Source organism: Actinomadura sp. 1N219, assembly GCF_044326405.1.
Classification (GTDB): Bacteria; Actinomycetota; Actinomycetes; order Streptosporangiales; family Streptosporangiaceae; genus Spirillospora.
The window spans coordinates 230,686-285,874 of sequence record NZ_JBIRAY010000006.1 but is presented as its reverse complement, the minus strand read 5'-3'; the positions used below and the strand labels follow the sequence as shown (position 1 = coordinate 285,874).

The 55,189-nt window shown below is 69.2% G+C and carries 63 protein-coding genes (2 of these 63 running past the window's edge); 53 read left to right on the top strand and 10 right to left on the bottom strand.

What is annotated here, in order from left to right; genetic code table 11:
* The 13 genes from ACH35V_RS21005 to ACH35V_RS20945 form a co-directional block, all read left to right on the top strand.
* Positions 1 to 192, top strand: the final stretch of a protein-coding gene (locus ACH35V_RS21005) for an ABC transporter ATP-binding protein (RefSeq protein WP_395974531.1). It extends 924 nt beyond the left edge of the window; 192 of the gene's 1,116 nt are visible here — the last part of the coding sequence; its start codon lies beyond the left edge, outside the window; the stop codon is at positions 190 to 192.
* Between the two features lie 92 nt (positions 193 to 284).
* Positions 285 to 1,049, top strand: a complete 765-nt coding sequence (locus tag ACH35V_RS21000; protein WP_395974750.1) for an MlaE family ABC transporter permease — start codon at positions 285 to 287, stop codon at positions 1,047 to 1,049.
* Positions 1,049 to 1,897: an MlaE family ABC transporter permease gene (locus ACH35V_RS20995; RefSeq protein WP_395974530.1), complete on the top strand. Its 849-nt coding sequence runs from the start codon at positions 1,049 to 1,051 to the stop codon at positions 1,895 to 1,897. The genes ACH35V_RS21000 and ACH35V_RS20995 overlap by 1 nt, the downstream gene beginning before the upstream one ends.
* A gap of 7 nt (positions 1,898 to 1,904) precedes the next feature.
* The gene (locus ACH35V_RS20990) at positions 1,905 to 3,215 is read left to right on the top strand and encodes an MCE family protein (protein ID WP_395974529.1); all 1,311 of its coding nucleotides are present in this window, start codon (positions 1,905 to 1,907) and stop codon (positions 3,213 to 3,215) included.
* Positions 3,212 to 4,243 (top strand): MCE family protein, encoded by a 1,032-nt coding sequence (locus ACH35V_RS20985; protein WP_395974528.1) that lies wholly within the window; start codon positions 3,212 to 3,214, stop codon positions 4,241 to 4,243. The genes ACH35V_RS20990 and ACH35V_RS20985 overlap by 4 nt, the downstream gene beginning before the upstream one ends.
* Positions 4,244 to 5,287 carry an MCE family protein gene (locus tag ACH35V_RS20980; protein WP_395974527.1) on the top strand — a complete coding sequence of 348 codons (1,044 nt, stop codon included), beginning with the start codon at positions 4,244 to 4,246 and terminating at the stop codon, positions 5,285 to 5,287.
* Between the two features lie 37 nt (positions 5,288 to 5,324).
* Positions 5,325 to 6,572, top strand: a complete 1,248-nt coding sequence (locus tag ACH35V_RS20975) for an MCE family protein (protein WP_395974525.1) — start codon at positions 5,325 to 5,327, stop codon at positions 6,570 to 6,572.
* Positions 6,569 to 7,867, top strand: coding sequence for an MCE family protein (locus tag ACH35V_RS20970; RefSeq protein WP_395974524.1), 1,299 nt, complete (start codon positions 6,569 to 6,571; stop codon positions 7,865 to 7,867). The genes ACH35V_RS20975 and ACH35V_RS20970 overlap by 4 nt, the downstream gene beginning before the upstream one ends.
* Positions 7,864 to 9,330, top strand: coding sequence for an MCE family protein (locus ACH35V_RS20965; RefSeq protein ID WP_395974522.1), 1,467 nt, complete (start codon positions 7,864 to 7,866; stop codon positions 9,328 to 9,330). Before ACH35V_RS20970 ends, ACH35V_RS20965 begins: the two co-directional genes overlap by 4 nt.
* Entirely contained in the window at positions 9,327 to 9,815 is a 489-nt protein-coding gene (locus ACH35V_RS20960) for a hypothetical protein (protein WP_395974521.1), read from the top strand. The genes ACH35V_RS20965 and ACH35V_RS20960 overlap by 4 nt, the downstream gene beginning before the upstream one ends.
* The gene (locus tag ACH35V_RS20955) at positions 9,812 to 10,801 is read left to right on the top strand and encodes a hypothetical protein (protein WP_395974519.1); all 990 of its coding nucleotides are present in this window, start codon (positions 9,812 to 9,814) and stop codon (positions 10,799 to 10,801) included. The genes ACH35V_RS20960 and ACH35V_RS20955 overlap by 4 nt, the downstream gene beginning before the upstream one ends.
* Before the next feature lie 354 nt (positions 10,802 to 11,155).
* On the top strand, positions 11,156 to 14,623 hold the full coding sequence (rpoB, locus tag ACH35V_RS20950) for a DNA-directed RNA polymerase subunit beta (protein ID WP_395974518.1): 3,468 nt from the start codon (positions 11,156 to 11,158) through the stop codon (positions 14,621 to 14,623).
* A 20-nt stretch (positions 14,624 to 14,643) separates the two neighbouring features.
* On the top strand, positions 14,644 to 18,516 hold the full coding sequence (locus ACH35V_RS20945; RefSeq protein ID WP_395974516.1) for a DNA-directed RNA polymerase subunit beta': 3,873 nt from the start codon (positions 14,644 to 14,646) through the stop codon (positions 18,514 to 18,516).
* 84 nt (positions 18,517 to 18,600) lie between these two features.
* Here ACH35V_RS20945 and ACH35V_RS20940 read toward each other — a convergent pair whose 3' ends face one another.
* Positions 18,601 to 19,389 carry an SDR family NAD(P)-dependent oxidoreductase gene (locus ACH35V_RS20940; RefSeq protein ID WP_395974514.1) on the bottom strand — a complete coding sequence of 263 codons (789 nt, stop codon included), beginning with the start codon at positions 19,387 to 19,389 and terminating at the stop codon, positions 18,601 to 18,603.
* Between the two features lie 365 nt (positions 19,390 to 19,754).
* Here ACH35V_RS20940 and ACH35V_RS20935 point away from each other — a divergent pair, with 365 nt between their 5' ends.
* The 6 genes from ACH35V_RS20935 to ACH35V_RS20910 all read left to right on the top strand — a co-directional run bounded on the left by ACH35V_RS20935 (position 19,755) and on the right by ACH35V_RS20910 (position 25,121).
* Entirely contained in the window at positions 19,755 to 20,987 is a 1,233-nt protein-coding gene (locus tag ACH35V_RS20935) for a DegT/DnrJ/EryC1/StrS family aminotransferase (protein ID WP_395974513.1), read from the top strand.
* 104 nt (positions 20,988 to 21,091) lie between these two features.
* Positions 21,092 to 22,099: an NAD-dependent epimerase/dehydratase family protein gene (locus tag ACH35V_RS20930; protein ID WP_395974511.1), complete on the top strand. Its 1,008-nt coding sequence runs from the start codon at positions 21,092 to 21,094 to the stop codon at positions 22,097 to 22,099.
* A gap of 33 nt (positions 22,100 to 22,132) precedes the next feature.
* The gene (locus tag ACH35V_RS20925) at positions 22,133 to 23,368 is read left to right on the top strand and encodes an MFS transporter (protein WP_395974510.1); all 1,236 of its coding nucleotides are present in this window, start codon (positions 22,133 to 22,135) and stop codon (positions 23,366 to 23,368) included.
* A 124-nt stretch (positions 23,369 to 23,492) separates the two neighbouring features.
* Positions 23,493 to 23,735 (top strand): hypothetical protein, encoded by a 243-nt coding sequence (locus ACH35V_RS20920; RefSeq protein ID WP_131963194.1) that lies wholly within the window; start codon positions 23,493 to 23,495, stop codon positions 23,733 to 23,735.
* Positions 23,736 to 23,860: 125 nt separating this feature from the next.
* Entirely contained in the window at positions 23,861 to 24,493 is a 633-nt protein-coding gene (locus ACH35V_RS20915) for a DUF4360 domain-containing protein (RefSeq protein ID WP_395974509.1), read from the top strand.
* A gap of 55 nt (positions 24,494 to 24,548) precedes the next feature.
* Entirely contained in the window at positions 24,549 to 25,121 is a 573-nt protein-coding gene (locus ACH35V_RS20910; RefSeq protein WP_395974508.1) for a dihydrofolate reductase family protein, read from the top strand.
* Between the two features lie 296 nt (positions 25,122 to 25,417).
* Here the strand turns inward: ACH35V_RS20910 and ACH35V_RS20905 are convergent, their stop codons facing one another.
* The 3 genes from ACH35V_RS20905 to ACH35V_RS20895 are packed head-to-tail and all read right to left on the bottom strand — an operon-like array spanning position 25,418 to position 27,149.
* Positions 25,418 to 25,561, bottom strand: coding sequence for a hypothetical protein (locus ACH35V_RS20905; protein WP_395974507.1), 144 nt, complete (start codon positions 25,559 to 25,561; stop codon positions 25,418 to 25,420).
* A 59-nt stretch (positions 25,562 to 25,620) separates the two neighbouring features.
* Positions 25,621 to 26,055, bottom strand: a complete 435-nt coding sequence (locus ACH35V_RS20900) for a nuclear transport factor 2 family protein (protein WP_395974506.1) — start codon at positions 26,053 to 26,055, stop codon at positions 25,621 to 25,623.
* A gap of 8 nt (positions 26,056 to 26,063) precedes the next feature.
* The gene (locus ACH35V_RS20895; RefSeq protein WP_395974505.1) at positions 26,064 to 27,149 is read right to left on the bottom strand and encodes an epoxide hydrolase family protein; all 1,086 of its coding nucleotides are present in this window, start codon (positions 27,147 to 27,149) and stop codon (positions 26,064 to 26,066) included.
* 98 nt (positions 27,150 to 27,247) lie between these two features.
* On the opposite strand from ACH35V_RS20895, the gene ACH35V_RS20890 reads away from it, so the two are divergent.
* The 3 genes from ACH35V_RS20890 to ACH35V_RS20880 all read left to right on the top strand — a co-directional run bounded on the left by ACH35V_RS20890 (position 27,248) and on the right by ACH35V_RS20880 (position 30,392).
* Entirely contained in the window at positions 27,248 to 27,724 is a 477-nt protein-coding gene (locus ACH35V_RS20890; RefSeq protein WP_395974504.1) for a MarR family winged helix-turn-helix transcriptional regulator, read from the top strand.
* Positions 27,725 to 27,786: 62 nt separating this feature from the next.
* Positions 27,787 to 29,613 carry a serine/threonine-protein kinase gene (locus tag ACH35V_RS20885; RefSeq protein ID WP_395974503.1) on the top strand — a complete coding sequence of 609 codons (1,827 nt, stop codon included), beginning with the start codon at positions 27,787 to 27,789 and terminating at the stop codon, positions 29,611 to 29,613.
* Positions 29,614 to 29,684: 71 nt separating this feature from the next.
* The gene (locus ACH35V_RS20880; protein ID WP_395974502.1) at positions 29,685 to 30,392 is read left to right on the top strand and encodes a GAP family protein; all 708 of its coding nucleotides are present in this window, start codon (positions 29,685 to 29,687) and stop codon (positions 30,390 to 30,392) included.
* Between the two features lie 40 nt (positions 30,393 to 30,432).
* Here the strand turns inward: ACH35V_RS20880 and ACH35V_RS20875 are convergent, their stop codons facing one another.
* Complete coding sequence (locus ACH35V_RS20875; RefSeq protein WP_395974501.1) at positions 30,433 to 30,759, bottom strand: transcriptional regulator; 327 nt, start codon at positions 30,757 to 30,759, stop codon at positions 30,433 to 30,435.
* Positions 30,756 to 31,226 (bottom strand): hypothetical protein, encoded by a 471-nt coding sequence (locus ACH35V_RS20870; protein WP_395974500.1) that lies wholly within the window; start codon positions 31,224 to 31,226, stop codon positions 30,756 to 30,758. The genes ACH35V_RS20875 and ACH35V_RS20870 overlap by 4 nt, the downstream gene beginning before the upstream one ends.
* A 109-nt stretch (positions 31,227 to 31,335) precedes the next feature.
* Here ACH35V_RS20870 and ACH35V_RS20865 point away from each other — a divergent pair, with 109 nt between their 5' ends.
* Positions 31,336 to 32,355 carry a DNA polymerase IV gene (locus tag ACH35V_RS20865; RefSeq protein ID WP_395974498.1) on the top strand — a complete coding sequence of 340 codons (1,020 nt, stop codon included), beginning with the start codon at positions 31,336 to 31,338 and terminating at the stop codon, positions 32,353 to 32,355.
* A gap of 137 nt (positions 32,356 to 32,492) precedes the next feature.
* On the opposite strand, the gene ACH35V_RS20860 is transcribed toward ACH35V_RS20865, so the two are convergent.
* Complete coding sequence (locus tag ACH35V_RS20860; RefSeq protein WP_395974497.1) at positions 32,493 to 33,962, bottom strand: MFS transporter; 1,470 nt, start codon at positions 33,960 to 33,962, stop codon at positions 32,493 to 32,495.
* Positions 33,963 to 34,058: 96 nt separating this feature from the next.
* Here ACH35V_RS20860 and ACH35V_RS20855 point away from each other — a divergent pair, with 96 nt between their 5' ends.
* On the top strand, positions 34,059 to 34,742 hold the full coding sequence (locus ACH35V_RS20855; protein ID WP_395974495.1) for a TetR/AcrR family transcriptional regulator C-terminal domain-containing protein: 684 nt from the start codon (positions 34,059 to 34,061) through the stop codon (positions 34,740 to 34,742).
* A gap of 12 nt (positions 34,743 to 34,754) precedes the next feature.
* Here ACH35V_RS20855 and ACH35V_RS20850 read toward each other — a convergent pair whose 3' ends face one another.
* The 3 genes from ACH35V_RS20850 to ACH35V_RS20840 form a co-directional block, all read right to left on the bottom strand.
* On the bottom strand, positions 34,755 to 35,393 hold the full coding sequence (locus tag ACH35V_RS20850) for an NADPH-dependent F420 reductase (protein WP_395974494.1): 639 nt from the start codon (positions 35,391 to 35,393) through the stop codon (positions 34,755 to 34,757).
* A gap of 76 nt (positions 35,394 to 35,469) precedes the next feature.
* Complete coding sequence (locus ACH35V_RS20845; RefSeq protein WP_395974493.1) at positions 35,470 to 35,820, bottom strand: winged helix-turn-helix transcriptional regulator; 351 nt, start codon at positions 35,818 to 35,820, stop codon at positions 35,470 to 35,472.
* 26 nt (positions 35,821 to 35,846) lie between these two features.
* Complete coding sequence (locus ACH35V_RS20840) at positions 35,847 to 36,329, bottom strand: Lrp/AsnC family transcriptional regulator (protein WP_395974491.1); 483 nt, start codon at positions 36,327 to 36,329, stop codon at positions 35,847 to 35,849.
* 34 nt (positions 36,330 to 36,363) lie between these two features.
* On the opposite strand from ACH35V_RS20840, the gene ACH35V_RS20835 reads away from it, so the two are divergent.
* The 29 genes from ACH35V_RS20835 to secY form a co-directional block, all read left to right on the top strand.
* A complete protein-coding gene (locus tag ACH35V_RS20835; protein ID WP_395974489.1) occupies positions 36,364 to 37,185 on the top strand; it encodes an EamA family transporter in 822 nt (273 codons plus the stop codon).
* 11 nt (positions 37,186 to 37,196) lie between these two features.
* Positions 37,197 to 38,177 carry an aldo/keto reductase gene (locus ACH35V_RS20830; RefSeq protein WP_395974488.1) on the top strand — a complete coding sequence of 327 codons (981 nt, stop codon included), beginning with the start codon at positions 37,197 to 37,199 and terminating at the stop codon, positions 38,175 to 38,177.
* 149 nt (positions 38,178 to 38,326) lie between these two features.
* Positions 38,327 to 39,946 (top strand): hypothetical protein, encoded by a 1,620-nt coding sequence (locus ACH35V_RS20825; protein ID WP_395974487.1) that lies wholly within the window; start codon positions 38,327 to 38,329, stop codon positions 39,944 to 39,946.
* A gap of 623 nt (positions 39,947 to 40,569) precedes the next feature.
* Positions 40,570 to 40,944, top strand: a complete 375-nt coding sequence (gene rpsL, locus ACH35V_RS20820; RefSeq protein ID WP_117398359.1) for a 30S ribosomal protein S12 — start codon at positions 40,570 to 40,572, stop codon at positions 40,942 to 40,944.
* Positions 40,944 to 41,414, top strand: coding sequence for a 30S ribosomal protein S7 (gene rpsG / locus ACH35V_RS20815; protein WP_131963176.1), 471 nt, complete (start codon positions 40,944 to 40,946; stop codon positions 41,412 to 41,414). Before rpsL ends, rpsG begins: the two co-directional genes overlap by 1 nt.
* Before the next feature lie 40 nt (positions 41,415 to 41,454).
* Positions 41,455 to 43,566 (top strand): elongation factor G, encoded by a 2,112-nt coding sequence (gene fusA, locus ACH35V_RS20810; protein ID WP_395974485.1) that lies wholly within the window; start codon positions 41,455 to 41,457, stop codon positions 43,564 to 43,566.
* 85 nt (positions 43,567 to 43,651) lie between these two features.
* Complete coding sequence (tuf, locus tag ACH35V_RS20805) at positions 43,652 to 44,845, top strand: elongation factor Tu (RefSeq protein WP_395974483.1); 1,194 nt, start codon at positions 43,652 to 43,654, stop codon at positions 44,843 to 44,845.
* A gap of 99 nt (positions 44,846 to 44,944) precedes the next feature.
* Positions 44,945 to 45,253, top strand: coding sequence for a 30S ribosomal protein S10 (gene rpsJ / locus ACH35V_RS20800; protein ID WP_018657599.1), 309 nt, complete (start codon positions 44,945 to 44,947; stop codon positions 45,251 to 45,253).
* 13 nt (positions 45,254 to 45,266) lie between these two features.
* Entirely contained in the window at positions 45,267 to 45,917 is a 651-nt protein-coding gene (gene rplC, locus ACH35V_RS20795) for a 50S ribosomal protein L3 (protein ID WP_131963173.1), read from the top strand.
* Positions 45,914 to 46,516 (top strand): 50S ribosomal protein L4, encoded by a 603-nt coding sequence (gene rplD / locus ACH35V_RS20790; protein WP_395974482.1) that lies wholly within the window; start codon positions 45,914 to 45,916, stop codon positions 46,514 to 46,516. The genes rplC and rplD overlap by 4 nt, the downstream gene beginning before the upstream one ends.
* A gap of 12 nt (positions 46,517 to 46,528) precedes the next feature.
* On the top strand, positions 46,529 to 46,828 hold the full coding sequence (gene rplW, locus ACH35V_RS20785; RefSeq protein ID WP_131890072.1) for a 50S ribosomal protein L23: 300 nt from the start codon (positions 46,529 to 46,531) through the stop codon (positions 46,826 to 46,828).
* Positions 46,829 to 46,868: 40 nt separating this feature from the next.
* Complete coding sequence (rplB, locus tag ACH35V_RS20780; RefSeq protein WP_395951214.1) at positions 46,869 to 47,702, top strand: 50S ribosomal protein L2; 834 nt, start codon at positions 46,869 to 46,871, stop codon at positions 47,700 to 47,702.
* Positions 47,703 to 47,714: 12 nt separating this feature from the next.
* Positions 47,715 to 47,996 (top strand): 30S ribosomal protein S19, encoded by a 282-nt coding sequence (gene rpsS, locus ACH35V_RS20775; protein WP_131963170.1) that lies wholly within the window; start codon positions 47,715 to 47,717, stop codon positions 47,994 to 47,996.
* A 26-nt stretch (positions 47,997 to 48,022) separates the two neighbouring features.
* Positions 48,023 to 48,406 (top strand): 50S ribosomal protein L22, encoded by a 384-nt coding sequence (gene rplV / locus ACH35V_RS20770; RefSeq protein WP_328363157.1) that lies wholly within the window; start codon positions 48,023 to 48,025, stop codon positions 48,404 to 48,406.
* The gene (gene rpsC, locus ACH35V_RS20765; protein ID WP_395974479.1) at positions 48,406 to 49,290 is read left to right on the top strand and encodes a 30S ribosomal protein S3; all 885 of its coding nucleotides are present in this window, start codon (positions 48,406 to 48,408) and stop codon (positions 49,288 to 49,290) included. The genes rplV and rpsC overlap by 1 nt, the downstream gene beginning before the upstream one ends.
* Positions 49,291 to 49,297: 7 nt before the next feature.
* Entirely contained in the window at positions 49,298 to 49,717 is a 420-nt protein-coding gene (gene rplP, locus ACH35V_RS20760) for a 50S ribosomal protein L16 (RefSeq protein ID WP_138643275.1), read from the top strand.
* A complete protein-coding gene (gene rpmC, locus ACH35V_RS20755; protein ID WP_395974477.1) occupies positions 49,717 to 49,953 on the top strand; it encodes a 50S ribosomal protein L29 in 237 nt (78 codons plus the stop codon). Before rplP ends, rpmC begins: the two co-directional genes overlap by 1 nt.
* A complete protein-coding gene (gene rpsQ / locus ACH35V_RS20750; RefSeq protein WP_395974475.1) occupies positions 49,950 to 50,234 on the top strand; it encodes a 30S ribosomal protein S17 in 285 nt (94 codons plus the stop codon). The genes rpmC and rpsQ overlap by 4 nt, the downstream gene beginning before the upstream one ends.
* A gap of 63 nt (positions 50,235 to 50,297) precedes the next feature.
* Complete coding sequence (rplN, locus tag ACH35V_RS20745) at positions 50,298 to 50,666, top strand: 50S ribosomal protein L14 (protein ID WP_021596728.1); 369 nt, start codon at positions 50,298 to 50,300, stop codon at positions 50,664 to 50,666.
* Complete coding sequence (rplX, locus tag ACH35V_RS20740) at positions 50,666 to 50,986, top strand: 50S ribosomal protein L24 (protein ID WP_395974473.1); 321 nt, start codon at positions 50,666 to 50,668, stop codon at positions 50,984 to 50,986. The genes rplN and rplX overlap by 1 nt, the downstream gene beginning before the upstream one ends.
* A 5-nt stretch (positions 50,987 to 50,991) precedes the next feature.
* On the top strand, positions 50,992 to 51,582 hold the full coding sequence (rplE, locus tag ACH35V_RS20735; RefSeq protein ID WP_395974471.1) for a 50S ribosomal protein L5: 591 nt from the start codon (positions 50,992 to 50,994) through the stop codon (positions 51,580 to 51,582).
* A gap of 4 nt (positions 51,583 to 51,586) precedes the next feature.
* Positions 51,587 to 51,772 (top strand): type Z 30S ribosomal protein S14, encoded by a 186-nt coding sequence (locus tag ACH35V_RS20730; RefSeq protein ID WP_395974469.1) that lies wholly within the window; start codon positions 51,587 to 51,589, stop codon positions 51,770 to 51,772.
* Between the two features lie 141 nt (positions 51,773 to 51,913).
* Complete coding sequence (rpsH, locus tag ACH35V_RS20725) at positions 51,914 to 52,312, top strand: 30S ribosomal protein S8 (RefSeq protein ID WP_067454634.1); 399 nt, start codon at positions 51,914 to 51,916, stop codon at positions 52,310 to 52,312.
* Between the two features lie 15 nt (positions 52,313 to 52,327).
* Positions 52,328 to 52,864, top strand: a complete 537-nt coding sequence (rplF, locus tag ACH35V_RS20720) for a 50S ribosomal protein L6 (RefSeq protein WP_395974467.1) — start codon at positions 52,328 to 52,330, stop codon at positions 52,862 to 52,864.
* Positions 52,865 to 52,867: 3 nt separating this feature from the next.
* Positions 52,868 to 53,254, top strand: a complete 387-nt coding sequence (gene rplR / locus ACH35V_RS20715; RefSeq protein WP_395974466.1) for a 50S ribosomal protein L18 — start codon at positions 52,868 to 52,870, stop codon at positions 53,252 to 53,254.
* A gap of 31 nt (positions 53,255 to 53,285) precedes the next feature.
* Positions 53,286 to 53,906, top strand: coding sequence for a 30S ribosomal protein S5 (gene rpsE / locus ACH35V_RS20710; protein WP_395974464.1), 621 nt, complete (start codon positions 53,286 to 53,288; stop codon positions 53,904 to 53,906).
* The gene (gene rpmD / locus ACH35V_RS20705; RefSeq protein ID WP_131963150.1) at positions 53,903 to 54,085 is read left to right on the top strand and encodes a 50S ribosomal protein L30; all 183 of its coding nucleotides are present in this window, start codon (positions 53,903 to 53,905) and stop codon (positions 54,083 to 54,085) included. The genes rpsE and rpmD overlap by 4 nt, the downstream gene beginning before the upstream one ends.
* Position 54,086: 1 nt before the next feature.
* Positions 54,087 to 54,569: a 50S ribosomal protein L15 gene (gene rplO / locus ACH35V_RS20700; RefSeq protein WP_395974462.1), complete on the top strand. Its 483-nt coding sequence runs from the start codon at positions 54,087 to 54,089 to the stop codon at positions 54,567 to 54,569.
* Positions 54,570 to 54,793: 224 nt separating this feature from the next.
* Positions 54,794 to 55,189, top strand: the start of a protein-coding gene (gene secY / locus ACH35V_RS20695) for a preprotein translocase subunit SecY (protein WP_395974460.1). 903 nt of this gene lie beyond the right edge of the window; 396 of the gene's 1,299 nt are visible here — the first part of the coding sequence; its start codon is at positions 54,794 to 54,796; its stop codon lies off the right edge, out of view.

The window sequence follows — 55,189 nt, the reverse complement described above, 5'->3', positions numbered from 1 at the left end:
TTCGTCGACGACCTGGGACGCAACTGGGTGGAGGAGTGGCCGCGGTACGTGGCGTCCATGACCCCGGTCGGCGCGCACGGCGGTCCCGGTGCGCCCGGTGCTCCGGGCGGCCCCGGCGGACCAGCCGGACCAGGCGGGCGCTTCCCGGGCAACCCGCCGCCAGGACGTCATGGGTCGGGTGCAGGGTACTGATGTCCCCTCCCGATACCGGTATCGGCGCGGGCCGGCGACGGGGTAGGAAGGGCGGCGGCTCTTCCGTGACGTTCCGCAAGGTCGGCGACGGCATGGCCAACGTCCTGGTCAAGGAGCCCGGACGGTTCTTCGCCCTGTGCCTGGACACCGGCCGCGCGACGTTCAAGTGGCCGCTCCAGTGGCGCGAGTTCATCCAGCAGGCGTGGTTCATCGTCAGCGTCACCGTCGTCCCGACGATGCTGGTCGCGATCCCGTTCGGCGGAATCCTGTCGTTGCAGGTCGGCGGGCTGATCCGGCAGTTCGGCGCGCAGTCCTACACCGGCGCGACCGCCGTGGCGGCGATCGTCCGGGAGGCGAGCCCGCTGGTCACCTCGCTGCTGGTCGCGGGCGCCGCCGGGTCGGCGATCTGCGCCGACATCGGCTCCCGCAAGATCCGCGAGGAGATCGACGCGATGGAGGTGCTGGGCATCAACCCGCTGCACCGCCTGGTCGTCCCGCGGATGCTCGCGTGCGCGTTCGTCGCGCTGTTCCTGAACGGCCTGGTCTCGGTGGTCGGGCTGATGGGCGGCTACTTCTTCAACGTCATGCTGCAGGGCGGCACCCCGGGCGCGTACCTGGCGTCCTTCAACGCGATCGCGCAGCTGCCCGACCTGCTGCAGGCCGAGTTCAAGGCGTTCGTGTTCGGCATCACCGCAGGGCTCGTCGCGGCCTACAAGGGCCTGAACGCCAAGGGCGGCCCGAAGGGCGTCGGCGACGCGGTGAACCAGACCGTCGTCATCACGTTCATGCTGCTGTTCGTGGAGAACTTCCTGATCTCCTCCTTGTACTTCCAGCTCGTCCCGTCGAAGGGGATGTGATGGCGGCGCCTGGCAAGACGGGGAAGACGATGTCCCGGGTGGTGAACGCGCCGCTGCAGCGGCTGGACGACTTCGGCCACCAGATCTCGTTCTACGCCCGCGCCTTCGCGTGGACGTTCCGGGTGCTGCGCCGCTACCGCTCCGAGGTGCTGCGGCTGCTGGCGGAGGTCAGCCTCGGCACCGGCGGCCTCGCCGTGATCGGCGGCTCGGTGGTGATCGTCGGCTTCATGACGTTCTTCACCGGCAGCCAGGTCGGGCTGCAGGGCTACGAGTCGCTGAACCAGATCGGCACGGCCGCGTTCACCGGGTTCGTCGCGTCGTACTTCAACACCCGCGAGATCGCGCCGCTGGTGTCGGCGCTGGCGCTGTCGGCGACGGTCGGCTGCGGGTTCACCGCGCAGCTCGGCGCGATGCGGATCTCGGACGAGATCGACGCGCTGGAGGTCATGGCCGTCCCGTCGATGCCGTTCCTCGTCACGACCCGGATGCTGGCCGGGATGGTCGCGGTCGTCCCGCTGTACATCGTGGGCCTGCTCGCGTCCTACGGGGCGACGCGGGTCATCGTGACCGTGTTCTACGGACAGTCCACGGGCACCTACGATCACTATTTCCATCTGTTCCTACCGCCGAACGACATCTTGTGGTCATTCGGAAAAGTGATCATCTTCTCGGTGCTGGTGATGCTGATCCACTGCTATTACGGCTACCACGCGAGCGGCGGCCCGGCGGGCGTCGGCGTCGCGGTGGGCCGCGCCGTCCGCACCAGCATCGTCGTGATCAACGTGACCGACCTGATGCTCGGCATGGCGATCTGGGGCACGGGCACCGGCGTCCGGATCGGCGGGTGACGGCGCGGTGAGCGAACGGATCAGATACCGGCTGCTCGGCACGGCGATGGTCATCGTGATCGGCCTGCTGCTGGCGCTGACGGTCGCCTTCTACAACAAGGCGTTCACCCCGGTGACCGAGGTGACCGTGGACGCCGAGCGCGCCGGGCTGCAGCTGCTCCCGCACTCGGACGTGAAGGTCCGCGGCCTGATCGTCGGCGAGGTGCGCGGGATCGACGCGACCGCGAAGGGCGCGACGCTGCGTCTCGCGCTCGATCCCGGCAAGGCGAAGCTGGTCCCGCGCAACGTCCAGGCGCGGCTGCTGCCGAAGACGCTGTTCGGCGAGAAGTACGTCGACCTGCAGATCCCCGCGCAGCCGGGCCCTCTGGGGCTGGCGGAGGGGGCCGTCATCCAGCAGGACCGCTCGCAGGCCGCCGTCGAGATCGACAAGCTCCTGAACGACCTGCTGCCGCTGCTGCGCGCGGTGAAGCCGGAGCAGCTGAACGCGACGCTGAACGCACTCGCCACGGCCCTCCAGGGACGCGGCGACCAGATCGGCCGGAACCTGGAGCAGGCGGACGAGCTGCTCCGGAAGATCAACCCGCAGCTCGGCACGCTGGTGCACGACCTGAACGGCCTCGCGGACGTGTCCGACGTCTACCACGCCGCCGCGCCCGACCTGCTGCAGACGCTCCGCAACCTCAACGTGACCAGCAAGACGATCACCGACGAGAAGGCGACGATCGAGCAGCTGATCCCGGCGACCACCAACCTGGCCCTGGACGCCGACACCTTCATGCGGCACAACGGCCCGAAGATCATCGGCGTCAACATCGCGAACCGGGACGTGCTGGGCCTGGTCGCCCGGTACTCGCCGTCGCTGCCGTGCGTGTTCGCCGGCCTCACCAAGATCAGGCCGGACGCCGAGGAGGCGGGCGGCGGCAACGGCTCCAAGACGTTCAACCTGACCATCGAGATCGTCAAGCCGCGGCCGGGCTACAAGTACCCGCTCGACCTGCCCGAGGCCAAGGACCAGCGCAACCCGCGCTGCTACGGCCTGCCGAACCCGAAGGTCCCGTTCCCCGACTACCTGGCCCTGGACGGCACCCAGGACGACCTGTGGTGGAAGAACCCCGATGACCCGAACGCCCCCGCCGCAGGCGGGCGCGGCAGGGCCCTGTCCAACGTGTTCGTCGACCCGGGCTCCATGAGCGAGAAGGAAAAGATCAAGAACGTGGTCGGGCCGATGACGCGGACCCAGGCCGGCGACGTCTCCGACGTGTCGGCGCTGCTGTTCGGCCCGCTGCTCGCGGACGGATCGGTGGTGACGATCAGGTGAGGACGACCAGCGCCGCGATCAAGCTGACGATCTTCGTGGTCGTCACCTCGGTGGCCACCGGCGTGCTGGCGATGACGATCGCCAACCTGCGGTTCCGGGAGACGATCGAGTACAAGGCGATCTTCACGGACGTGACCGGCCTGCTGGACAACGACGACGTCCGCGTCGCGGGCGTCCGGGTCGGGCAGATCGAGGGCGTCCGGCTGCACAAGGGGAACCAGGCGGAGGTGACGTTCAGCGTCCAGGAGGGCGGGGTCTTCAGGAACGGGCTGCCGTCGTCCACGAAGGCGCAGATCCGCTACCGCAACCTGATGGGCCAGCGGTACCTCGCGCTGACCGACGGCGCAGGGGCGTCCAACGCCTACCTCGACCCCGGCGACACGATCCCGGTCACGCAGACCGCGCCCGCGCTCGACCTCACGACGCTGTTCAACGGGTTCCGGCCGCTGTTCCGCGCGCTTGAGCCGAAGGACGTCAACACGCTCGCGATGCAGCTCGTCCAGGTGCTGCAGGGCGAGGGCGGGACGATCAACAGCCTGCTCGCGCACGTCGCGTCGCTGACCAACACGCTCGCCGACCGGGACAAGGTCATCGGCCGGGTGATCGACAACCTGAACAGCGTCCTCGGCACCATCGACCAGCGGCACACCCAGGTCGACCAGCTGATCAGGGACCTGCGGAGCTTCGTCGGCGGCGTCTCCGACGACCGGCAGGCGATCTTCGACTCGGTCACCGCGATCAACGGCCTGACCGGCACCACACAGGACCTGCTCGCCGACGCCCGCCCGAGCCTCCGCAACGACATCGCCGGGCTCCAGAAGCTGACCGCGACGCTGGACGCGAACAAGCGCGACCTGGACAAGGGCCTGCAGCGGACGCCGGTCCGGCTGGAGAAGCTGGTCAACATCTCGTCCTACGGGTCCTGGTTCAACATGTACATCTGCGGCATGGACGCGAAGGTGCGCCTGCCAGGCGGCCCCGTCTACCAGACACCGGCGATCATGAACGAGAACGCGAGGTGCAAGTAGATGAGGGTCACGTTCCGGGAGCGCAACCCGGTCCCCATCGGCCTCTCCGGGTTCGCGGTCATCATCGTCCTGGTGGTGCTGGCGATGAACCTGGAGAGCATCCCGCTGATCTCGGGCGGCGACACGCACACCGCCGCGTTCAAGGAGGCCGCCGGGCTGAAGAAGGACGAGGAGGTCCGCATCGCGGGCGTCAAGGTCGGCAAGGTCACCGACCTCGAACTCGACGGCGACCGCGTCAGGGTCACCTTCAAGGTGGACGACGGCGTCCGGCTCGGCGACCGCACCGAGGCCAGCATCAAGATCAAGACGGTGCTCGGCGCGCACTACGTGGCGCTCACCCCGCGCGGCAAGGGCAGGCTCGGCCGCAACATCCCGATCGAGCGGACGCACGTCCCGTTCGAGGTCGTCCCGGCGATCAGCGAGCTGAGCCGGCGGGTCGGCGCGATCGACGTCCAGCAGGTCGCGAAGTCGTTCGACGTGCTGTCGGAGACGTTCAAGAACTCCCCGGAGGAGGTCCGGGCGTCGCTGCAGGGCCTGCGGCGGCTGTCCAACACGGTCGCGTCGCGCGACGACCAGCTGCACGAGCTGGCCGGCAAGGCCAAGGACGTGTCGAAACTGCTCGCCGACCGCAACCAGGACTTCGCCAAGCTCGTCGCGGACGGCGACCGGGTGCTGCAGGCCGTCCAGGCGAGGCGCGCGGTCATCCACCAGCTCCTCGTCAACACCGTGGCCCTGTCCCAGCAGGTCAACGCCCTGATCAGCGAGAACGAGAAGCAGCTGCGGCCGATGCTGAACAACCTGGCGAAGGTCAACCAGGTGCTTCTGAAGAACCAGGACAACCTCGACCGGATCCTGCAGCTGTTCGCGCCGTTCGCCCGGCAGTTCGCGGACGTCACCGGCACCGGACGCTGGTTCGACTCCTGGATCCAGAACCTCATCCCGATCCCCGCGTCCATCCAGGCCCCGAAGGGCGGCGGCACGACCACCAGAAAGCCGGGCGGCCAGACCGGCAACACCGACAACCCCCTCCCCTTCCTCCCGTGACTTCCGTGACTTCCTCCCGTGACCAGGCAGGTTCGTAGTGCGTAACTCGGCGACCATCCTTCGCCTCGGCGGCGCGGTCCTCGCCGTCGCAGTGCTGGCGGCCGTGCTCCTGCCGGTGTTCCAAGGGCCCGAGCAGCGTCATCTGACGGCGTACTTCACCAAGACCGTCGGCCTGTACAAGGGCGCGGACGTCCGCATCCTGGGCATCCCGGTCGGCGAGGTCACGAGCGTCGAGCCGGTCGGCGACTCGGTGAAGGTCGAGCTGAGGTACGACGCCAAGTACAAGGTGCCCGCGAACGCGCAGGCCGTCATCATCAACCAGACCCTGGTCGCGGACCGCTACATCCAGCTCACGCCCGTCTACAAGGGCGGCGGCGTCCTGGCGGACGGGGCGACGCTGACGACGAGCCGCACCGCCGTCCCGGTCGAGGTGGACGAGGTCGGCGGCAGCCTGAACGACCTGTCCAAGGCGCTGGGCCCGCAGGGCGCCAACGCCCCCGGCCCGAACGGGCAGGAGGGCTCGCTGTCGCGGCTGCTGCAGGTTGGCGCGGCGAACCTGAACGGGCAGGGCGACGACATCCGGCAGACGATCGAGGACGCGTCCAAGGCGCTGAGCACGCTCAGCACCGACCGCGGCGACGTCGCCGAGACGATCAAGAACCTGCGGATCATCACGGACGCGATGAAGGCGAACGACCAGCAGATCAAGTCGTTCACCGGGCACCTCAACGGCGTGTCGGGGCAGCTCGCGGGGGAGAAGGAGGAGCTCAGCGCGGCCCTCAACACCCTCGCGCCGACGCTGCGGAACGTGCAGCGGTTCGTCAAGGACAACCGGAGCGAGCTGGCCGCGAACGTCCGGCAGCTCGCGCAGATCACCGGCGTGCTGGTGAAGGAGAAGGGCGCGCTCACCGAGATCCTCACCGCGGGCCCGCTCGCGATCAACAACCTGGCCCGCGCGTACGACCCGATCAGCGGCACGATCCACACCCGCGACAACTTCCGCCAGTTCCACGACCTCGCCGACTGGATCTGCTCGCTCGCCTACTCGGTGGGGACGCCGGCGAAGCAGTGCCTGGACTTCGTCCGCCCGTACAACGGGATCGGCAAGGCGCTGACGGGCTTCAGCCTGGACCTGTCCTGGATCACGGCGCTGACCACGCACTACGACCCCGTCCCGATCCCGCCGGACGCCTACGGCCCGCAAGGCCCGCCCAAGTCGGGCACCACGAACAATGCGAGCAGGCCGACCGACGTCACCGCGCTCCTGCCCGGAGGTGGCCGATGACCACGACACGGCGGACATGGCTGGCCGGGGTCGCCGCGGCGGTCGCGGGCGCGGTGGCCCTGTCGGGCTGCTCGTTCAACGGCGTCGAGTCGATTCCGCTGCCCGGCGGCGCCGATCTCGGCTCGAACCCGAAGACCGTGAAGATCGAGTTCGAGAACGTGCTGGACCTCGTCCCGCAGTCGGCGGTCAAGGTCAACGACGTCTCGGTCGGCCGGGTCGACAAGATCGACCTCGCCGGCGGCGCCAGGGGGACGGGCGGGCAGAGCGGCTGGCACGCCGTCGTCACCGTGAAGATGCGCGGGGACGTCAGGCTGCCCGACAACGCCGTCGCCACGATCGGCCAGACCAGCCTCCTCGGCGAGAAGTTCGTGCAGATCGAGCCGCCGCGTAACGAGGCCCCGGCCGGGGAGCTGGCCTCCGGCGACCTGATCCCGCTGAACCGCACGATCAAGGGCACCGAGATCGAAGAGGTGCTGTCGGCGATGTCGCTGCTGCTGAACGGCGGCGGGCTGGAGCAGGTCTCCACGATCAGCCACGAGCTGCAGGCCGCGATGAGCGGGCGCGAGCCCACGATCAGGTCGGTGCTGCACCGCGTCAACACCTTCGCCGGGACGCTCGACCGCAACCGCGCCGCGATCACCCGCGCCCTCGACAGCATCGACCGGCTGACCGGCAAGCTGTCGGCCGAGCGCAAGACGATCCAGGACACCATCGACGAGACCGGCCCGGCGATCTCCGTCCTCGACCGGAACCGCGCCGACCTGACCAAGATGCTGGTCGCGCTGAACAAGCTCAGCCGCACCACCACCTACGTGATCGACCAGTCGAAGGCCGACCTGCTCGCGAACCTCCAGGACCTCGACAAGATCCTGCGGAACCTCAACAAGGCGGGCTCCGACCTGCCGAAGTCGCTGGAGTCGCTGATCACGTTCCCGTTCCCCGCGACGTTCGGGAACACGATCGAGGGCGACTACGGCAACGTCCGGCTGACCCTCGACCTGGACTTCGAGTCCATCGCGCAGAACCTGCTCGGCGGCACCGACCTCGAGGTCCTGCTCGGCAGCGGCAAGGAGATGCGCAACATGCTCCAGGTGCCGAACGTGACGCTGCCCGACACCCCGCTCGGCGTGCTGCCGCAGATGCCCGGCGACACCGGCGGCGGCTCGGGCGGCTCCGGCGGGCTGCTGCCGGGCCTCCCCGGCCTGCCGGGCGTTGCGGGGGCGACCACTCCGGCGCCGACGAAGGCGCCCTCCGGCACGAGACCGTCCGGCACGAAGACGGGAGGCACCCCGTGATCCTCAAACGCGGCGTCATCCTCCAGCTGATCGCGTTCGCGGTCATCACCGTCGTCGGCGTGACGATCGTGTCGGTGAACTACATCGGCATCGGCCGCGACCTGCTCGGCCGCGAGTACGTCGCCTACGTCGACCTCACCGACTCCGGCGGCGTGTTCACCAACGCCGAGGTCACCTACCGGGGCGTTCCGGTCGGACGGGTAGGCCCGATCGAGCTGACCAGGGACGGCATCCGCGTGAAGCTCCTCATGGAGCGCGGCGAGCGGATCCCGCGCGACGGGACGAAGGCGGTCATCGCCAACCGGTCGGCGGTCGGCGAGCAGTACGTCGACCTGGAGCCCACCAAGAAGACCGGCCCCTACCTGGACGAAGGCGACCCGTACACGATCCCGCGGAACCGCACCACGCTGCCCGTGTCGACGGCCGAGCTGCTCCGCAACGTCGACTCGCTGGTCGGCTCGGTGAACACCAAGGACATCGGCGTCATCGTGGACGAGCTGGACAAGGCGTTCTCCGGCTCCGCCGAGGACCTCCAGTCGATCCTGGACGACACCGACCGCCTCCTGAAGACCGCCGAGGCGGCCTACCCGGACACCAAGCGGCTCCTGGACAACAGCGTGACCGTCCTGGACACCCAGCGCGGCCAGGGCGCCAACATCCGCGGCTTCGCCAGCAACCTGAACGAGCTGACCACGTCCCTGCGCAACGACGACCCGGCCCTGCGCAAGACCATCCAAGGCCTACCGGGAGCGGTGAGCGAGAGCCACAAGGCCATCAATCAGCTAGCGCCCACGCTGCCCGTCCTCCTGGCGAACCTCACCACCACCGGCCAGATCATCTCGTCGCGCAAGGCGGGCCTACGGTCGCTGTTCATCCTTTACCCGGTGACGGTCGCGGGCGCGTCCACCGTCAACCCGGGCGACGGCACCCAGCACCTGGGCCTCGCGCTGAACATCGACTCGCCGCCCGCGTGCACCGAGGGCTACGAGAAGACCAAGCACCGCTGGCCGCAGGACACGTCCAAGAAGAAGCCGCGGCTGGACGCCGGCTGCAAGGCCCCGCACGACGCGTCGACCGGCGTGCGCGGCCCCCGTAACTTCCCGCGCGACGCCATCTCGCCCTTCCCGCAGGTCCCGCCGGGCGCGACCGCAGGTGCCGGATTCCCGGAGGGCGGCGCGACCGGAAACGACGGCGACGGCAAGACCGAGGCCAAGTCCTCGGGCAAGAACTCCGGCAACGGCAGCGGCAACACCGCGGCGGCCCCTACCGGCCAGCTGTCCGATGGACGGCTCTACCTGTCGTATCCGGCCGATTCAGTCGAATTCGCTGGATACGATCCAACGACCGGTGCGGTCTACGGCCCCGACGGCAAGCGATACGTCATGCCCCGCAGCGCCGGTACCCGTCAGTTGGGAGAGGAATCCTCGTGGAAGTGGCTCCTTCTCGGACCGCTGAGCCAATGAGGCGCGGCCTGTCTCCGGCGATCGTGATCGCCCTGAGCGTCGTCGTGATCGGCCTCGCCGTCGCGTCCGGCTGGCTCGGCGTGGTCACCCTCCAGAACCGGGACGACGCCGACCAGAAGGCCCAGGCGATCCAGTCGGCGCGGCAGATGGGCGTCAACCTGATGTCGCTCGACGCGTCCACCGCCCAGCGCGACCTGGACCGGATCGTGGGCGGCACCACCGGCGACCTGAAGAACAAGCTGGCCTCCCAGTCGAAGGCCTTCATGGACCAGGTCACCAAGTACAAGGCGAAGTCGACGGTCAGCGACGTCGACGCCGCGCTGGTCTCCATCGACGACGACTCGGCCGAGGTGATGGTCTCCCTGAACGGCACCGTCACGAACGACAAGGTGAAGAACGGCACGCCCCAGGGTTACCGGTACCAGATGGACCTCTCGCGGGTCGACGACCGGTGGCTCGTGTCCGGACTGGAGGTCGTCCCGTGACGATGCTCGGCCGGGGCAAGCGCTCCGACACAGGCAAGAAGAAGCCGAAGGACAAGGCCGCGGAACAGGCCGCCAGGGCCGAGGAGGCGGCCGAGGCCGCGCGGCTCGCCGAGGAGGCCGCCGACAAGGCCCGCGAGGCCGCGCGCCTGGCGAAGATCGCCGCGGACGAGGCCGCCGCCGAAGCCGACGAGTCAGACGAGTCGGATGAGTCCGAAGCGCCCCCCGAAGACTCCGAAGATGGTGCGGAAACCAAAAAGGCCGTCAAATCACTCCAGAAGCCGCGGCGCCGCCAGAAGGACTCCGAAGACGCGTCCGACGATGACGGCGCGTCAGCGGAGGACTCAGCCTCCCCGGAGGCCGCCTCCGCCACTTCGGACGCCGCCGAGACGGACGAAGACCCCGAAACCGACGAAGACGCGTCAAAGCCGGTCAGGCTCAAGAAGACCGCAGCGCGCAAGACCGCGCCCAAGACTGCTGCTACGCCCCGGCACCGGTTCCGATCGGGGAGCCCGACGGCGGTCGTCGCCGTCCTGGTCGTCCTGATGATCGCGTTCGGCGCCGGCACCACGGCTCTCGCCCTGGAGGTCCGCGAGCAGAACGCGACCGAGACGGCGAGCAAGGAGGCCTCGTTCGCCGCGTCCCGCGCGGCGCAGAAGCTGTCGTCGTACGACTACCAGACGCTCGACGCCGATCTGAAGGCCGCGTCCGCCACGACGACCGGCAAGCTGCGCACCGACTACGACAAGCTCGCCCAGCAGCTCCGCACGGTCGCCGCGCAGCAGCAGGCCGTCTCCACCACCACGGTCATCAAGGTCGGCGTCGCGAGCGCGACCCCTGACAAGGTCGTGGCGCTCGTCTACGCGAACCGGTCGTCCGCCACGAAGGCCGACAAGCAGCAGCGCCTCCCCGAGCCGCTCCGGATCCGGATGACGATGGTGAAGCAGGACGGGAAGTGGCTCGCGTCGGAACTCACGGTCATCTCCTGACCAGCGCGTATCAGTTCGCGACACGTGTTTCGGGACGGCGGCGTCCGGCCTGCGCGGGGGCTTAAACTATGGCCTTCCTCACTGCAGGTCAGAGCCCGAAAAGTCCAAGTCCGCTCTTGACTGAAAGGCGCTGAGGGGCGATGCTCCATGGCAACGTGATGCATACTGCGGCGCTAGAGTTGCGAGCGGTGTGGCAGGTCGGCTACACTGCCCCTTTGCGCTGCCCTCTGACTATCCGCGTGTGAGACAACCCCTGCCCTGGTCCGTTTTGGACCTCTCTGTGCAGGTCTCGGACGCGGATCGTCTGGCGTGCGTGTCACCAGTTTACGCCGCGAGCCCTCGGAAGGACCACTCTTGGCAGCCTCGCGCAACGCCTCGAATACCGCAACCGGTCCGAACCGCGTCTCCTTCGCGCGCATCAAGGAGCCGCTCGAAGTCCCGGACCTCCTTGCTCTGCAGACCAACTCGTTCGACTGGCTGCTGGGCAACGAGAGGTGGAAGGCCCGGGTCGAGGCGGCCCAGAAGGCCGGAAGTAAGAGCGTCCCGACGCAGTCGGGGCTGGAGGAGATCTTCGAAGAGATCAGCCCGATCGAGGACTTCTCCGGAACCATGTCGCTGTCGTTCCGCGACCACCGGTTCGAGCCGCCCAAGTACTCCGTCGAGGAGTGCAAGGACAAGGACATGACCTACTCCGCCCCGATGTTCGTCACGGCGGAGTTCATCAACAACACCACGGGCGAGATCAAGAGCCAGACGGTGTTCATGGGCGATTTCCCGCTCATGAGCCCGAAGGGCACGTTCATCATCAACGGCACCGAGCGCGTCGTCGTCTCCCAGCTCGTCCGGTCTCCGGGCGTGTACTTCGACCGGGCGCTCGACAAGGCCTCCGACAAGGACATCTACGGCTGCCGGGTCATCCCGAGCCGCGGCGCGTGGCTCGAGTTCGAGATCGACAAGCGCGACAACGTCGGCGTGCGCATCGACCGCAAGCGCAAGCAGCCCGTCACGGTGCTGCTCAAGGCGCTCGGCTGGGACGAGGCGCGCATCCGCGAGCGCTTCGGCTCCTACGAGTCGATCAACGTGACCCTGGAGAAGGACCACACCTCCGGCCAGGACGACGCGCTCCTCGACATCTACCGCAAGCTGCGCCCGGGCGAGCCGCCCACGCGCGAGTCGGCGCAGACGCTCCTGGAGAACCTGTACTTCAACCCGAAGCGCTACGACGTCGCCAAGGTCGGCCGCTACAAGATCAACAAGAAGCTCGGCCTCGACCTGGACATGAACCAGGGCACCCTCACCGAGGACGACATCGTCGCGACGATCGAGTACCTCGTCCGGCTGCACGCCGGTGAGGAGGAGGCGACCCTCGGCGCCGTCGCGGTGCCGATCGAGGTCGACGACATCGACCACTTCGGCAACCGGCGGCTGCGCACGGTCGGCGAGCTCATCCAGAACCAGGTCAGGCTCGGCCTGGCCCGGATGGAGCGCGTCGTCCGCGAGCGGATGACCACCCAGGACGTCGAGGCGATCACGCCGCAGACGCTGATCAACATCCGGCCGGTCGTCGCCTCCATCAAGGAGTTCTTCGGCACCAGCCAGCTGTCCCAGTTCATGGACCAGACCAACCCGCTGGCCGGCCTGACGCACAAGCGTCGCCTGAACGCGCTCGGCCCCGGCGGTCTGTCCCGTGAGCGGGCCGGCATGGAGGTCCGCGACGTCCACCCGTCCCACTACGGCCGCATGTGCCCGATCGAGACGCCGGAAGGCCCGAACATCGGCCTGATCGGCTCGCTCGCCGCGTTCGGCCGGGTCAACCCGTTCGGGTTCGTCGAGACGCCGTACCGGCGCGTCACCGACGGCATCGTCACCGAGCAGATCGACTACCTGACCGCCGACGAGGAGGACCGCTTCGTCATCGCGCAGGCCAACTCCCTGCTCAACGACGACGGCACCTTCGTCGACGACCGGGTCCTGATCCGCCGTAAGGGCGGCGAGGTCGAGCTCGTCCCCGCCCGCGAGGTCCAGTACATGGACGTCTCGGCGCGGCAGATGACCTCGGTCGCCACCGCGATGATCCCGTTCCTGGAGCACGACGACGCGAACCGCGCGCTGATGGGCTCCAACATGCAGCGCCAGTCCGTCCCGCTGCTGCGCAGCGAGGCGCCGCTGGTCGGCACCGGCATGGAGTACCGCGCGGCGACCGACGCCGGCGACGTCATCACGGCCGAGAAGGCCGGCGTCGTCGAGGAGGTGTCCGCCGACTACGTGACCGTCATGAACGACGACGGCACCAGGACGACCTACCGCGTCTCCAAGTTCAAGCGGTCGAACCAGGGCACCTGCTTCAACCAGAAGCCGATCGTCGAAGAGGGCGCCCGCGTCGAGCTGGGCCAGGTCATCGCGGACGGCCCCTGCACCGACGACGGCGAGATGGCGCTCGGCAAGAACCTCCTCGTGGCGTTCATGCCGTGGGAGGGCCACAACTACGAGGACGCCATCATCCTCAGCCAGCGCCTGGTGCAGGACGACGTCCTCTCCTCGATCCACATCGAGGAGCACGAGGTCGACGCCCGCGACACCAAGCTCGGCCCCGAGGAGATCACCCGGGACATCCCGAACGTCTCCGAGGAGGTCCTCGCCGACCTCGACGAGCGCGGCATCATCCGCATCGGCGCGGACGTCGTCCCCGGCGACATCCTGGTCGGCAAGGTCACGCCGAAGGGCGAGACGGAGCTGACCCCGGAGGAGCGGCTGCTGCGCGCGATCTTCGGCGAGAAGGCCCGCGAGGTGCGGGACACCTCGCTGAAGGTGCCGCACGGCGAGCAGGGCAAGGTCATCGGCGTCCGGGTGTTCTCCCGCGACGAGGGCGACGAGCTCCCGCCCGGCGTGAACGAGCTGGTCCGGGTGTACGTCGCGCAGAAGCGCAAGATCACCGACGGCGACAAGCTGGCCGGACGGCACGGCAACAAGGGCGTCATCTCCAAGGTCCTCCCCGTCGAGGACATGCCGTTCCTCGAGGACGGCACCGCGGTCGACATCGTCCTGAACCCGCTCGGCGTCCCCGGACGCATGAACGTGGGCCAGGTCCTGGAGACCCACCTCGGCTGGGTCGCGTCCCGCGGCTGGAAGATCGAGGGCGACGACCAGGACTGGAAGAAGGCGCTCAACGCCATCGGCGCGTCCGAGGCGCCGCCGTGGACGAACACCGCCACGCCGGTGTTCGACGGCGCCCGCGAGGACGACGTCACCGGCCTGATCGAGAGCACCCTGCCGAACCGCGACGGGCAGCGTCTGGTCGGTCCGGGCGGCAAGGCGAGGATGTTCGACGGCCGCACGGGCGAGCCCTACAAGGACCCGATCTCGGTCGGCTACATCTACATCCTCAAGCTGCTGCACCTGGTCGACGACAAGATCCACGCCCGCTCGACCGGTCCGTACTCCATGATCACCCAGCAGCCGCTCGGCGGTAAGGCGCAGTTCGGCGGCCAGCGCTTCGGTGAGATGGAGGTGTGGGCGCTGGAGGCGTACGGCGCCGCCTACGCCCTGCAGGAGCTTCTGACCATCAAGTCCGACGACGTCCTCGGCCGCGTGAAGGTGTACGAGGCCATCGTCAAGGGCGAGAACATTCCCGAGCCCGGCATCCCCGAGTCCTTCAAGGTGCTCATCAAGGAGATGCAGTCGCTGTGCCTCAACGTCGAGGTGCTCTCCAGCGACGGCATGTCCATCGAGATGCGCGACACCGACGAGGACGTCTTCCGCGCTGCGGAGGAGCTCGGCATCGACCTGTCCCGGCGTGAGCCGAGCAGTGTCGAAGAGGTCTGATCAACTCAAGGGGAAATCTGTTGCTTGACGTCAACTTCTTCGACGAGCTACGCATCGGCCTGGCGACCGCTGACGACATCCGCCAGTGGTCGCATGGCGAGGTCAAGAAGCCGGAGACGATCAACTACCGCACCCTGAAGCCGGAGAAGGACGGGCTCTTCTGCGAGAAGATCTTCGGTCCGACCCGCGACTGGGAGTGCTACTGCGGCAAGTACAAGCGCGTCCGGTTCAAGGGCATCATCTGCGAGCGCTGCGGCGTCGAGGTGACCCGGGCCAAGGTGCGCCGTGAGCGGATGGGCCACATCGAGCTGGCCGCGCCGGTCACGCACATCTGGTACTTCAAGGGCGTCCCGTCCCGGCTCGGCTACCTGCTGGACCTGGCCCCGAAGGATCTCGAAAAGATCATCTACTTCGCGGCCTACATGATCACCAGCGTGGACGCCGAGCGGCGTGACCGCGACCTGCCGACGCTGGAGGCCCACATCTCCGTGGAGCGCCAGCAGATCGAGCAGGCCCGCGACGCGCAGGTCGAGGCCCGCCAGCAGAAGCTGGAGGGCGACCTGGGCGAGCTGGAGGAGGCCGGCGCGAAGGCCGACCAGAAGCGCAAGGTGCGCGACGGCGCCGAGCGGGAGATGAAGCAGCTGCGCGACCGCGCGCAGCGCGAGCTCGACCGTCTCGACGAGGTGTGGAGCCGCTTCAAGAACCTCAAGGTCCAGGACCTGGAGGGCGACGAGCTGCTCTACCGCGAGATGCGCGACCGGTTCGGCAAGTACTTCGAGGGCGGCATGGGCGCCGCGGCCATCCAGGCGCGGCTGCAGAACTTCGACCTCGACGCCGAGGCCGAGCGGCTGCGCGACGTGATCCGCACCGGCAAGGGCCAGAAGAAGGCCCGCGCCCTCAAGCGGCTCAAGGTCGTGTCGGCGTTCCTCAACACCCGCAACAGCCCGCTCGGCATGGTGCTGGACTGCATTCCGGTCATCCCGCCGGACCTGCGTCCGATGGTGCAGCTGGACGGCGGCCGTTTCGCGACGTCCGACCTGAACGACCTGTACCGCCGGGTCATCAACCGGAACAACCGGCTCAAGCGGCTGCTCGACCTCGGCGCGCCCGAGATCATCGTGAACAACGAGAAGCGGATGCTGCAGGAGGCCGTCGACGCGCTGTTCGACAACGGCCGCCGCGGCCGTCCGGTCACGGGCCCCGGCAACCGTCCGCTCAAGTCGCTGTCCGACATGCTCAAGGGCAAGCAGGGCCGGTTCCGGCAGAACCTGCTGGGCAAGCGCGTCGACTACTCGGGCCGTTCGGTCATCGTCGTCGGCCCGCAGCTGAAGCTGCACCAGTGCGGCCTGCCCAAGCAGATGGCGCTGGAGCTGTTCAAGCCGTTCGTGATGAAGCGGCTGGTCGACCTCAACCACGCGCAGAACATCAAGTCCGCGAAGCGCATGGTCGAGCGCGCCCGCCCGGTGGTGTGGGACGTCCTCGAAGAGGTCATCACCGAGCACCCGGTGCTGCTGAACCGGGCGCCGACCCTGCACCGTCTCGGCATCCAGGCGTTCGAGCCGCAGCTGGTCGAGGGCAAGGCCATCCAGATCCACCCGCTCGTCTGCACCGCGTTCAACGCGGACTTCGACGGCGACCAGATGGCCGTGCACCTGCCGCTGTCCGCGGAGGCGCAGGCCGAGGCGCGGATCCTGATGCTGTCGACGAACAACATCCTGAAGCCGTCCGACGGCAAGCCCGTCACCATGCCCACCCAGGACATGGTCATCGGCCTGTACTGGCTGACGACGCAGAAGGACGGCGCGGAGGGCGAGGGCCGCGCGTTCGGCTCGGTCGCCGAGGCGATCATGGCCTACGACCGGGGCGAGCTCGACCTGCAGGCCAAGGTCCAGATCCGGCTGAAGGACATCCCGCCGCCGCGCGAGTGGATCGCGCCGGAGGGCTACGACTCCGGCCAGCCGTACCGGCTGGAGACGACGCTCGGCCGCGCCATCTTCAACGAGACGCTGCCGGACGACTTCCCGTTCGTCGACGACGAGATCGGCAAGAAGCAGCTCTCGGCGATCGTCAACGAGCTGGCGGAGACGTACCCGAAGGTCGCCGTCGCCAACGCGCTGGACGCGCTGAAGAGCACCGGGTTCCACTGGGCGACCAGGTCCGGCGTCACGATCGCGATCGACGACGTCATCACGCCGCCGAACAAGGCGGAGATCCTGGGCGGCTACGAGGCCCGTGCCGAGAAGGTGCAGCGGGAGTTCAACCGCGGCCTGATCACCGACGACGAGCGCAAGCAGGAGCTCATCGAGATCTGGAACAAGGCCACCGCGGACGTCGCGGTGGACATGGAGCAGGCGTTCCCGAAGGCCAACCCGATCTGGATGATGATCCAGTCGGGCGCCCGCGGCAACCCGCTGCAGCTCCGCCAGATCGCCGGCATGCGCGGGCTGGTCTCCAACCCGAAGGGCGAGACGATCCCGCGTCCGATCAAGTCGTCGTTCCGTGAGGGGCTGTCGGTCGTCGAGTACTTCATCTCGACGCACGGCGCCCGGAAGGGTCTCGCCGACACCGCGCTGCGCACCGCCGACTCGGGTTACCTGACCCGGCGCCTGGTGGACGTCGCGCAGGACGTGATCGTCCGCGAGGAGGACTGCGGCACCGACCGCACGATCCCGTTCGAGATCGTCGAGCGGCAGTCGGACGGCAGCCTCGCCAAGCTCTCCACCACGGAGACCAGCCTGGCGGGCCGGACGATCGCCGAGGACGTCGTCGTCGACGGGACGGTCATCTACCCGGCCGACACCGACCTGTCCGACGCGGTCGTGTCGCGGCTGTTCGAGGCCGGGGTCGAGAAGGTCCGGACCCGCAGCGCCCTGGTCTGCGAGGCCAAGATCGGCGTCTGCGCCGCGTGCTATGGCCGTTCGCTGGCCACCGGCAAGCGGGTGGACGTCGGCGAGGCCGTCGGCATCATCGCCGCGCAGTCCATCGGCGAGCCCGGCACGCAGCTCACCATGCGGACCTTCCACACCGGCGGTGTGGCGGGCGGCGACATCACGCACGGCCTGCCGCGCGTGCAGGAGCTGTTCGAGGCCCGCATCCCGAAGGGCGTCGCGCCGATCAGCGAGGTCGCCGGCCGCGTCAAGATCGACGAGACGGAGAAGGCCCGCAAGGTCGTCGTCGTCCCGGACGACGGCTCCGACGAGATCGCCTACCCGGTGCCGATGCGGTCCCGCCTCCTGGTCAAGGAGGGCGAGTCCGTGGGCGTCGGCCAGCAGCTCATCGCGGGTGCGATCAACCCGCACGAGGTGCTGCGCATCCTCGGCCCGCGCGCGGTGCAGCTGCACCTCGTGCAGGAGGTCCAGGAGGTGTACCGGTCGCAGGGCGTGTCGATCCACGACAAGCACATCGAGATCATCGTCCGCCAGATGCTGAAGCGGGTGAACATCCTCGAGTCGGGCGACACCGACCTGCTCCCGGGCGACCTGGTGGAGCGTCCGATCTTCGAGGAGACGAACCGGAACGTCGTCGCCGAGGGCGGGGTCCCCGCCGCCGGCCGTCCGGTCCTGATGGGCATCACCAAGGCCTCGCTCGCGACCGAGTCGTGGCTGTCGGCGGCGTCCTTCCAGGAGACGACCCGGGTTCTCACCGAGGCCGCGATGCACGCCAAGAGCGACCCGCTGCTCGGCCTCAAGGAGAACGTCATCATCGGCAAGCTCATCCCGGCCGGTACCGGCATGCCGCAGTACCGCAACGTCCGGGTCGAGCCGACCGAGGAGGCGAAGGCGGCGGTCTACTCCGTCGGCTCCTACGACGACGGCGCCGAGTACGCCTTCGGCCAGGGCTCCGGCGAAGCCGTCCCGCTGGAGGAGTACGACTTCGGCCAGTACAACCGGTAGCGCCAGCACGACCGGTAGCGCAAGGCACGCAGAGGGCCGCCACCCGCATCGCGCGGGCGGCGGCCCTTCGCCGTTCTCCGGCCGTCACGTCAGGGTGGCGCCGCCGTTGACGGTGATCCTCTGCCCGGTGATGAAACGGGCCCGGTCCGAGGCGAGGAACGCGACGGCCTCCGCGACGTCGTCGGGGACGCCCAGGTGTCCCAGCGGCAGGCGTCCGGCGTACTCGCCCCTGGTCCCGTCGGGTATGTCCGCATGCCGGTCGGTGGGGATCCAGCCCGGGGCGACGAGGTTCACGGTGATCCCGTGCGGGCCGAGCTCGCGTGCCCAGGAGCGGGTGAGGCCGAGCTGGGCGGCCTTGGCCGCGACGTAGGCACTGGACGCGGGCGGGCCCAGCTCCACGACGTCCGATCCGATGTGGACGATGCGGCCGTGCCCGCGCCGCTTCATGCCGGTGATCGCCTTCTGGGTGAGCAGTAGCGGGCTCTTGACGAAGAAGGCGAGCTGGTCGAGGACGTCCTGCCAGCTCAGGTCCTCGATGGGCAGGTCGGGCTGGGGCCCGGTCGCGTTGAGGACGAGGATGTCGATCCTGCCGTAGGCGGCGAGCACCCGGTGGTGCAGTTCGCCGACCTCGTCCTCGTCGGTGACGTCGGCGCGGAAGAGTCCGGCGCGGCCGCCCGCCGCGGCGATGTCGTCCCGCAGGGCCTCGGCCGCGGACCGGTCGCGCATGTAGTTGATCGCCACGGTGACGCCGTCGCGGGCCAGGGCGGCCGAGATCGCGGCGCCCAGCCCTCTGGACGCGCCGGTCACCAAGGCCACTCTCCGCCCGGCCCCGGTCCTGTCCTGGTCCTGGTCGTGGTCCTGGTCTTGGTCCATCGGAAAACAACTCCGGAGACTCGCACTTAATCTGCTCGAACATATGGGTGTACTCGCGCGCCGGTGATAGTGAGCGGCGTCACGTCGGCGGCGCGGGCGGCGGTAAAAACAACGCAAAACGAGCTGCTGGTCCCGCCTTTCGGCAGCGAGTGTTCAATTGGGGGCTTGCAGTCGGCGGGATGAGGTCGTTACATTCATGACAGAAATCATGACGCATACACCTTGAATCAGTTGCCGAGAGAGTCGCAGGCAAAAGTCGACGCAATTTCACCTCCTATTAACCGGCGCGGCGCGATAGCCGCCCTTACCGGCGAGAACAAGGTTTCGCCCGGAGAATGGCGAGGCCGAAGGAGAGGAGCGGGCGCATGACGTACATGGTGCCGTACAGCGGCATCTCCAACCGGCTGGGCGCGGAAGAGATCAAGGCCGTCACCGACGTGCTGGCGCAGGACACCCTGGCGATGGGCCCCGCGGGCGCCGAGTTCGAGCGGCGCTTCGCGGAGCTGCTGGACGGCCGCCACGTCCAGGTGACCAGCTCCTGCACCACCGCCCTGTTCCTGGCCGCGCAGGTTCTCGGGCTGGGCCCGGGCGACGAGGTCATCACGACGCCCCAGACGTTCTGGGTCACCACCTGGCCCTTGCAGGCCCGCGGCTGCGTCATCAAGTTCGCCGACATCGATCCCGACAGTCTCAATCTCGATCCGGCGACGATCGAGCCTCTCATCACCGAACGGACCAGGTCGATATGGGTCGTCCATTATGGCGGCCAGGCCGTGGACATGGACCCGGTCATGGCCATCGCCCGGCGTCACGGGTTGAGCGTGGTCGAGGACTGCGCCCATGTCGCCGGCGGTACCTACAAAGGCCGGCCGCTGGGCTCCATCGGCGATTTCGGATGTTTCAGCTTCCATTCCCTGAAGAACATGACCACCGGAGAGGGCGGGGCATTCGTCACCGGCGACGACCGGTACGCCGAAATGGCCCGAGCGCTGGGGACCATTCATGTGTGGGGCGAGATGGGCGAGCGCGGCGATCCTCGCATCGGCCCGTACCGGCAACCGGCGTATTACCGGGACGCGCACGTCCGCAGGTCCTACACCCATGACTACGTCGACGGGCGCTACCTCGTCGGCAACAACTACCGGATGAGCGAGTTGAGCGCGGCACTCGGCATCGTCCAGCTCGGCAAGCTGGACCGCCTCAACGGACGGCGCCGCGACATCGCGCACCGCCTCGACGAAGGGCTGCGGCGGGTGCCCGGCATCGGCGTCCAGAACGAGAAGCCCTACGCCCGCCACGTCCACCACCTCTACACCCTCTTCTACGATCCCGAAGCCGTCGGCGCCCCAAAGGACGACTTCATCCAGCACTTGCAGGAGCGGGAGGGGATCGAGATCGTCGTCCGGTACTTCCCCATTCACCTGCTGCCGGAGTTCCGGGCGCTGGGGCACCGCTACGGCGAGTGCCCGGTCGCGGAGAAGACCTACTTCGAGCACCAGATCCAGTTGCCGATCTATGACCACCTCACCGACGACCAGGTGGAGCACATGATCGGCGCCGTGTCCCGAGGGGTCGCCCGGCTCGCCGGAAACCGGTGACCGACGCGCCCCGGGCCCGGGCTCGGGCCGGGGCGGACCCTCGACCTTCCCGACTCCGCACCATCACGTGCTCCCTTCGCATGCCTGAGAACTGGAGATCTCCCATGCCTGGAACGTTGCAGGAATCCAATGGCTCCGAGACCGCCGACGTCGCCGTCACCGGAGGGTCCGGTTTCGTCGGCGGTCACCTCGTCACCGCGCTGAGCGGGGCGGGCAGGAGCGTGACCATCGTCGACCTGGCCGATCCGCCGCCGGAACTGGCCGCCCTTCCCGGCGTCCGGCATGTGCGCGCGGACGTGCGCGACTACGGCGAAACACTGCTGGCGCTGCGCGGCGCCGACACGGTCTTCCATCTGGCGGGAAACGCGAGCGGCTCTCGTTCGGTGGAGTTCCCGAGATTCGATTTCCAGGTCAACGGGCTCGGCGCCTGCAATGTGGGCAACGCGTGCGTCGAGCTCGGCGTCCGGCGCCTGGTCTGCCTCTCCTCGGCGATCGTGTACGGCGTCCCGCAGCGATCTCCCATGACCGAGGAGCATCCGACGCGGCCGTTCCTGCCTTACGGCGCGTCCAAGCTGTCGGGTGAGCTCGCGCTGCGGAGCCTGTACGACGTCATCGGCCTGCCGGTCGTGATCGGCCGCTCCTTCGTGGTCTACGGGCCGGGCGAGGACCCGCGCTCCGCCGGCGGCGAGGTCTCGCAGTTCCTGCGCTGGCAGCTCAACGAGATGCCGATTCCGCTGGTCGGGGACGTCGACCGCAAGACCCGCGACTTCGTCCACGTCTCCGACGTGTGCGCGGCCCTGATCACTCTCGCGGACGCCGGCGCCGCCGGGGAGGTCTACAACATCGGCAGCGGGCGGGAGGTGTCCATGCGCGACCTCGCCGACGCCGTGGCGAAGGCCACGGGCCGGCCGGCCCGCCTGCAGCCGGACGCCTCCAGCCTGGACGACAGCTTCCGGCTGGTGGCCGACATCTCCAAGCTCCGGTCCTTGGGCTTCGAGCCCCGCGTGACGCTGGAGACCGGTCTCGCGTCGCTCGCCGACGGGCTCGGCCCCTTCCCCGAGCTTCCGTCGACGACGGCGATCTTCCGCCGCGAGCGCGTCCCGCAGCCCTGAGCGGCGGCCCGGACGGCCAGGGGGCAGCGGACCGTGAGTGAGATCAAGGGCTCGGCCCGTTCCGTACCCGCGCGCGTATCGGCTCCGAGGCGCGCCGCGCCGCCGGCGACCCGGAGCCGGGCGGCGCGCGTCGCCGTCCGTGGCGTCTTCTTCGCCAACGGCGCCGCGTTCGCCTCCTGGGCCGCGCGGGTGCCGGCCGTCCGGGACGGCCTGGGCCTTTCCACGGGCGGGCTGGCCGTGGCGCTCGCCGGGCTGGCGGCGGGCGCGCTCGCGGGCCTGCCGCTGGCGGGCGTCGCGGTGGCCCGGTGGGGCAGCCGCCGGACGCTGATCGGCGGCGCGGTCCTCTTCTTCGGGACGCTCCCGCTGATCCCGTCGGCGCCCGGTCTCGTGCCGCTGACCGTGGCGGCGGCGATGTTCGCGGTCGGCAACAGCGCCGTCGACGTCGCCATGAACACCCAGGGCGTGCTGGTGGAACGAGCCTGCTCTCGTCCCGTCATGGGCGGCTTCCACGCCATGTTCAGCCTGGGCGGGATCTCGGGTGCGGCGGTCGGCGGCTTGGCGGCCGCCGGGGACGTGGGGGCCGGAACACATTTCCTGCTGACCGCGGTGATCCTCTTCTCCGTCTGCTGCGGCGCGACGATCTTCCTGCTGCCCGACGCACCGGACACCGACGCACCAGACAGCGGCGTACCGGACACCGGCATTGCGGGGCCGGCGTTCGCGTTTCCCACCCGGGACTTGTGGGCCCCTGCGCTCATCGCGCTCTCGGCGCTGATGGGCGAGGGCCTGATGAACGACTGGGGCGCCCTCTACCTGCGGGACGTCGCCGGTTCGTCGGCCGGTGCCGCGGCCACCGGCTTCGCGGTCTTCTCGGCGGGCATGGTCGTCGGCAGGCTGGCCGCCGACCGGATGCGCTCCCGCGCGGCCACCGACCGGTTCGTCCAGGGGTGCTCGCTCCTCGCCGGGGCCGGCGCCGTGCTCGCCCTCGTCGCGCCGGCCCCGGGGACGGGCCTGGTGGCCTACGCCCTGATCGGCCTGGGGCTGGCGCCGGTCGTCCCGGTGGCGTTCAGCCATGCCGCGTCGCACACGCCGCAGGGGCCGGGCCCGTCGATCGCCGCCGTGTCCACGGTCGGCTACGTCGGCTTTCTCGCCGGACCGCCGATCGTCGGCGGCGTCGCCGAGGCGGCCGGGCTGCGCGTCACCATGGCAGTGCTCCTGATCGTGACGTGCGCCCTGAGCGTCCTCGCGCCCCGGCTCGGTCGCGTGTGACGCGGGCCCGACAGGCTTGACCTGGAGGTATGCCGAATTTCTTGACCTTTTGCTGAGTTTTGTGGTGGTACGGACGGGGAGGTACCTCGTCGTTGGCGAAGTACGCGACGGGGGAGAGACGCAGATGAAGAGGGTCATGACCGGGGCATTGATCGTCGGCGTCCTGGGGATCGGGGGAGTCGGCGGAGCCACCGCCGCCTGGTCGTCCGGCGACCAGACCTCGCGCCAGGACTGCCGCACCTATTCGAGCGTCGGCCAGTGCGGCGAGCCGCGGCTGGACGAGAAGCAGCGCGCGTGCGTGACCTCGGCGGTCCAGCAGGGCATGACCGAACGCCGGGCCGAGGTGGAGTGCCGCGCCTTCGGCTGAACGGGCCCGCCGCCACCCGATGAAGTGAAATGTGAACAAGAAATCGAAAGGCGTTAGCGTTGACGCCTTTCTTGGGCGCACTTACTGTCGCGATCGAATCCACTGCCTGATTCCGGAGGCATGCCATGCCGCATGTCAGACGCAAGGCGATCGCGATAATCGGCGCCGTTCTCGTCCTGTCCGCCCTGGGGGCTCCCGCCACGTCGGCCGCCCCGGCGGACCCGCCGCCCGGGGTGACCATCACCGTGGTGAGCGTCAGCCCGGACTGCGAGGTCGGAGAGGTGTCGATGCCCGTGACCGCGACCAGCTTCACGGTCCGCTACTGGGGCTTCCACGCGCTGGCGGGCGGCGATTCCTCCCCAGAAGAAGGTCGGAAGAAGTGCCAGGTCGTGCTGAAGGTGAACAGCGTGGCGGGCTTCACCTACGCGATCAGCGGGCTCCGGTTCGTCGGCTCCGCAGAACTGGCGACCGGTGCGAGCGCTGAGGCGAATACGCAGCACAATTTCCAGGGCACGCCGCCGTCCCAAACGTGGGTCTACAAGCTCCCCGGACCCCACGCCGCGCCTTGGGTGTACGACCAGCAGGTCCCCCTTGAACAATTGGTGTTCAAACCTTGCGGCGAGGAGCGCGACCTCCACCTCGAAACCGAGTTGAGCGTGTCCCTGGGCACCTCGGACCCGGCCAAGGCCGGCATCATGGCCCTGGACACCCCCGACGACTCCGCCACCTACAGCCTCCTCTGGAAGACCTGCCCGTGATGCCGCGCGGCTGAGTCACCGATGATTTCGGTCGGCTCGTATGGTCATAGTGGGTATGCGCAGACTCATCGTCCAGGAACTGATCACGGTCGACGGCTACGTCGCCGGGCCCCAGGGGGAGCTCGACTTCTTCGACTCCGTCTCCGACTACAGCCATGTGGACCGCGACAACCTCAAACTGCTGGAGGACGTGGACACCGTCCTCCTAGGGGCGGCCACCTACCGGATGTTCGTGCAGTACTGGCCCACCGCCGACGAGACGGTCGCCAACGTGGTGAACACCATGCCCAAGCTGGTCTTCTCCTCCACGCTGGACGAAGCCCCGTGGGGCACCTGGGACCCGGCAGAGGTCGTCAAGAGCGATGCGGCCGCGAAGGTCGCCGACCTCAAGCGGCAGCCCGGCGAGGACATCATGCTCTGGGGCAGCCTGTCGCTGGCACAGTCCCTGACCAGGGCGGGCCTGCTGGACGAGCTCCAGCTCCGCGTCGTCCCGGTCGCCATCGGCAGCGGCCAGAGGCTGTTCCCCGACGACTTGGGCCGCCTGGACTTGGAGCTCATCGAAGGCAAGCTCTACCCGTCGGGGATCATCTCGACGCGCTACCGTCCGAGGCGCACATCCGGTGCCTGAGCAGGTCGTCCACCACGGCGGCCGCCGCCTCCGCGCCCCCGCACGGGTACAGGTAGCCGCGCCGCCCGAGCGGGGGGCCTCGTGGTACGCCCACATCCCGCCCGGGGTGGCCAGCACGCTCACCACGATCCCGCCAGCCCTGCGGACGGAGCGCCAGGGCAAGCGCGTCCAGGTACTGCGTCGCGGTTCGCCGCCCATCCGCGTCCGCCATCGAAGCAGCAGGCGCTCCGTCCGGACGCTCAGCACTTCGCCCACGTGGCCTTACCGTTTTCGAGCAGCGGCCGCGTGCCCCACTCCTAGGCGAGCAGCGACACCATCAGCAGCCCGCGCCCGCTCGTCGCCGTGTGATCCTCCGGCTGGACCTCGGGACACCCGTCGCCGTCGTCCCAGACCTCGGTCCGGGCCGCCCGTCGCGCTCGTCCCTCGGCCAGCTCGGACACGATGACCTGCGTGGGTTCCGGCGGCTTGCTGATGTGATCAAGGGCGTTTCGGGCGGCTTCTAGAGGGCCCGGTTGAGGGCTTCGGTCAGTGCGATCGGGGTGACCACGAGGTTGTCGAAGCGCCAGCCGTTCTCGGTGCGGCGTGCCCTGTAGTGGTGGACGCCGGCCGCGAGGGCCTCGGTCTTGTCGTCGATGATGAACACGGCGATGTCGTGGGCCCGCACCGTGGCCGTCTCGCCGTCCACCTCGATGATGAGATTGGACTTGCTGTGCAGGGTGCGGACGTACGTGTCGTGCCCCGAGCGCACCAGTTCAATAAGCGCCTCGATGCCGTGGGCCTCCCCACGCGGGGACTTGACGTCGACGTCCTCGGTGAAGAGCCGGTCGGTCTCGCTGTAGCGGCCCTCGTCGATCCACAAGCTGTGGCGGGCGACCAGGTCGGCGAGTTCGGCGCGGTCGGCGAGTGCGCGGATCAGAATTTCGGTGCTGGTCATGATGGCTCCTATTGCTTGGTGTGGGTGAGGAAGAAGTCGCGGACGTCCTCGGCGAGCAGCTCCGGCACCTCCATCGCGGCGAAGTGGCCGCCGCGCTCGAATTCCGACCAGTGCCTGATGTCGTACAGGCGCTCGGCCAGTGGTCGCACCGACTGCGTGATGTCGTGCGGGAGCACCGCCACGCCGACCGGTACCGGGCACGGCTCGGTCCGCCGCGGGGTCTCGCGGCTCAGTCGCGCCGAGGAAGCCGCGGTGGCGGTCAGCCAGTAGAGCGAGATGTCGGTGAGCATCCGGTCGTCGCTGATCTGCGAGCGAGGGTCGGTCCACTGCGCGAAGCGCTCGGCGATCCAGACCAGCTGGCCGACCGGTGAGTCCGTCAGCGCGTAGCCGATGGTCTGCGGTGTGAGGGCCTGCAGAGCCTGGTAGGGCGGACGATTCGCCATCAGCTGCCGGACCTTGTCCAGCCTGGCCTCGTCCGTTTCCGACAGTTCGATGTCCGCGTCCGGGACCGGCCTGGTCGGCAGGTAGTTGACGTGCACCCCGACGACCTGCTCGGGCGCGACCGCGCCGAGCGCCATCGAGATGCCCGCGCCGAAGTCGCCCCCGTGGGCGCCGTAGCGCTCGTACCCGAGACGGCGCATGAGCTCGGCCCAGGCTCGCGCGACCCGCACGATGTCCCAACCGCGCTCATGGGTCGGCCCGGAGAAGCCGAACCCCGGGATGGACGGAATCACCAGGTGGAAGTCGCGCGACAGCGGCTCGATCACGTCGAGGAACTCCAGGAACGAGCCTGGCCAGCCGTGGGTGAGGATCAGCGCGAGCGCGTCCGGCTTCGAGGACCGGACGTGGACGAAGTGGACGTCCTGCCCCTCGATCTCGGTGATGAAGTGCGGAAGCTCGTTCAGCTTCGCCTCGTGCCCGCGCCAGTCGTAGCCGGTGCGCCAGTACTCGGCGAGCTCCTTCAGCCGAGCCAGCGGGAAGCCGTAGTCCCACCCGGCGTCGGCGACCTCGTTGGGCCAGCGGGTGCGGGAGAGCCGGCCGGTCAGGTCGTCGAGGTCGGCCTGGGGGATGTCGATGCGGAACGGCTTGATCATGGTCTTCACTCCAGAGGTATTCGTTCGGAGCTCGAACGTTCGTGCCACTAACGAAGCTAGACTGTTAGTGTCACTAATGCAAGAGGTGGAGGAACCCCATGAGCCCGGCCCCCGAACCCACTCCGGCCCGGCTGCGCGCCATCCCCAGCCGCCTGCTCGCGGGGGCCGCGATCGCCGCCGACCGGCTCGTCAGCGAGCGCCTGGCCGCCGAAGGCGCACGCAAGTGGCACTTCGCCGTGCTGGCCGCGCTCGCCGAGGCCGGTGCCGCCAGCCAGGCCGAGCTCAGCCGCCTTACCGGCATTTACCGCAGCGACATGGTCGCCGTCCTCAACGAACTGGCCGACACCGAATACATCCGCCGCGATCCCGACCCCGCCGACCGCCGCCGCAACGTCATCACCCTCACCCCCGGCGGCCACCGCCGCCTGGAGCTCCTCGACGCGCTCGTCACCGACGCCCAACGCGAACTCCTCGCCCCCCTAACCTCTGGCCAGAAGGACGAACTCACCCGTCTACTCACCGTCCTGACCGAGCACCACCGCCCCCCGCACCCACGCCCGCACGACGCGAAGTAGCCCACCTTGCGTGACAGTTAGGATCCGGACGGGAACCCCTGCCCCCAGGAGGTCGGCGAGCGGTGACGGCGACGGGTGATTGGCGGGTTGCCGACTTCATCGAGGTACGCGAGCTGGGAGCCGGGGCCCAAGGACGGGTGGTGCTCGCGCGGCACCGCACGGCGGGCACCCCGGTGGCGATCAAATATCTGACCCGCCGTCCCGGTGATACCGAGGCACTGGAGCGTCTGCGCGCCGAGGCGGTGTTGCTGGGGCAGGTGTCCGATCCGTATGTGGCCCGGTTGTACCGCATGGTGGAGAGCGAGCACGGTGCGGCGATCGTCATGGAGGCGGTCGACGGGGTCTCGTTGAAGAGGGTGCTGGCCGAGCATGGGGCGCTCGGGCCGGAGGCGTCCTTGCTGGTGCTCAAGGGCTCGCTGTTGGGGCTGGCCGCTGCGCACGAGGCGGGGGTGGTCCACCGCGACTTCAAGCCCGCGAACGTGGTCGTCCGGGCGGACGGCCTCAGCAAGCTCATCGACTTCGGCGTGGCGGCCCTGGCCGGTGATCAGGCCATTGGCGGTACGCCCGCCTACATGGCGCCCGAGCAGTGGCGCGGGGAACCGGCCGTCCCTGCCACCGACGTGTACGCCGCCACCTGCGTGTTCTTTGAATGCGTGACCGGACGCCGTCCATACGCGGCCTCCGACCGGGCGGAGCTGATGAGTCGGCATCTGGCCGCGCCGGTCCCTGCGTCCGAGCTTCCGGAGGCGTTGCGGCCGCTGCTGGAGCAGGGCATGGCCAAGGAACCGGCGGAGCGTCCGCGCGACGCGATGACGCTGGTGGCCGAGCTCGACCAGATCGCCGCCTCGGCCTACGGCGAGGCATGGGAACAGCGTGGTGTACGCGCATTGGCCGGTGCCGCCGTGGGCCTGGCCGCGCTGTTCCCCCTGGTGGCGTCCGGGATAGGCGGCGGGGCGGCCGCAGGTGGAGCCGCCGCCGGGACCGCCGCCGGGACGGCCGCTGGGACCGCTGCTGGGACGACCGCCGGAGGCACCGCGGCCGGAGCGGCCGGGGCGGGCGCGGTCACCGGACTCGGCGGCAAGATCGCCGCGGCGATCACGGGGGCGAGCGTGGCCGTCGCCGCCGGAGGCGCGGGCACCTACCTCGCCACCCGGGACACCAACGACCCGCCCGCGCGGGCCGAGGTACAGCAGGTGCGCGTCTCGCTGGTGTCGTCGGTCCGGCGGGACACCTTGTCGGACCTGACGACGCAGTACGTCAAGGTGGACGGCGTAAGTGATCCCCGCGTGGAAACCAGGATCAACACCGTCCTGCGGGAGACGGCGGACACCCTCACCCGTCCGTGGGTGGACGGGGTCCGGCGCTACGGGCCGAGACCTGGCGAAGAGCGCTGGCGCGCCACGGCCGTCGCGAACTTCGGCCTGCGCGGACCGAGGCTCCTCTCCGTCTTCTACGACCTGGTCGACAGCCAGTCAGCCGCCGGATACTCCGCCGGGTCCGGCGTGGTCGTGGACCTATCGGACGGACGGCGGCTCGGCGCGCGAGACCTGTTCAAGCCGGAGGCCCTGACCGCGACCGGAATCCGCGACCTGGCCCGCACGATCGTCCGGAGCGAGAACGACCCGGAGAGCGCCGCGCAGACCCCGGCCGGTGCGGTGTGCTACGCGGGCCGCCCCATCACCGCGGCCGACCTCGTCCCGCAGAGGCTGATGGTGCTGCCGACCAGGGACGGCCTGACCTTCGTCATCACCGGGATCTCCGAACTCGACTGCACCGGAGGTTCCCGCGGGAAAAGGATCAAGGTGCCGTTCTCGCGGCTGAGAACGTTCGTACAGCCCGGCATCGTCGCCCAAGCCACGGCCCCGTCGCCGACACCCGGACGATCCTAAGAGCCCGGCGTGCGCGGAGTCTTTGCAGTTCGGCGGCTTTGGGTTGATGTGGGCTGGATAGATCCCCTGGCATGGGGGATCTTGCGTTCGGGGCCGGCATGGGCGAGGTCATCGGGAATCTGCTGCCGCTGGCGGTCGGGGTGGCGATCAGCCCGATCCCGATCATCGCGGTGATCCTCATGCTGTTGTCGCCGCGCGCACGCACCACCGGGCCGGGGTTCCTGGCCGGATGGGCGGGCGGCATCGTGATCGCCACGACCGTGCTGGTGGTGATCGCGAACGCCATCGGGATGAACAGTGCGTCCGGCCGGCCCAAGACGCCGGTCTCGTGGATCGAGCTGCTGCTGGGCGTGCTCGTCCTGACCCTGGCCGTCAGGCAGTGGACGTCCCGTCCCGGCGAGGGCGCGGAGGCCGAGACTCCCTCGTGGATGAAGGCGATCGACGAGGTCACCCCGGCCAGAGCGGCGACGCTGGGGCTGCTGCTGTCGGCGGTGAACCCCAAGAACCTGATCATGTGCGTCGCCGCCGGGATCGCCATCGCGCAGGGCGAGATGGGCGTCGGCGGCGAGGTCGTGGCGGTCGCCGTCTTCGCCGTGATCGCGGCGTGCAGCGTGGCGGTCCCGGTGCTGGTGTACGTCTTCGACGCCGACCGGATGCGCGGCCCGCTGGACGCCTTGAAGGTGTGGCTCGAACGCAACAGCACCACGGTGATGTTCGTGCTCCTGCTGGTCATCGGCTTCGTCCTGCTCGGCAAGGGCATCGGCGGCCTCATCGACTGACGTTCGTCACGTCATCAGCGGGCGCTGCCTCCTGAGGGCGCTACGCCTCTGACTGATCGACGATCTTGCGGAGGGCCGCGACGTGCCCCCGGTAGGCGGCGCGTCCCTCGGCGGTGAGTTCGAGCCACACCCGCTGCCGCGTGTCGCGGACCGCCTTGCGCTGCTCGACGTAACCGGCGTCCATCAGGACGCTCACGTGCTTGCTGAGCACCGAAGCGCTGACTCCCAGCCGCTCCTGGACCAGGCCGAACTCGATCTGGGTCACCGCGTCGAGCATCGCGCAGATGCGCAGCCGCTGCGGAGCGTGGATGACGGCGTCGAACGCTTCGGGGGCCGCGGCGCCGTCGGCCGGGGCCTGCCGGGTCATGACGACCGTCCGCCCGTCAGCCGGTGATGCACCCCGAATGCGATGATCCCCGCGGCGACCACCACGGTGATGGCCTCGGGGCCCCAAGGCGGGTCGGCGGCGCTCTGCACCAGGGCGTACAGGCCCAGCAGCGGAAGCATGATCACGGCGAACGGCCGCATCTGCCGGTCGTTCAGCCACACCAGCACCCGCATCCGCTTGACGACCACGTGCATGAGCACCCCGAGCCCCGCCGCCCAGACCGCCACCCCGGCCAGGAGGATCACCACCCCCGCCGGCGGGTCCGGAGTGATCGACACCAGGGGGCCGATCGGCGCGGTCCAGATCCCGAGGGCGACGAAGTACCACAACGGCGTCCGGATGCCGGACAGCGAGGCACGAGTCTGCTTGACGTCCTCCAGCGCCGCCGCAGCCTCCCCAGGAGTAGGCCGACCGCCCGCAGCGCCTTCATCCTCATGTGTTTCCATGCCGGAAACTATGACCCTTAGTTTCCACCTTGTCAACACAAGACTTTCCAAAGCGGCAAGCGTCCCCCGCGCCCTTCGGCGTTTGTGCTGGTGGAGGGACAATGGTGGGGTGGCTTGGTGGGTCCTGCATGTTGATCTGGACCAGTTCATCGCCGCCGTCGAGGTGCTTCGGCACCCGGAGCTGCGCGGGCGGCCGGTCGTCGTCGGTGGTGACGGTGATCCGACGAAGCGCGGCGTGGTGAGCACGGCTTCGTACGAGGCCCGTGCCTACGGCGTGCATTCCGGCCTGCCGCTGCGGACGGCGGCCCGGCGCTGCCCCGACGCGGTGTTCCTCCCAGTGGACAGAGACCTCTACGAATCCGTGTCGGACCAAGTCATGGCTACGTTGCGGAGCCTCGGCGTCGTGGTCGAGGTGCTCGGCTGGGACGAGGCGTTCCTTGCCGTCGACGGCGACCCGGAGGCGATGGCCCACGAGATCCGCGACCGGGTGCGCGCGGCGACGGGCCTCGAATGCACGGTCGGCATCGGGCAGAACAAGCTCCAGGCCAAGCTGGCGACCGGCTTCGGCAAGCCCGCCGGGATCTTCCGGATCACCGCGGAAACCTGGTTCGACGTGCTCGGCGACCTTCCGGCGGACGCGCTCTGGGGCGTCGGCGCCAAGACGGCCAAGCGGTTGAAGAGGCTGGACATCGCCACGGTCCGCGAACTCGCGGCCGCCGATCCCGACGTCCTCGCCGGCGAGTTCGGCCCCACGAACGGGCCGTGGCTGGTGCTGCTCGCGCGAGGGCTCGACAACTCGCCGGTGAGTGACGCGCCGCACGTCCCGAGGTCGCGCGGCCGGGAGACCACGTTCCAGGACGACCTGCCCGACTGGGAGGACGTGCGACGCGAAGTGTCCAAGCTGGCCCGGCGGGTCGCCGGTGACGTCGCCGAGGAGGGGAGGGACGTCGCACGCGTGATCGTCAAAGTCCGGTACGCGCCGTTCATCACCCAGACCCACGGCCGGACGCTGGAGGCCCCGTCCGTCGAGCCGGAACTGATCGAGGAGGCCGCCCTCGCCGCTCTCGACGCGTTCACTGGACGCCGCCCTGTCCGCCTCCTAGGCGTCCGCGCCGAATTCCAACGCTGACCAGGCGAACACGGAGCGGCCTCAGCCGCCGGTCGTGTCGAGGCGCAGCTAGACGTCGGAATGTTCGCGGCCGGAGAACAGGTCGGCCGGTTCGGGGCCCGACTCGGCCATCGCCCGCTCCGCCCTTCGGTTGTTGATCATGTGGAATGGCCGTATTGCACGCTCTTTTCGGTCTCGTCTGTGGGGATCTCCTCGACGGGGTGTCGGCGTGATCGGCGGGTGAGGAGGAGGGGGGTGGTGAGGAGGGCGGCGGTGAGGAGGATGGTGAAGGCGATCGTGAGGGCTGTGGTGTAGCCGTGGACCACCGCCGCTGTGGGGGTGGCCTCGGGGTGTGCGTTGAGGTAGGACGCGGCGGTGCTGGCGGCGACCGTGTTGAGCAGGGCGGTGCCCAGGGCGGCGCCGAGTTGCTGGGACGCGTTGTACGCCGCTGACGCCGACCCGATGTCCTGATGGTCTATCGCGGTGGTGGCCAGGCCGGCGGTGGGAGGCATGACGAGGCCGATGCCCAGGCCGGTGAGGATCAGGGCGGGGACGAGGTAAAGGGCGAAGACGTCCGTGGTGGACGCGGTCAGCCGCGTCAGGAGCAGCATCCCCGCGGCCGCGGCGAGGAGGCCGGGGAGGATCAGCGCGGCCGGGGGGACGCGGCCGTGCAGGCGTCCGGCGATGAGGGTCGAGGCGAGCAGGGCGGCCAGGGCGTTGATGATCAGGGTGAGGCCCGCCTCGACGGGCGAGTAGCCGAGGACGGTCTGCGTGTAGTAGCTCATGAACAGGTAGAAGCCGAACATCGCGACGAACATCAGGGTGATCGAGAGGAAGGCGCCGGCCCGTGCGCGGTGCAGCAGGATCCGCATGGGGAGGAGGGGGCGGCGCGTGCGCAGCTCGACGACGACGAACATCGTCAGCAGGACACCTCCGGCCAGGAGAGCCAGCGCGGCGTTCCGCTTGTCGGATTCGGCTTCGGCGAACGCGTAGACCACCGCTGCGAAGCCCGCGGCGCTCAGGAGTGCGCCTGGCACGTCCAGGCCCTGGCCGCGGCGGTTCGGCCGGTCGCGGGGCACGAGTGTCGTGCCGAGGACGGCGAGCAGTGCGACGGGGACGTTGATGTAGAGGCACCAGCGCCAGCTCGCGTACTCGGTCAGCAGTCCGCCTGCGATCAGGCCGATGGCCGACCCCGCGGCGCCCACCGCCGCGAACACTCCGAAGGCGCGGCCGCGTTCGCGTCCCCCGGTGAAGGTGATCGTCAGGAGTGAGAGGCCGGCGGGGGCCAGCGCGGCGGCGAACACCCCTTGCAGGGCTCGTGCCCCGAACAGCATCTCGGGGCTTGTGGCGGCGCCGCCCAGCGCGGACGAGCCCGCGAAGCCGAGCAGGCCGACGATGAACGTGCGGCGGTGTCCCAGTGCGCCGCTGATCCGGCCGCCGATGAGCAGGAGGCCGCCGAAGGCCAGCGCGTACGCGGTGATGGCCCACTGCCTGGCGGTGTCGGACATCCCGAGCGCCTGCTGTGCGGACGGCAGCGCGATGTTGATGATCGTCCCGTCCAGCACCACCAGGAGCTGGGCCGCGCTGACCGCGAGCAGCGTCGCCCAGCGCCTTCGACCGTCTTCCACTGTGTCTCCCTAACGTTGTTTGGGATTGCCTAACATTGTTCGGTTCAGCGAACACTGTAGCGTGATGGGGCGACCGGTTGGCACGGGAGAGGTGCGATGGGCAAGTCGAGTGATCTGCGCAGCGTCTGGCTGCGGCCCCGGCGTGAGCAGCGGGGAGAGCCGCCGCTGACGCACGCCCGCATCGTCGCGGCGGCGGTGGCCCTGCTGGACGAGGAGGGCATCGACCGGCTCACCATGCGGCGGCTCGCGGAGCGGCTCGACGTCGTCGCGCCGTCGCTGTACTGGCACGTCGACACCAAGGACGACGTGATCGACCTCGCGGTCGACGCGATCTTCGGGGAGGCCCCGCCGGAGCCGGGCGCCGGACGCGCGGAGGAGTGGCGCGACGACGTCACGGCGGTCCTGGCCGGCTGGCGGGCCGCGCTGCTGCGTCACCCCTGGGCCGCTGCGGTCCCGGCGCGGCGGCGTCCCACCATCGGCCCGAACTTCCTCGCCGGGATGGAGATCCTCCAGGCGACGCTCGCCCGCGCCGGGTTCACCGGCCGGCGCCTCTCGGCGGCGACCTGGGCGCTCTACAACCACGTCATGGGGTCCGCCTCGTCGCAGACCGCTCTGCACATCACCGACGAGGAGCGCCGCCTGGGGCAGGAACAGCTACGGGCGGCCCGCGACCGGTACCCGACCCTGGCCGCCAACGGCTACCTCTACGACGACGACTGGGATGGGAGCTACAGCGCGGGGCTGGCCTACATCCTCGACGGCCTGGAGGCGCAGCTGTAGCCGGGCTCAGCGTTACTCCGGCGAACGGAAGGCGAAGACCGACAGCGGGTCGGCGCCGGAGAACAGCAGCCGGATGACGATGATCGCCATGGCCTCCAGGTGGCGGGCCTGGGTGAGGTCGCCCGCGTCCAGCGGCTCGGCGCCCAGGTCCCTGATCAGCGTGCCGGCGGCCGGCTTGCCCTCGTCCGCCCCGGCGATGGGGACGGCCAGCGGACGGCCGCCGAAGACCGGAGGCCGCATCCGCCACACGTCGGCGTGCGCCTGGTTGAACGCCTTGACGACATGGGCGCCGGGGGACAGGCGGGCGATCTCCTCCGCCATCGAGCTGCCGCCCTCGTACGTCACCTGCGAGAAGTCGGCGATGTCGACGGCGTTGCCGCAGTCGATCACCGTCTTGCCCGCGAGAGTGCCCTCGGGGGCGCCCGCCGCGCGGAGCGTCTCGTCCAGCCCTGCGAGGAGGACCGCGACCAGGACGGCGTCGCCGAACTCGGCGGCCTCGCGCAGCGTCCCGGCACGGGCGCCGATCCGCTTGGCGAGGTCGGCGGTCTTGCCCGCCGTGCGCCCGCCGACGAGCACGTCATGCCCGGCGCGCACCCAGCCGGACGCCAGCGCCTCGGTCATCCTCCCGGCTCCGAGCACACCGATCTTCATTGCGTCCTCCCAATGGTTCGAGGTCTGCCGCAGGACGCTTAGGACGCTAGAAGGCCGTGAGGAACCCCGCGGTTCCCTACGGGGCGACTTCGCGGGCGTCCAGGAGCGCGCCCGTGTTGTCCTCGGCCCACCGGGTCAGCGCCGTCACCGGGATCAGGAGGCTGCGGCCCAGGTCGGTGAGGCTGTACTCGGTGCCGGGCGGGGCGGTCCGCAGGGCGCGGCGCTCGACGAGGCCGTTCTCGCCGAGCCGGCGCAGCGTCTGCGTCAGCATCTTGTTGCTGATGCCGCCGACCATGTCGCGCAGGTCGGTGTACCGGGCCGGGCCGCGCCCCAGCGCCACGATGACGACCACGGACCACGTGTCGGAGATCAGATCGAGGGTCGTCCGGGCGGGGCAGTCGGTGAGGAACACGTCATAGGCGACCACGACGGAAAGCGTACGCGCCGTGCGGGTCAGTCGAGGGGCAGCGGACGCCGCGGGACGGGAGCCGACTGCAGGATGGACGTCGTCGTCCGCGCGTACGGGGTGAAGCGGTCGAGGATCGGCTCCAGCTCCTCGACCGTCCGCAGGTGCGCGATGAAGTAGAAGCAGTCGTCGCCCGTGATGCGATGGCATTCGACGATCTCCGGGATCTCGTCGGCGATCTTCGGGATGCGGCTCAGCTCGCGCGGACTCGGGTTCACGCGGACGAGGATCGTGATCGGGAAACCGAGCGCGACCGGGTCGACGGACGCGTGGTACCCCGTGATCACGCCCGTCTCCTCCAGCCGCTGCACCCGTTCGGCGACGGCGGGCGCGGAGAGCGCGACGCGGCGGCCGAGGTCGGCGAGGGTGGCTCGGCCGTCCCGCTGCAGCTCGGTGAGGATCCTGAGGTCGATCGCGTCGAGCGGCTTGGGTTCGTAGGCGCGGCCTGGCCGGCCCCTTCGGTTCGCCATTCCTCCAACTTACGAACCCGCCGACGATACGGCCATGTCCTTTCCGCCCTGGTCGTACTTCGTCGGCAGCGCGGTTTTCCACTATCTGGGCCCGTCGTTCGCCGTCCTGCTTTTCTCCCGGGTCGCCCCGCTGGGTGTCGCCGGGTTGCGTATCTGGAGCGCCGTCCTGGTGTTCCTGCTGTGGCGCCGCCCCTGGCGGACGCTCAACCGCGACACCTGGCGGACGATCCTGCTCTGGGGCGCCGTCCTCGCGCTCATGAACTCGTCCTTCTACATGGCCATCGAGCGGCTCCCGCTAGCGACGGTGGCGGCGATCGAGTTCCTGCCCGTCATCGGGCTCGCGGCAGTGGGGATGCGGACGCGCCGCAACCTCACCGCCCTCGCCGCTGCCGTCACCGGCGTCTACCTACTGACGGACGTACGCCTAGAAGGAGAGCCGCTCGGATTCGTCTTCGCGTTCGCGAACGCTGCGCTGTTTGCGCTGTATGTGGTGGTCGCGCATAGGGCCGCGCAGTCGGACGCCGGAGGAATCGACGGATTGGCAATGGCGATGGTGGTCGCGACGGTGTTCGTCCTGCCGATCGGAGGCGTCCAGGCCGTGCCCGTCCTGACGGACCCCGTTGCGCTGGCAGCGGGCATCGGGGTGGGCATCTCGTCGTCCGTCATCCCCTACGTGTGCGACCAGTTGGCTATGGCGCGCCTGAGCCGCGCCACCTATGCGCTGATGGTCGCCCTACTGCCCGCCACCGCGACCGTGGTAGGGCTGGTCGTCCTGCAACAGGTACCCGTTCCTACAGAACTCGCCGGAATCGGGTTGGTGATCGCCGGTGTGTCGTTGCACCGTGGAGAACGTTGAAAGGAGCCGTCATGGAACAGGTACGTCTCGGCACGACGGGAACGAAGGTCTCCCGCATCTGCCTCGGGATGATGAGCTACGGCGACCCGTCGAAACGGGCGTGGATCCTGGACGAGGACGCCGCGGAACCGATAATCCGGCGGGCCGTGGAAGCGGGCGTGACGTTCTTCGACACCGCTGACGTGTACGCGGAAGGCACGAGCGAAGAACTGACAGGGCATCTGCTCCCGAAGTTCTTCGCCCGCAGGGACGACTACGTCCTGGCCACCAAGGTCTGCCTCCCCATGGGGCCGGGACCGAACGACCGAGGGCTGTCGCGCAAGCACATCATGGCGGGCATCGACGATTCGCTGCGGCGGCTTGGCGTCGACCATGTCGACCTCTACCAGATCCACCGATGGGACTACGGGACGCCCATTGAGGAGACCATGGAGGCCCTGCACGACGTCGTGAAATCAGGCAAGGTCCGGCACATCGGCGCGTCCAGCATGTTCGCGTGGCAGTTCGCCAAGGCGCAGCACGTCGCGGAGACCCACGGCTGGACGAAATTCGTCACCATGCAGAACCACTACAACCTCATCTACCGCGAAGAGGAGCGGGAGATGATCCCGCTGTGCCTCGACCAGGGCGTGGGCCTCATCCCGTGGAGCCCGCTGGCCCGCGGGATGCTGGCCGGGAACCGGGAGCGCGGCGGTGAGCGCAAGACCGTCCGGTCCCAGAACGACGCCTACGGGGACAGCCTGTACACCGAGGACGACTTCGACGTCGTCGACGTGGTCCGGGAGGTCGCGGGGGAGCGGGGCGTCCCGGCGGCCCAGGTCGCGCTCGCGTGGCTGCTCGGACGTCCCGGGGTGACCGCGCCCATCTTCGGAGCGACGAAACTCACGCACCTTGAGGACGCGATCGCCGCCGAACGCCTGGAGCTGGACGAAAAGGAGGTCGCGCGGCTGGAGGCGCCGTACCGGCCGCACCCGATCCTCGGGCATTCCTGACATATCTCGCCCCTGGACGTCCCCCGGCCGGAACGGTTGGGGGACGTCCGGCGTCTATACAGGGTGGTGATTTGCGATACCACGGGCGATCGGGGCAGGCTGGGGGCCAGAACGCCCACGGATGGCAAGACCGCTGAAGGAGCCCGACGATGACCGAGAATGACGGCACGCAGGGGCCGCAGCGGCCGTTGCCGGAGGACGAGGCGCAGCCCACGCCGCCGGAGGCCCAGGAGCCTCCCGCCCGGCCGCTGGGCGACCGCACCGTGGTGTTCGGCGCGCCGCAGCTCGGCGGCGCCGGAGCGGCCCAGCCGGAACCGCCCGCCCAGCCGGAGCAGCCGGCGCAGGAGCCCCGCGACGAAGAGCGGCCGGCGCCTCCTCCCACGATGGTCGAGCAGCCCGTGCAGCAGTTCGGCGAGCAGCCACCGCCGCCGCCCCCCTCTCCGTTCGGCGGACCGCAGGAGCAGCAGGCCCCGTACGGCCAGCCGCCCGCCGGCCAGATGCCCTACGGCACGCCTCCCGGCCCCGGCGGGTTCCCGCCGCCGCAGGAGCAGCAGTACGCGCCGCCCGGAGAGCAGCAGCAGTACGGCCAGCCCCAGCCCGGCTACGGGCAGCAGCCGGAGCAGGCGCCCTACGGCCAGCAGCCGCCGGAGCAGCCCTACGGCCAGCAGCCGCCCGCGTATCCGCAGCAGCCGATGCACGGCTCGCCCCAGGAAACGGCCCAGGAGCCGCTGCCGCAGTACGGTCAGCAGCCGTTCGGCGGCCAGGGCGGCGGAGCGTTCCCAGGCGACCCCGGCGCGACGCAGCCCGCCGGTGAGCAGCCCCCGGCGCAGCCGCCGCAGGGCGAGCAGCCGCAGGACTCCCTGACGGACCGGACGATGATCGTCCCCGGGCCGTCCGAGACGCCGGAGCCCGAGCCGCAGCGGCCGGTCATCGACGACCAGGCGACGCTGCACTGGTCGCCCGGCACCGACATCCCGGTCGCCACCGGCCCGGAGCGCAAGCAGGAGCCCCCGTCCGAGCCGTGGCAGACGCCGACGCCGCCGTCCACGCCCGAGCCGTGGTCCCCGGAGACGTCCCAGCCCGGCGGCGCCCAGCAGAGCCAGCCCGGGCAGCAGGGCCAGCCCGGGCAGCAGGGCCTGGACGCCGAGCGGACGATGATGGTCCCGCCGCCCGACTCCGGCTTCGGCGCGGGTGCGCAGCCGTCCGTCCCGCAGGAGGACCCGTACCGTCCGCACAGCGAGAGCGGTCCGGAGGAGGCGCCCGCCACCGAGGTGTTCAACCCGGGTGCCCAGGGCGCCCAGCCCGCCGAGCCGCAGGGCCTGGCCGACCACACCCGGATGGACATCGGCCAGCAGCAGTGGGGCCAGCAGGCGCCGCAACAGCAGCCCCAGCAGCAGCAGCCCTACGGCCAGCAGCAGTACGGCGAACAACAGCAGCAGTACGGCGAACAGCAGCAGGGCTACGGCCAGCAGCAGCCCTATGGGCAGCAGCAGGGTTACGGGCAGCAGTACGGCCAGCCGGGCGAGCAGATGGCCCAGGCCCCCGGAGCCCCAGGGCAGGCGCCAGGCCAGGGCCAGCAATACGGTCAGCCAGGCCAGTACGGCCAGCAGCAGCCCTACGGCCAGCAGGGCCAGTACGGCCAGCAGCCCGGCTACGGCACCGGCAGCGGCGAGGGCAAGGGCAGCAAGAACATGCTCCTGCTCATCGTCGGCGGCGGCGTCGCCCTCGTGGTGGTCCTCGCCGTGGTCTACCTCGCCTTCCTCCGATAGGACGGCCCACGCCGACAGGGACGATCAGGACGAAGGTAAAACCTCGTCCACGTCTTCCCCAACGGCCCTCACCTGGGACACAATGCCGACGGGTTCACCTTTCTCCGAGGCGGCCGCACGGCCGATCGCGGAGCCGGGAACACCCGTCGGAGTCCCGCCGTTCATACCTACGGGGAGAAGGCTCCCCGAGACCCGAACGAAACCCCGGGCTTGCGCCGGAGGGCGGGCGCACGGTAGTGCGCGCTCACTTTGCACTTTCACGCGGGGCTCGGTAACCTCTTCACTTGTGCCCGCAGTGCGGGCCGCTGTGCGTGCGCGTCGGAGAGGCCCCCAGGCCAGCCCCAGCGCCGCATCACATGAGGCTCTCTCATCCTCGGTGGGCTTGGTGGTCTAAGGCCGCCCGGGCACGCCGGATGGAAGGGACTCGCTCCCCGGCTTGATTCGGCCCCAGACACGGGCCGGGCGGTCTGTGTCGGTTTCGCGCGGCTGTATTTCCGTGTGGCGGCGACACGCCCGACCGCGTGGGTCGGAGAGGTCGGGAAACCGGCAGGTCACAGCCTCGCCTGAGGTGGTGATTGCAGCAATAAGACTTACCGGCTCGGTACGAGGAAGACGGAGACGCGGTGCCCACGATCCAGCAGCTGGTCCGCAAGGGCCGCCAGGACAAGGTGACCAAGAACAAGACGCCCGCGCTCAAGGGCAGCCCCCAGCGCCGGGGTGTCTGCACGCGCGTCTACACGACGACGCCCAAGAAGCCGAACTCGGCGCTCCGCAAGGTCGCCCGTGTCCGGCTGTCGAGCGGGATCGAGGTCACGGCCTACATCCCCGGCGTCGGCCACAACCTGCAGGAGCACTCGATCGTGCTCGTGCGCGGCGGCCGTGTGAAGGACCTCCCCGGCGTTCGGTACAAGATCATTCGCGGCACGCTGGACACCCAGGGCGTCCGGAACCGCAAGCAAGGCCGCAGCCACTACGGCGCGAAGAAGGAGAAGAGCTGATGCCGCGCAAGGGCCCCGCTGGCAAGCGCCAGCTCATCGCTGACCCGGTCTACAACTCGCCGCTGGTCACCGCGCTCATCAACAAGATTCTCCTGGACGGCAAGCGTTCGATCGCGCAGAACATCGTCTACGACGCCCTCGAAGGCGCCCGCGAGAAGACCGGCAACGACCCGGTCGTCACGCTGAAGCGCGCCCTCGACAACGTCAAGCCGACCCTGGAGGTCCGCAGCCGCCGCGTCGGCGGCGCGACCTACCAGGTCCCCGTCGAGGTGCGGCCGGCGCGCAGCACCACGCTGGCCCTGCGCTGGCTGGTCGTGTACGCCCGGCAGCGGCGCGAGAAGACCATGACCGAGCGGCTGATGAACGAGCTGCTCGACGCGAGCAACGGCCTCGGCGCTTCCGTCAAGAAGCGTGAGGACACGCACAAGATGGCGGAGTCGAACAAGGCCTTCGCCCACTACCGCTGGTAACCCGGCGAACAGCAACGACGAGACGACGCGAAGGACGACAGTGGCTACCAAAACCGGTGTAGACCTGGCCAAGGTCCGCAACATCGGGATCATGGCCCATATCGACGCGGGCAAGACCACGACGACCGAGCGCATCCTCTACTACACGGGGATGAGCTACAAGATCGGCGAGGTCCACGACGGCGCCGCCACCATGGACTGGATGGAGCAGGAGCAGGAGCGGGGGATCACCATCACCTCCGCCGCCACCACCTGCGAGTGGCCCGTCGACGACGTCAAGCACACCATCAACATCATCGACACCCCCGGGCACGTCGACTTCACCATCGAGGTGGAGCGCAACCTGCGGGTGCTCGACGGTGCGGTCGCGGTGTTCGACGGCGTCGCCGGAGTCGAGCCCCAGTCCGAGACGGTGTGGCGCCAGGCCGACCGGTACGGCGTCCCGCGCATGTGCTTCGTCAACAAGCTCGACCGGGTCGGCGCGGAGTTCCACCGCTGCGTCGACATGATCGAGAGCCGTCTCAGCGCGACCCCGCTGGTGCTGCAGCTGCCGATCGGCGCCGAGGCCGACTTCAAGGGCGTGATCGACCTCGTCCGCATGAAGGCCCTCGTGTGGAACGAGGAGGCCAAGCTCGGCGAGATGTACGACACGCTCGACATCCCCGAGACGCACGTCGAGACGGCGCGCGAGTGGCACGACAAGCTGGTCGAGACCCTCGCCGAGAACGACGACGAGATCATGGAGCTGTACCTGGAGGGCAACGAGCCCACCGTCGAGCAGCTCCACGACGGCATCCGCCGCGCGACGATCGCCGCGAAGCTCACCCCGGTGACGTGCGGCACGGCGTTCAAGAACAAGGGCGTGCAGCCGCTGCTGGACGCGATCGTCCGCTACCTGCCGTCGCCGCTGGACGTCGAGGCCATCGAGGGCCACGCCGTCCGCGACGAGGAGAAGGTGCTGTCGCGCAGGCCGAGCGAGGAGGAGCCGTTCTCCGCGCTCGCCTTCAAGATCGCGAGCGACCCGCACCTCGGCAAGCTCACCTTCGTGCGCGTCTACTCGGGCGTCATGGAGTCCGGCTCCAACGTGATGAACTCCGTCAAGGAGCGCAAGGAGCGCATCGGCAAGATCTACCGGATGCACGCCAACAAGCGCACCGAGATCGAGCGCGCGGGCGCCGGCGACATCGTCGCGGTGATGGGCCTCAAGCAGACCACCACCGGCGAGACGCTGTCGGACGACAAGAACCCGATCGTCCTCGAGTCGATGAACTTCCCGGCGCCGGTCATCCACGTCGCGATCGAGCCGAAGACCAAGGCCGACCAGCAGAAGCTCGGCACCGCCATCCAGCGGCTCGCCGAGGAGGACCCGTCCTTCCAGGTCCGCACCGACGAGGACACCGGCCAGACCGTCATCTCCGGGATGGGCGAGCTCCACCTGGAGATCCTCGTCGACCGGATGAAGCGCGAGTTCAAGGTCGACGCCAACGTCGGCAAGCCGCAGGTCGCCTACCGCGAGACGATCAGCCGCAAGGTCGAGAAGGTCGAGTACACCCACAAGAAGCAGACGGGCGGCTCGGGCCAGTTCGGCCGCGTGATCATCGACCTGGAGCCGCTCGGCGGCGGGTCCGACGGCTACGAGTTCGAGAACAAGGTCACCGGCGGCCGCATCCCGCGGGAGTACATCCCGTCGGTCGACGCGGGCTGCCAGGAGGCCGCCGAGTTCGGTGTCCTCGCCGGCTACCCGATGGTCGGCGTCAAGGTCACCCTCAAGGACGGCGCCTACCACGAGGTCGACTCCTCGGAGATGGCGTTCAAGGTCGCCGGTTCCATGGCGTTCAAGGAGGCCGCCCGCAGGGCGTCCCCCACGCTGCTGGAGCCGATGATGGCGGTCGAGGTCACCACGCCCGAGGACAACATGGGCGACGTGATCGGCGACCTCAACAGCCGCCGAGGTCAGGTCCAGTCCATGGACGAGCGGCACGGCATGCGCGTCATCAAGGCGCTCGTGCCGCTCTCCGAGATGTTCGGCTACGTGGGTGATCTGCGCAGCAAGACCCAGGGCCGGGCTGTCTTCACGATGCAGTTCGACTCCTATGCCGAGGTTCCGGGGAACGTCGCGCAGGAGATCATCGCCAAGGCACGGGGCGAGTAAAACCCGGCCTGCCCTACCAGATCACCAGAACGCACATCGAAACGGTCGTCGAGGACGGCCGAGGATCGCAAGCAAGGAGCAACCAGTGGCGAAGGCCAAGTTCGAGCGGACGAAGCCGCACGTGAACATCGGCACCATTGGACACATCGACCACGGTAAGACCACGCTTACCGCGGCGATCACCAAGGTGCTCCACGACAAGTACCCGGACCTCAACCCCTTCACGCCGTTCGAGGACATCGACAAGGCGCCGGAGGAGCGCGAGCGCGGCATCACCATCTCGATCGCGCACGTCGAGTACCAGACCGAGGCGCGGCACTACGCGCACGTGGACTGCCCGGGTCACGCGGACTACATCAAGAACATGATCACCGGTGCGGCGCAGATGGACGGCGCCATCCTGGTGGTGGCCGCCACCGACGGCCCGATGCCGCAGACCAAGGAGCACGTGCTCCTGGCCCGCCAGGTCGGCGTCCCGTACATCGTCGTCGCGCTGAACAAGTGCGACATGGTGGACGACGAGGAGATCCTGGAGCTCGTCGAGCTCGAGGTCCGCGAGCTGCTCACCGAGTACGAGTTCCCGGGCGACGACCTGCCGGTCATCCGCGTCTCCGCGTTCCAGGCCCTGCAGGGCGACGAGAAGTGGTCGGCGTCGATCGGCGAGCTGATGGACGCCGTCGACGAGAACGTGCCGGAGCCGACCCGCGACGTCGAGAAGCCGTTCCTGATGCCGATCGAGGACGTCTTCTCGATCACCGGCCGCGGCACGGTCGTGACCGGCCGCGTCGAGCGCGGTGTCGTGAACGTCAACGAGACCGTCGACATCATCGGCATCAAGAACGAGAAGACCACGACGACCGTCACCGGCGTCGAGATGTTCCGCAAGCTCCTCGACCAGGGCCAGGCGGGCGACAACGTCGGCCTGCTCCTGCGGGGCGTCAAGCGCGAGGACGTCGAGCGCGGCCAGTGCGTCATCAAGCCGGGCACCACGACCCCGCACACCGAGTTCGAGGCGCAGGTCTACATCCTGTCCAAGGACGAGGGCGGGCGGCACACGCCGTTCTTCAACAACTACCGTCCGCAGTTCTACTTCCGGACCACCGACGTGACCGGCGTGGTGAACCTCCCCGAGGGCACCGAGATGGTCATGCCGAGCGACAACACCGAGATGCGCGTCGAGCTGATCCAGCCCGTCGCCATGGAGGAGGGCCTGAAGTTCGCCATCCGCGAGGGTGGCCGGACGGTCGGCTCGGGTCGCGTCATCAAGGTCATCAAGTAGCACCGTCGTAGCGGGGCGGCCCCGCCGCCTGGCGGGGCCGCCGCGCTACGCCACCAAGAAGTATCCAGCGGCACTACAGCAAAGGACACCGAGGCCACCATGGCGGGACAGAAGATCCGCATCCGGCTCAAGGCCTACGACCACGAGGTCATCGACACCTCCGCGAAGAAGATCGTTGAGACGGTGACGCGGACGGGCGCCAAGGTCGCGGGCCCGGTGCCGCTGCCGACCGAGAAGAACGTGTACTGCGTCATCCGCTCGCCGCACAAGTACAAGGACAGCCGCGAGCACTTCGAGATGCGCACGCACAAGCGGTTGATCGACATCATCGACCCGACGCCCAAGACGGTTGACTCGCTGATGCGGCTCGACCTTCCGGCCGGCGTCGACATCGAGATCAAGCTCTGAGGGACGCACCGACATGAGTACGCAGAGGAAGGGCGTCCTGGGCGAGAAGCTCGGCATGACCCAGGTCTTCGACGATGAGGGCCGGATCGTTCCGGTGACCGTCGTCCAGGCCGGGCCGTGTGTCGTCACGCAGCTCAAGACCCAGGAGAACGACGGGTACACCGCCGTCCAGATCGGGTTCGGGCAGATCGACCCGCGCAAGGTGAACAAGCCGCGCACGGGTCACTTCGAGAAGGCCGGCGTCACGCCGCGCCGCTACATCGTCGAACTGCGCGCTGACGACACCACCGGGTACGAACTCGGCCAGGAGATCACCGCCGACGTCTTCGAGGCCGGCCAGAAGATCGACGTGACCGGCACGAGCAAGGGCAAGGGCACCGCCGGTGTCATGAAGCGCCACGGGTTCAAGGGCCTCGGCGCCTCGCACGGCACCCAGCGCAAGCACCGCTCGCCGGGTTCGATCGGCGGCTGCGCGACCCCCGGTCGCGTCTTCAAGGGCCTCCGCATGGCGGGACGGCACGGCAACGCCCGCACCACCGTGCAGAACCTGACCGTCCACGCCATCGACGCGGAGAAGAACCTGCTGCTGATCAAGGGCGCGGTTCCCGGTCCCAACGGCGGCGTGGTGCTGGTCCGCGACGCGACGAAGGGAGCGGGCAAGTGACCTCCAAGCTCGACATCGACCTGCCGGCCGAGGTCTTCGACGCGAAGACCAACATCCCGCTGATCCATCAGGTCGTGGTGGCTCAGGAGGCGGCGGCGCGGCAGGGCACGCACTCGACCAAGACGCGCGGCGACGTGCGCGGCGGCGGCCGCAAGCCGTACCGGCAGAAGGGGACGGGACGCGCCCGCCAGGGCTCGACCCGCGCGCCCCAGTTCGCCGGCGGCGGCATCGTGCACGGCCCCCAGCAGCGCGACTACACCCAGAAGACGCCCAAGAAGATGAAGGCGGCGGCGCTTCGCGGCGCGCTGTCCGACCGCGCCCGGTACGGCCGGGTGCACGTGGTCGACCACCTCATCGAGGGCGACACCCCGAAGACGAAGACGGCGCTGAAGGCGCTGCGCGAGGTCACCGAGGCCAAGCGCGTCCTGGTGGTCGTGGACCGCGAGGACGAGGTGACCTGGAAGAGCCTGCGCAACGAGCCCGCCGTGCACGTGCTCGTCTCCGACCAGCTCAACACCTACGACGTGCTGGTGAACCACGATGTCGTCTTCACGAAGGCGGCGTACGACGAGTTCATCTCGCGTGCGGCGAAGAAGTAAGGAGGGTCGCACATGAACAAGATCGCCGACCCCCGCGACATCATCATCGCGCCGGTCGTCTCGGAGAAGAGCTACGGGCTGCTGGACGAGAACAAGTACACGTTCGTCGTCCGCCCGGACGCCAACAAGACCCAGATCAAGCAGGCGGTCGAGGCGGTGTTCGGAGTCAAGGTGACGAGCGTGAACACGCTCAACCGGCAGGGCAAGCGCAAGCGCACCCGGTTCGGCTACGGCAAGCGCAAGGACACCAAGCGCGCCATCGTCAGCCTGGCCGAGGGCGAGCGGATCGACATCTTCGGCGGCCCGGCCTAACCGGCCGGGGCCCGAAGCAGACAAGGGATGAACGAATAAGATGGGCATCCGTAACTACAAGCCGACGACTCCCGGTCGTCGCGGCTCCAGCGTGGCCGACTTCGTCGAGATCACGCGCACCGAGCCCGAGAAGTCGCTGCTGCGTCCGCTCCCCAAGAAGGGCGGCCGCAACAACCACGGCCGCATCACGACCCGGCACCAGGGCGGCGGGCACAAGCGCGCCTACCGCATCATCGACTTCCGGCGGCACGACAAGGACGGCGTCCCGGCGAAGGTCGCGCACATCGAGTACGACCCGAACCGCACCGCCCGGATCGCGCTGCTGCACTACGTGGACGGCGAGAAGCGCTACATCCTCGCCCCGCGCGGCCTGAAGCAGGGCGACCGGGTTGAGAACGGGCCGGGCGCCGACATCAAGCCGGGCAACTGCCTCCCGCTGCGCAACATCCCGACCGGTACCGTCATCCACGCCATCGAGCTCCGGCCCGGCGGCGGCGCCAAGATCGCCCGCAGCGCGGGCGCCGGCGTCCAGCTGCTGGCCAAGGAGGGCAAGTACGCCACGCTGCGCATGCCGTCCGGCGAGATGCGGATGGTGGACGTGCGCTGCCGCGCGACGGTCGGCGAGGTCGGCAACGCCGAGCAGTCGAACATCAACTGGGGCAAGGCCGGCCGCATGCGGTGGAAGGGCAAGCGCCCGACCGTCCGCGGCGTGGCCATGAACCCGATCGACCACCCGCACGGTGGTGGTGAGGGCAAGACCTCCGGTGGCCGGCACCCGGTCAACCCGGCCGGCAAGAAGGAAGGCCGCACTCGCCAGGCGAACAAGTCGAGCGACCGGCTGATCGTCCGTCGTCGCAGCAAGAAGAAGCGGTAGGAGTCGCTCGTCATGCCACGTAGCCTTAAGAAGGGCCCGTTCGTGGACGACCACCTCATGAAGAAGGTGGACGACCAGAACGAGAAGGGCACCAAGAACGTCATCAAGACGTGGTCGCGGCGCTCCATGATCGTGCCGGACATGATCGGTCACACGATCGCCGTGCACGACGGCCGCAAGCACGTCCCGGTGTTCATCACCGACTCCATGGTGGGGCACAAGCTCGGCGAGTTCGCGCCGACGCGCACGTTCCGCAGCCATGTCAAGGAAGACCGCCGCAGCCGTCGCGGCTGAGCAGGCCGGCAGAGAGAGGGAAAGCGATGGAAGCCAGGGCCCAGGCGCGGTTCATCCGCGTCACGCCCAGGAAGGCCCGCCGCGTGGTGGACCTCATCCGCGGCCTCCCGGCCGCGGAGGCTCAGGCGGTGCTGCGGTTCGCCCCCCAGGCTGCGAGTGAGCCGGTGGGCAAGGTGCTGGCGAGTGCCATCGCCAACGCCGAGCACAACTTCAAGCTCGACACCGACACGCTCGTCGTCAGCCGGGCGTACGTGGACGAGGGGCCGACGCTGAAGCGTTTCCGTCCCCGCGCCCAGGGCCGGGCTTACCGCATCAACAAGCGCACGAGCCACATCACCGTGGTCGTGGAGTCGCGGGACGAAGCAGCGTCCGCGTCCGGCGGCGGTAAGAAGACGAGGAGGGCCCGGTAGTGGGTCAGAAGATCAACCCGCACGGGTTCCGGCTCGGCATCACCACCGACCACAAGTCCGTGTGGTTCGCCGACAAGCTCTACAAGGACTACGTCAAGGAAGACGTCCAGATCCGGCGCATGCTGCAGAAGGGCATGGACCGGGCGGGCATCTCCAAGGTGGAGATCGAGCGGACCCGTGACCGTGTCGAGGTCAACATCCACACCGCCCGGCCGGGCATCGTCATCGGCCGCCGCGGCGCGGAGGCCGAGCGCCTCCGCGGCGACCTGGAGAAGCTGACCGGCAAGCAGGTCAGGCTGAACATCCTCGAGGTCAAGAACCCCGAGATCGACGCGCAGCTCGTCGCGCAGGGCGTGGCCGAGCAGTTGTCCAGCCGGGTCGCGTTCCGCCGCGCCATGCGCAAGGCGATCCAGTCCGCGATGAAGTCGGGCGCCAAGGGCATCAAGGTGCAGTGCGGCGGCCGCCTCGGCGGCGCCGAGATGTCGCGGTCGGAGTTCTACCGCGAGGGCCAGGTCCCGCTGCACACGCTGCGCGCCGACATCGACTACGGCTTCTACGAGGCCCGGACGACGTTCGGCCGCATCGGCGTCAAGGTGTGGATCTACAAGGGCGAGGCCGCGGCGACGCGCGCCGAGCGCGAGCAGAAGGCCGCGCAGCAGCGCGCCGCGGGCGGCGGCGGTGGCCGTGAGCGCCGCGGCGGCGGCGGCGGTGGCGGCGAGCGCCGTGGCGGTGGCCGCGGCGGCCGTGGCGGACGCGGCGGCGCCGGTGGCGGCGAGCGCGGCGGTGCCGGTGGCGGCGACCGCGGCGGCGCGCCCAAGCAGCAGCAGAGTTCCGAGCAGCAGGCGCCGGCCGCCGAGGCTGCTCCGCAGGGTGAGGGGAGCTGAGTAACCCATGCTGATCCCTCGCAAGGTCAGGCACCGCAAGCAGCACCACCCGAAGCGCCGCGGCATGGCCAAGGGCGGCACGAGGGTGGTGTTCGGCGAGTACGGCATCCAGGCGGTCGAGCCCGCGTACGTGACGAACCGGCAGATCGAGGCCGCGCGTATCGCGATGACCCGGCACATCAAGCGCGGCGGCAAGGTCTGGATCAACATCTTCCCGGACCGTCCGCTGACCAAGAAGCCCGCCGAGACCCGCATGGGCTCCGGCAAGGGCTCCGTGGAGTGGTGGGTCGCCAACGTGAAGCCGGGCCGCGTGCTGTTCGAGATCTCCTACCCGAACGAGCAGATCGCCCGGGAAGCCCTCACGCGCGCGATCCACAAGCTGCCGATGAAGTGCAAGATCGTGAAGCGAGAGGTGGGTGAGTCCTGATGGCCAAGGGTCTTACCGCCGACGACCTGCGGACCGAGCCCGAGGACGTCCTGGTCACCAAGCTCAAGGAGGCCAAGGAGGAGCTGTTCAACCTCCGCTTCCAGGCCGCGACCGGTCAGCTTGAGAGCCACGGGCGGCTCCGCGAGGTCAAGCGCGAGATCGCCCGCATCTACACCGTGATGCGGGAGCGCGAGCTCGGCATCGTCACGGTCGAGGACGCGGAGGACAAGGAATGACCGAGCAGCAGACCGAGCAGACCGCCGGGCAGCGGAACAGTCGCAAGATCCTTGAGGGTCTCGTGACCAGCGACAAGATGGACAAGACCGTGGTCGTGTCCGTCGAGGACCGCGTGAAGCACGCCAAGTACCACAAGGTGATCCGCCGCACGAAGAACTACAAGGCGCACGACGAGGCCAACGAGTGTGGCGTCGGCGACCGCGTCCGGCTCATGGAGACCCGCCCGCTGTCGGCCACCAAGCGGTGGCGCGTGGTGGAGATCCTCGAGAAGGCCAAGTAATTACTGGTTCCACCAGGCTGCCGCGGAGACGTGGCAGAACCGGTGTGACGAACAGGAGTTGACGTGATCCAGCAGGAGTCGCGACTCAAGGTCGCCGACAACACGGGTGCGAAGGAGATCCTTTGCATCCGGGTTCTCGGCGGCTCGGGTCGGCGCTACGCGGGAGTCGGCGACATCATCGTCGCGACGGTGAAGGACGCCCTTCCCGGCGCGGGCGTGAAGAAGGGTGACGTCGTCAAGGCGGTCGTCGTGCGCACCCGCAAGGAGCGCCGGCGCCCGGACGGCTCCTACATCCGCTTCGACGAGAACGCGGCCGTTCTGATCAAGGACGGCGGTGACCCCCGCGGCACCCGAATCTTCGGCCCGGTGGGCCGCGAACTGCGCGAGAAGAAGTTCATGCGCATCATCTCGCTCGCGCCGGAGGTGCTCTGATGAAGATCCGTAAGGGCGACGAGGTGATCGTCCTCGCCGGCAAGGACAAGGGCGCGACCGGCAAGGTCCTGCGCACCATCCCCCGCGAGGAGCGGGTGGTCGTCGAGGGCGTCAACCTCATCACCAAGAACATCAAGGCCGACGCGCAGCGGGCCGGCAAGGAGAGCGGCCGCGTCACGGTCGAGGCGCCGCTGCACGTCAGCAACGTCGCGATCGTGGAGGACGGCAAGCCGATCCGGGTCGGATACCGCATCGACGAGAACGACGACGGCACCACGACCAAGGTCCGGATCTCGCGGCGCAGCGGTAAGGAGATCTGAGACCGATGACCGACACCGTCACCGAGACGCAGACCGACGCGCGTCCCGTGCCGCCGCCGCGGCTCAAGGTCCGCTACCGCGAGGAGATCGCGGGGCAGATGCGGGAGCAGTTCGGCTACGCCAACGTCATGCAGACCCCCAGCCTCACCAAGATCGTGGTGAACATGGGGGTCGGCGACGCGGCCAAGGACGCCAAGCTGATCGAGGGCGCGATCCGCGACCTGGCGCTGATCACCGGCCAGAAGCCGGCCGTGAACCGGGCCCGCAAGTCCATCGCGCAGTTCAAGCTGCGCGAGGGCATGCCGATCGGCGCGCACGCCACGCTGCGCGGCGACCGCATGTGGGAGTTCCTGGACCGGCTGCTCGCGACGGCGCTGCCCCGCATCCGCGACTTCCGCGGCCTGTCGCCGAAGCAGTTCGACGGCAACGGCAACTACACGTTCGGGCTGACCGAGCAGGTCATGTTCCACGAGGTCGACCCCGACAAGGTCGACCGGCAGCGTGGCATGGACATCACGGTCGTGACGACCGCGAAGACCGACGACGAGGGCCGGGCGCTGCTGAGGCTCCTCGGTTTCCCGTTCAAGGAGAACTGAGCACATGGCGAAGAAGTCGATGATCGCCAAGGCGGCGCGGAAGCCGAAGTTCGGCGTCCGCGGTTACACTCGATGCTCGCGCTGCGGGCGTCCGCGCTCCGTCTACCGGAAGTTCGGCCTGTGCCGCGTGTGCTTCCGGGAGATGGCCCACCGCGGCGAGCTGCCCGGCATCACGAAGTCCAGCTGGTGACCGCGTCCCGGGGCGCGGCCCTGGGACGTGCACCGGCCTGATAATGACCGACCGGGCGTCCGCGAGGACGCCCACGACCGCGCCAAAGGTCCACGGGCGCATCAGTCCAAGGAAACCGTGGCGAGGGAGGGCCAGTAGGCCATGACGATGACCGACCCGATCGCAGACATGCTGACGCGTCTGCGGAACGCGAATTCGGCGTACCACGACCAGGTGGCGATGCCGTACTCGAAGATCAAGGCGCACATCGCCGAGATCCTCCAGCAGGAGGGCTACATCTCGGGCTGGAGCGTGGAGGACGCCGAGGTCGGCAAGAAGCTCAACATCGAGCTCAAGTTCGGGCCGACCCGGGAGCGTTCGATCGCCGGCATCAAGCGCGTCTCGAAGCCGGGTCTGCGCGTGTACGCGAAGAAGGACAACCTGCCCAAGGTCCTCGGCGGACTGGGCGTCGCGATCATCTCGACGTCCTCCGGCCTGATGACCGACCGGCAGGCGGGCAAGCGCGGCGTGGGCGGCGAAGTCCTCGCCTACGTCTGGTGAGGGGGGTTCTGACCAATGTCTCGAATCGGACGTAGCCCCATCGCCGTCCCCGGCAACGTCGAGGTCAAGCTCGACGGCCGGGAGGTCACCGTCAAGGGGCCGAAGGGCACGCTGTCGCACACGGTCGCCGAGCCCATCGAGGTCAAGCAGGAGGACGGCAGGATCGTCGTCTCCCGGCCGAACGACGTCAACAAGGTGCGCGGCCTGCACGGGCTCACCCGGACGCTGATCAACAACATGGTCGTCGGGGTGACCGACGGCTACAAGAAGACCCTGGTCATCCAGGGCGTCGGGTACCGCGTGGTGGCCAAGGGCAAGAACCTGGAGTTCTCGCTCGGGTACAGCCATCCGATCACCGTCGAGCCGCCCGAGGGCATCAGCTTCACGGTGGAGCGTCCGACCCAGCTGGTCGTCGAGGGCATCGACAAGCAGAAGGTCGGCGAGGTCGCCGCCAACATCCGCAAGCTGCGCAAGCCGGACCCGTACAAGGGCAAGGGCGTGCGGTACGAGGGCGAGCAGATCCGCCGCAAGGTCGGAAAGGCTGGTAAGTAGATCATGGCAGGCACCAAGACCCTGGCCGGCAAGGCCACGTCGGCGCGGGCCAAGGCCCGCAGGCGCCGGCACATCCGGGTCCGCAAGAAGGTCCTCGGCACCGCCGAGCGGCCTCGCCTGGTCGTGACCCGCTCCACCCGGCACGTGTTCGTCCAGGTCATCGACGACGACAAGGGCCACACGCTGGCCAGCGCGTCCACGATGGAGGCGGACCTGCGCGCCGACGCCGGCGACAAGACCGCCAAGTCCCGCAAGGTCGGCGAGCTCGTCGCCGCGCGGGCCAAGCAGGCCGGTGTCGCCGCGGTCGTGTTCGACCGGGGCGGCAACAAGTACCACGGCCGCATCGCCGCAGTCGCGGACGGTGCGCGCGAGGGGGGCCTGCAGCTGTGACGGCCCTGAACCAGAACGAGAGGAACCACTGATGGCAGCGCAGAGGCGTGGCGGCGGTCAGGGTGGCGACCGTCGCGATCGCCGCGACGACCGCCGCGGTGGCGCCGACAAGGGCCAGTCGTACATCGAGAAGGTCGTGGCGATCAACCGTGTCGCCAAGGTCGTCAAGGGCGGGCGTCGCTTCAGCTTCACCGCCCTGGTGATCGTCGGTGACGGCAACGGCACCGTCGGCGTCGGCTACGGCAAGGCCAAGGAGGTGCCCGCGGCGATCGCCAAGGGCGTCGAGGAGGCCAAGAAGCACTTCTTCAAGGTCCCGCGGATCCAGGGCACCATCCCGCACCTGGTGCAGGCGCGGGACGCGGCGGGCGAGGTCCTGCTGCGTCCGGCGAGCCCCGGCACCGGCGTGATCGCGGGCGGCCCGGTGCGCGCGGTGCTGGAGTGCGCCGGCATCCACGACGTGCTGAGCAAGTCGCTGGGCAGCGACAACGCGATCAACATCGTGCACGCCACGATCGCCGGCCTGAAGGCGCTGAAGCGTCCGGAGGAGATCGCGGCCAAGCGCGGCCTGCCGATCGAGGACGTCGCCCCCGCGGCGATGCTGCGGGCCCGCGCCGCGGGCAGTGAGCCCAGGGCGGAGGCCGCGAGCTCATGACCCAGCTGAAGATCACGCAGACCAAGTCGGTGATCAGCGAGAAGCAGAACCAGCGTGAGACGCTGCGCACCCTCGGCCTGAAGAAGATCGGGCAGAGCGTCGTCCGCGAGGACCGCCCCGAGGTGCTCGGCATGATCCGGACGGTGGCGCACCTGGTCACCGTCGAGGAGGTCGACTGAGATGGCTGATCTCTCCAAGGACGACGCGCCGGAAGCGGGCGGCACTCCGCTGAAGGTGCACGACCTGCGTCCGGCCCCCGGCTCGAACCGCCGCAAGGTCCGCAAGGGCCGCGGCGAGGCGTCCAAGGGCAAGACCGCGGGCCGCGGCACCAAGGGCACCAAGGCCCGCGGCACCGTGCCCGTCGGCTTCGAGGGCGGCCAGATGCCGCTGATCCGCCGGGTGCCGAAGCTCAAGGGCTTCAAGAACCCGAACCGGGTCGAGTACCAGGTCGTGAACCTGGACAAGCTCGCCGCGCTCTACCCCGAGGGCGGCGAGGTCACGGCGGACGATCTGGCGGCCAGGGGCGCGGTGCGCCGCGGCCGTCCGGTCAAGGTCCTCGGCACCGGCGAGATCTCCGTCGCGGTTCAGGTGAAGGCGCACGCCTTCTCCGGCACCGCGAAGGAAAAGATCGCCGCGGCCGGTGGAACCGCCGACGAGCTGTAAGAAGGACCACGTCAGATGCCGGGGCCGCTCTCGCCAAGCGCCCGGGGCCGCAAGGCCGCCGGGACTGGTGGGACGGCCCCGGTCGCTTCTGCTGTTAGAGTCACACCGGCGGCGTTCCGCGTGAGATTGCACACTCCCGCCTCTCACCCGGTATTCTCCGCCCGACGTCATGGACCTGTAACCGGCCCCTCGGCGGCCATGAATTCGCCAGTCACGCAGGAGGAATGGTGCTGACCGCTTTCGCTCGGGCTTTCCGTACGCCTGACCTGCGTAAAAAGCTTTTGTTCACGTTGTTCATCATCTTGGTGTTCCGGCTGGGGTCGATCATCCCGACGCCGAACGTGAACGTGAAGGTGCTGAAGGAGACCGCCGACGCGGCCAAGGAGAGCAACAACCTCTACGGCCTCGTCGACCTGTTCAGCGGCGGCGCGCTGCTGAAGCTGTCGATCTTCGCGCTGGGCATCATGCCGTACATCACGGCGAGCATCATCCTGCAGTTGCTGACGGTGGTGATCCCGCGGCTGGAGGCCCTCAAGAAGGAGGGCCAGGCCGGCACGACGAAGATCACCCAGTACACCCGTTACCTGACGGTCGGGCTGGCGATCCTGCAGGCCACCGGA

Bases quoted from the DNA above. Each gene is read 5' to 3' on its own strand.
- rplX (WP_395974473.1), top strand. From the start codon at position 50,666: ATGAAGATCCGTAAGGGCGACGAGGTGATCGTCCTCGCCGGCAAGGAC.
- ACH35V_RS20910 (WP_395974508.1), top strand. From the start codon at position 24,549: ATGCGCAGACTCATCGTCCAGGAACTGATCACGGTCGACGGCTACGTC.
- ACH35V_RS20930 (WP_395974511.1), top strand. From the start codon at position 21,092: ATGCCTGGAACGTTGCAGGAATCCAATGGCTCCGAGACCGCCGACGTC.
- rplO (WP_395974462.1), top strand. From the start codon at position 54,087: ATGGCTGATCTCTCCAAGGACGACGCGCCGGAAGCGGGCGGCACTCCG.
- rpsE (WP_395974464.1), top strand. From the start codon at position 53,286: ATGGCAGCGCAGAGGCGTGGCGGCGGTCAGGGTGGCGACCGTCGCGAT.
- ACH35V_RS20960 (WP_395974521.1), top strand. From the start codon at position 9,327: ATGAGGCGCGGCCTGTCTCCGGCGATCGTGATCGCCCTGAGCGTCGTC.
- rpsJ (WP_018657599.1), top strand. From the start codon at position 44,945: ATGGCGGGACAGAAGATCCGCATCCGGCTCAAGGCCTACGACCACGAG.
- ACH35V_RS20850 (WP_395974494.1), bottom strand. From the start codon at position 35,393: ATGAAGATCGGTGTGCTCGGAGCCGGGAGGATGACCGAGGCGCTGGCG.
- rplW (WP_131890072.1), top strand. From the start codon at position 46,529: ATGAACAAGATCGCCGACCCCCGCGACATCATCATCGCGCCGGTCGTC.
- ACH35V_RS20890 (WP_395974504.1), top strand. From the start codon at position 27,248: ATGAGCCCGGCCCCCGAACCCACTCCGGCCCGGCTGCGCGCCATCCCC.
- ACH35V_RS20980 (WP_395974527.1), top strand. From the start codon at position 4,244: ATGAGGGTCACGTTCCGGGAGCGCAACCCGGTCCCCATCGGCCTCTCC.
- rplB (WP_395951214.1), top strand. From the start codon at position 46,869: ATGGGCATCCGTAACTACAAGCCGACGACTCCCGGTCGTCGCGGCTCC.
- ACH35V_RS20920 (WP_131963194.1), top strand. From the start codon at position 23,493: ATGAAGAGGGTCATGACCGGGGCATTGATCGTCGGCGTCCTGGGGATC.
- rplC (WP_131963173.1), top strand. From the start codon at position 45,267: ATGAGTACGCAGAGGAAGGGCGTCCTGGGCGAGAAGCTCGGCATGACC.
- ACH35V_RS20880 (WP_395974502.1), top strand. From the start codon at position 29,685: ATGGGGGATCTTGCGTTCGGGGCCGGCATGGGCGAGGTCATCGGGAAT.
- ACH35V_RS20915 (WP_395974509.1), top strand. From the start codon at position 23,861: ATGCCGCATGTCAGACGCAAGGCGATCGCGATAATCGGCGCCGTTCTC.
- rplR (WP_395974466.1), top strand. From the start codon at position 52,868: ATGGCAGGCACCAAGACCCTGGCCGGCAAGGCCACGTCGGCGCGGGCC.
- ACH35V_RS20855 (WP_395974495.1), top strand. From the start codon at position 34,059: ATGGGCAAGTCGAGTGATCTGCGCAGCGTCTGGCTGCGGCCCCGGCGT.
- ACH35V_RS20870 (WP_395974500.1), bottom strand. From the start codon at position 31,226: ATGGAAACACATGAGGATGAAGGCGCTGCGGGCGGTCGGCCTACTCCT.
- ACH35V_RS20825 (WP_395974487.1), top strand. From the start codon at position 38,327: ATGACCGAGAATGACGGCACGCAGGGGCCGCAGCGGCCGTTGCCGGAG.
- rpsH (WP_067454634.1), top strand. From the start codon at position 51,914: ATGACGATGACCGACCCGATCGCAGACATGCTGACGCGTCTGCGGAAC.
- rpsQ (WP_395974475.1), top strand. From the start codon at position 49,950: ATGACCGAGCAGCAGACCGAGCAGACCGCCGGGCAGCGGAACAGTCGC.
- ACH35V_RS20835 (WP_395974489.1), top strand. From the start codon at position 36,364: ATGTCCTTTCCGCCCTGGTCGTACTTCGTCGGCAGCGCGGTTTTCCAC.
- ACH35V_RS20935 (WP_395974513.1), top strand. From the start codon at position 19,755: ATGACGTACATGGTGCCGTACAGCGGCATCTCCAACCGGCTGGGCGCG.
- rpsG (WP_131963176.1), top strand. From the start codon at position 40,944: ATGCCGCGCAAGGGCCCCGCTGGCAAGCGCCAGCTCATCGCTGACCCG.
- rplP (WP_138643275.1), top strand. From the start codon at position 49,298: ATGCTGATCCCTCGCAAGGTCAGGCACCGCAAGCAGCACCACCCGAAG.
- rplV (WP_328363157.1), top strand. From the start codon at position 48,023: ATGGAAGCCAGGGCCCAGGCGCGGTTCATCCGCGTCACGCCCAGGAAG.
- ACH35V_RS20830 (WP_395974488.1), top strand. From the start codon at position 37,197: ATGGAACAGGTACGTCTCGGCACGACGGGAACGAAGGTCTCCCGCATC.
- rpsS (WP_131963170.1), top strand. From the start codon at position 47,715: ATGCCACGTAGCCTTAAGAAGGGCCCGTTCGTGGACGACCACCTCATG.
- rpmC (WP_395974477.1), top strand. From the start codon at position 49,717: ATGGCCAAGGGTCTTACCGCCGACGACCTGCGGACCGAGCCCGAGGAC.
- ACH35V_RS21000 (WP_395974750.1), top strand. From the start codon at position 285: ATGGCCAACGTCCTGGTCAAGGAGCCCGGACGGTTCTTCGCCCTGTGC.
- ACH35V_RS20900 (WP_395974506.1), bottom strand. From the start codon at position 26,055: ATGACCAGCACCGAAATTCTGATCCGCGCACTCGCCGACCGCGCCGAA.
- ACH35V_RS20995 (WP_395974530.1), top strand. From the start codon at position 1,049: ATGGCGGCGCCTGGCAAGACGGGGAAGACGATGTCCCGGGTGGTGAAC.
- rplE (WP_395974471.1), top strand. From the start codon at position 50,992: ATGACCGACACCGTCACCGAGACGCAGACCGACGCGCGTCCCGTGCCG.
- ACH35V_RS20895 (WP_395974505.1), bottom strand. From the start codon at position 27,149: ATGATCAAGCCGTTCCGCATCGACATCCCCCAGGCCGACCTCGACGAC.
- ACH35V_RS20730 (WP_395974469.1), top strand. From the start codon at position 51,587: ATGGCGAAGAAGTCGATGATCGCCAAGGCGGCGCGGAAGCCGAAGTTC.
- ACH35V_RS20940 (WP_395974514.1), bottom strand. From the start codon at position 19,389: ATGGACCAAGACCAGGACCACGACCAGGACCAGGACAGGACCGGGGCC.
- rpmD (WP_131963150.1), top strand. From the start codon at position 53,903: ATGACCCAGCTGAAGATCACGCAGACCAAGTCGGTGATCAGCGAGAAG.
- ACH35V_RS20840 (WP_395974491.1), bottom strand. From the start codon at position 36,329: ATGGCGAACCGAAGGGGCCGGCCAGGCCGCGCCTACGAACCCAAGCCG.
- ACH35V_RS20970 (WP_395974524.1), top strand. From the start codon at position 6,569: ATGACCACGACACGGCGGACATGGCTGGCCGGGGTCGCCGCGGCGGTC.
- ACH35V_RS20875 (WP_395974501.1), bottom strand. From the start codon at position 30,759: ATGACCCGGCAGGCCCCGGCCGACGGCGCCGCGGCCCCCGAAGCGTTC.
- rplF (WP_395974467.1), top strand. From the start codon at position 52,328: ATGTCTCGAATCGGACGTAGCCCCATCGCCGTCCCCGGCAACGTCGAG.